Annotated in this window: 42 protein-coding genes, 5 pseudogenes and 1 other annotated feature; of the genes and pseudogenes, 31 read left to right on the plus strand and 16 right to left on the minus strand. The window is 57.2% G+C overall.

Features of this window, described 5'->3' with window-relative positions; genetic code table 11:
* Positions 1 to 119: 119 nt before the first annotated feature.
* The 4 genes from GFB49_RS19150 to GFB49_RS19165 form a co-directional block, all read right to left on the minus strand.
* Positions 120 to 509 (minus strand): DUF3768 domain-containing protein, encoded by a 390-nt coding sequence (locus GFB49_RS19150; protein ID WP_153217672.1) that lies wholly within the window; start codon positions 507 to 509, stop codon positions 120 to 122.
* A gap of 86 nt (positions 510 to 595) precedes the next feature.
* A complete protein-coding gene (locus GFB49_RS19155; protein WP_040182663.1) occupies positions 596 to 805 on the minus strand; it encodes a DUF6330 family protein in 210 nt (69 codons plus the stop codon).
* 23 nt (positions 806 to 828) lie between these two features.
* Complete coding sequence (locus GFB49_RS19160; protein WP_153217674.1) at positions 829 to 1,767, minus strand: ArdC family protein; 939 nt, start codon at positions 1,765 to 1,767, stop codon at positions 829 to 831.
* A gap of 40 nt (positions 1,768 to 1,807) precedes the next feature.
* Entirely contained in the window at positions 1,808 to 2,293 is a 486-nt protein-coding gene (locus GFB49_RS19165; protein ID WP_043754136.1) for a hypothetical protein, read from the minus strand.
* A 444-nt stretch (positions 2,294 to 2,737) separates the two neighbouring features.
* Between GFB49_RS19165 and GFB49_RS19170 the strand changes: the two genes are divergently transcribed.
* Together GFB49_RS19170 and GFB49_RS19175 are read left to right on the plus strand one after the other, a co-directional pair.
* Positions 2,738 to 3,088, plus strand: coding sequence for an MbcA/ParS/Xre antitoxin family protein (locus GFB49_RS19170; protein WP_027264271.1), 351 nt, complete (start codon positions 2,738 to 2,740; stop codon positions 3,086 to 3,088).
* Positions 3,088 to 3,600 carry an RES family NAD+ phosphorylase gene (locus tag GFB49_RS19175; RefSeq protein ID WP_043754138.1) on the plus strand — a complete coding sequence of 171 codons (513 nt, stop codon included), beginning with the start codon at positions 3,088 to 3,090 and terminating at the stop codon, positions 3,598 to 3,600. Before GFB49_RS19170 ends, GFB49_RS19175 begins: the two co-directional genes overlap by 1 nt.
* Positions 3,601 to 3,774: 174 nt before the next feature.
* Here the strand turns inward: GFB49_RS19175 and repC are convergent, their stop codons facing one another.
* The 4 genes from repC to GFB49_RS19195 form a co-directional block, all read right to left on the minus strand.
* Positions 3,775 to 4,830 carry a plasmid replication protein RepC gene (gene repC / locus GFB49_RS19180; RefSeq protein WP_085870099.1) on the minus strand — a complete coding sequence of 352 codons (1,056 nt, stop codon included), beginning with the start codon at positions 4,828 to 4,830 and terminating at the stop codon, positions 3,775 to 3,777.
* Between the two features lie 240 nt (positions 4,831 to 5,070).
* The gene (gene repB, locus GFB49_RS19185; RefSeq protein ID WP_223229246.1) at positions 5,071 to 6,039 is read right to left on the minus strand and encodes a plasmid partitioning protein RepB; all 969 of its coding nucleotides are present in this window, start codon (positions 6,037 to 6,039) and stop codon (positions 5,071 to 5,073) included.
* Positions 6,039 to 7,238: a plasmid partitioning protein RepA gene (gene repA, locus GFB49_RS19190; protein ID WP_043754158.1), complete on the minus strand. Its 1,200-nt coding sequence runs from the start codon at positions 7,236 to 7,238 to the stop codon at positions 6,039 to 6,041. Before repA ends, repB begins: the two co-directional genes overlap by 1 nt.
* Before the next feature lie 342 nt (positions 7,239 to 7,580).
* Positions 7,581 to 8,489, minus strand: a complete 909-nt coding sequence (locus tag GFB49_RS19195; RefSeq protein WP_043754160.1) for a recombinase family protein — start codon at positions 8,487 to 8,489, stop codon at positions 7,581 to 7,583.
* 226 nt (positions 8,490 to 8,715) lie between these two features.
* On the opposite strand from GFB49_RS19195, the gene GFB49_RS19200 reads away from it, so the two are divergent.
* On the plus strand, positions 8,716 to 9,783 hold the full coding sequence (locus tag GFB49_RS19200; protein ID WP_153217676.1) for a hypothetical protein: 1,068 nt from the start codon (positions 8,716 to 8,718) through the stop codon (positions 9,781 to 9,783).
* Positions 9,784 to 10,094: 311 nt separating this feature from the next.
* On the opposite strand, the gene GFB49_RS19205 is transcribed toward GFB49_RS19200, so the two are convergent.
* Together GFB49_RS19205 and GFB49_RS19210 are read right to left on the minus strand one after the other, a co-directional pair.
* Positions 10,095 to 10,586: an SDR family oxidoreductase gene (locus GFB49_RS19205; RefSeq protein WP_246149809.1), complete on the minus strand. Its 492-nt coding sequence runs from the start codon at positions 10,584 to 10,586 to the stop codon at positions 10,095 to 10,097.
* A gap of 32 nt (positions 10,587 to 10,618) precedes the next feature.
* A complete protein-coding gene (locus tag GFB49_RS19210) occupies positions 10,619 to 12,460 on the minus strand; it encodes a PHA/PHB synthase family protein (RefSeq protein WP_194269411.1) in 1,842 nt (613 codons plus the stop codon).
* Positions 12,461 to 12,727: 267 nt separating this feature from the next.
* Between GFB49_RS19210 and GFB49_RS19215 the strand changes: the two genes are divergently transcribed.
* The 4 genes from GFB49_RS19215 to GFB49_RS21070 are packed head-to-tail and all read left to right on the plus strand — an operon-like array spanning position 12,728 to position 17,828.
* Positions 12,728 to 13,711: an HlyD family secretion protein gene (locus GFB49_RS19215; RefSeq protein WP_246149812.1), complete on the plus strand. Its 984-nt coding sequence runs from the start codon at positions 12,728 to 12,730 to the stop codon at positions 13,709 to 13,711.
* Positions 13,708 to 16,434, plus strand: a complete 2,727-nt coding sequence (rbbA, locus tag GFB49_RS19220) for a ribosome-associated ATPase/putative transporter RbbA (protein WP_105234942.1) — start codon at positions 13,708 to 13,710, stop codon at positions 16,432 to 16,434. The genes GFB49_RS19215 and rbbA overlap by 4 nt, the downstream gene beginning before the upstream one ends.
* Position 16,435: 1 nt before the next feature.
* The gene (locus GFB49_RS19225) at positions 16,436 to 17,563 is read left to right on the plus strand and encodes an ABC transporter permease (protein ID WP_105234943.1); all 1,128 of its coding nucleotides are present in this window, start codon (positions 16,436 to 16,438) and stop codon (positions 17,561 to 17,563) included.
* A gap of 40 nt (positions 17,564 to 17,603) precedes the next feature.
* Positions 17,604 to 17,828 (plus strand): hypothetical protein, encoded by a 225-nt coding sequence (locus tag GFB49_RS21070; protein ID WP_105234944.1) that lies wholly within the window; start codon positions 17,604 to 17,606, stop codon positions 17,826 to 17,828.
* A 34-nt stretch (positions 17,829 to 17,862) separates the two neighbouring features.
* Here GFB49_RS21070 and GFB49_RS19230 read toward each other — a convergent pair whose 3' ends face one another.
* Both GFB49_RS19230 and GFB49_RS19235 read right to left on the minus strand, forming a co-directional pair.
* Positions 17,863 to 19,479 carry an ISL3 family transposase gene (locus tag GFB49_RS19230; protein ID WP_425505249.1) on the minus strand — a complete coding sequence of 539 codons (1,617 nt, stop codon included), beginning with the start codon at positions 19,477 to 19,479 and terminating at the stop codon, positions 17,863 to 17,865.
* Between the two features lie 176 nt (positions 19,480 to 19,655).
* On the minus strand, positions 19,656 to 20,141 hold the full coding sequence (locus GFB49_RS19235; protein ID WP_343032645.1) for a recombinase family protein: 486 nt from the start codon (positions 20,139 to 20,141) through the stop codon (positions 19,656 to 19,658).
* 3 nt (positions 20,142 to 20,144) lie between these two features.
* Between GFB49_RS19235 and GFB49_RS19240 the strand changes: the two genes are divergently transcribed.
* Positions 20,145 to 23,096, plus strand: a complete 2,952-nt coding sequence (locus GFB49_RS19240; protein ID WP_153217680.1) for a Tn3 family transposase — start codon at positions 20,145 to 20,147, stop codon at positions 23,094 to 23,096.
* A gap of 60 nt (positions 23,097 to 23,156) precedes the next feature.
* Here GFB49_RS19240 and GFB49_RS19245 read toward each other — a convergent pair.
* Positions 23,157 to 23,324 (minus strand): annotated as a pseudogene (locus GFB49_RS19245) (transposase); the annotation flags it as partial.
* Positions 23,325 to 23,381: 57 nt separating this feature from the next.
* Between GFB49_RS19245 and GFB49_RS19250 the strand changes: the two are divergent.
* Positions 23,382 to 23,672, plus strand: a pseudogene (locus GFB49_RS19250) (transposase); the annotation flags it as partial.
* Between the two features lie 296 nt (positions 23,673 to 23,968).
* On the opposite strand, the gene GFB49_RS19255 reads toward GFB49_RS19250, so the two are convergent.
* Complete coding sequence (locus GFB49_RS19255) at positions 23,969 to 25,165, minus strand: MFS transporter (protein ID WP_153217682.1); 1,197 nt, start codon at positions 25,163 to 25,165, stop codon at positions 23,969 to 23,971.
* 87 nt (positions 25,166 to 25,252) lie between these two features.
* Here GFB49_RS19255 and GFB49_RS19260 point away from each other — a divergent pair, with 87 nt between their 5' ends.
* The 11 genes from GFB49_RS19260 (at position 25,253) to GFB49_RS19310 (ending at position 35,628) form a co-directional block, all read left to right on the plus strand.
* Positions 25,253 to 25,582 (plus strand): ArsR/SmtB family transcription factor, encoded by a 330-nt coding sequence (locus GFB49_RS19260; RefSeq protein WP_025054148.1) that lies wholly within the window; start codon positions 25,253 to 25,255, stop codon positions 25,580 to 25,582.
* A 186-nt stretch (positions 25,583 to 25,768) separates the two neighbouring features.
* Positions 25,769 to 26,356, plus strand: a complete 588-nt coding sequence (locus GFB49_RS19265; protein WP_153217684.1) for a TetR/AcrR family transcriptional regulator — start codon at positions 25,769 to 25,771, stop codon at positions 26,354 to 26,356.
* Between the two features lie 55 nt (positions 26,357 to 26,411).
* Positions 26,412 to 26,828, plus strand: coding sequence for an organic hydroperoxide resistance protein (locus GFB49_RS19270; protein ID WP_153217686.1), 417 nt, complete (start codon positions 26,412 to 26,414; stop codon positions 26,826 to 26,828).
* Positions 26,829 to 26,832: 4 nt separating this feature from the next.
* A complete protein-coding gene (locus GFB49_RS19275) occupies positions 26,833 to 27,990 on the plus strand; it encodes an iron-containing alcohol dehydrogenase (protein WP_153217687.1) in 1,158 nt (385 codons plus the stop codon).
* 12 nt (positions 27,991 to 28,002) lie between these two features.
* Positions 28,003 to 29,040 (plus strand): NADP-dependent oxidoreductase, encoded by a 1,038-nt coding sequence (locus GFB49_RS19280; protein ID WP_153217688.1) that lies wholly within the window; start codon positions 28,003 to 28,005, stop codon positions 29,038 to 29,040.
* Positions 29,041 to 29,049: 9 nt separating this feature from the next.
* Positions 29,050 to 29,727 (plus strand): type 1 glutamine amidotransferase domain-containing protein, encoded by a 678-nt coding sequence (locus GFB49_RS19285; RefSeq protein WP_153217690.1) that lies wholly within the window; start codon positions 29,050 to 29,052, stop codon positions 29,725 to 29,727.
* Positions 29,728 to 29,737: 10 nt separating this feature from the next.
* Positions 29,738 to 30,670, plus strand: coding sequence for a glutathione S-transferase family protein (locus tag GFB49_RS19290; protein ID WP_058241273.1), 933 nt, complete (start codon positions 29,738 to 29,740; stop codon positions 30,668 to 30,670).
* The gene (locus GFB49_RS19295; RefSeq protein ID WP_153217692.1) at positions 30,667 to 31,083 is read left to right on the plus strand and encodes a hypothetical protein; all 417 of its coding nucleotides are present in this window, start codon (positions 30,667 to 30,669) and stop codon (positions 31,081 to 31,083) included. The genes GFB49_RS19290 and GFB49_RS19295 overlap by 4 nt, the downstream gene beginning before the upstream one ends.
* 167 nt (positions 31,084 to 31,250) lie before the next feature.
* A complete protein-coding gene (locus GFB49_RS19300; protein ID WP_153217694.1) occupies positions 31,251 to 32,237 on the plus strand; it encodes an aldo/keto reductase in 987 nt (328 codons plus the stop codon).
* A 189-nt stretch (positions 32,238 to 32,426) separates the two neighbouring features.
* Complete coding sequence (locus tag GFB49_RS19305) at positions 32,427 to 33,521, plus strand: alkene reductase (protein WP_153217696.1); 1,095 nt, start codon at positions 32,427 to 32,429, stop codon at positions 33,519 to 33,521.
* Between the two features lie 487 nt (positions 33,522 to 34,008).
* Positions 34,009 to 35,628 carry an ISL3 family transposase gene (locus tag GFB49_RS19310; RefSeq protein WP_420824325.1) on the plus strand — a complete coding sequence of 540 codons (1,620 nt, stop codon included), beginning with the start codon at positions 34,009 to 34,011 and terminating at the stop codon, positions 35,626 to 35,628.
* Positions 35,629 to 35,698: 70 nt separating this feature from the next.
* On the opposite strand, the pseudogene GFB49_RS21320 reads toward GFB49_RS19310, so the two are convergent.
* Positions 35,699 to 36,354 (minus strand): annotated as a pseudogene (locus GFB49_RS21320) (IS3 family transposase); the annotation flags it as partial.
* Positions 35,957 to 36,073, minus strand: a sequence feature (AL1L pseudoknot). (Overlaps the previous pseudogene by 117 nt.)
* 260 nt (positions 36,355 to 36,614) lie before the next feature.
* Here GFB49_RS21320 and GFB49_RS19325 point away from each other — a divergent pair.
* The 9 genes and pseudogenes from GFB49_RS19325 (at position 36,615) to tnpC (ending at position 43,507) form a co-directional block, all read left to right on the plus strand.
* Positions 36,615 to 37,214 carry a TetR/AcrR family transcriptional regulator gene (locus GFB49_RS19325; protein WP_194269414.1) on the plus strand — a complete coding sequence of 200 codons (600 nt, stop codon included), beginning with the start codon at positions 36,615 to 36,617 and terminating at the stop codon, positions 37,212 to 37,214.
* Between the two features lie 110 nt (positions 37,215 to 37,324).
* The gene (locus GFB49_RS19330; protein ID WP_246149815.1) at positions 37,325 to 37,903 is read left to right on the plus strand and encodes a carboxymuconolactone decarboxylase family protein; all 579 of its coding nucleotides are present in this window, start codon (positions 37,325 to 37,327) and stop codon (positions 37,901 to 37,903) included.
* Positions 37,904 to 37,960: 57 nt separating this feature from the next.
* Positions 37,961 to 39,468, plus strand: a pseudogene (locus GFB49_RS19335) (aldehyde dehydrogenase family protein).
* 71 nt (positions 39,469 to 39,539) lie between these two features.
* On the plus strand, positions 39,540 to 39,941 hold the full coding sequence (locus tag GFB49_RS19340; protein ID WP_153217704.1) for a DUF779 domain-containing protein: 402 nt from the start codon (positions 39,540 to 39,542) through the stop codon (positions 39,939 to 39,941).
* Positions 39,934 to 40,344, plus strand: coding sequence for an SRPBCC family protein (locus tag GFB49_RS19345; protein ID WP_153217706.1), 411 nt, complete (start codon positions 39,934 to 39,936; stop codon positions 40,342 to 40,344). Before GFB49_RS19340 ends, GFB49_RS19345 begins: the two co-directional genes overlap by 8 nt.
* Positions 40,341 to 40,994, plus strand: a complete 654-nt coding sequence (locus GFB49_RS19350; protein WP_153217708.1) for a haloacid dehalogenase type II — start codon at positions 40,341 to 40,343, stop codon at positions 40,992 to 40,994. Before GFB49_RS19345 ends, GFB49_RS19350 begins: the two co-directional genes overlap by 4 nt.
* Positions 40,995 to 41,199: 205 nt before the next feature.
* Positions 41,200 to 41,586 carry a transposase gene (locus GFB49_RS19355; RefSeq protein ID WP_153217710.1) on the plus strand — a complete coding sequence of 129 codons (387 nt, stop codon included), beginning with the start codon at positions 41,200 to 41,202 and terminating at the stop codon, positions 41,584 to 41,586.
* Positions 41,583 to 41,936 carry an IS66 family insertion sequence element accessory protein TnpB gene (tnpB, locus tag GFB49_RS19360; protein WP_214644988.1) on the plus strand — a complete coding sequence of 118 codons (354 nt, stop codon included), beginning with the start codon at positions 41,583 to 41,585 and terminating at the stop codon, positions 41,934 to 41,936. The genes GFB49_RS19355 and tnpB overlap by 4 nt, the downstream gene beginning before the upstream one ends.
* 55 nt (positions 41,937 to 41,991) lie before the next feature.
* Positions 41,992 to 43,507: pseudogene (gene tnpC, locus GFB49_RS19365) on the plus strand (IS66 family transposase).
* Between the two features lie 113 nt (positions 43,508 to 43,620).
* Here tnpC and GFB49_RS19370 read toward each other — a convergent pair.
* Positions 43,621 to 44,544 (minus strand): DeoR/GlpR family DNA-binding transcription regulator, encoded by a 924-nt coding sequence (locus tag GFB49_RS19370; protein WP_343032646.1) that lies wholly within the window; start codon positions 44,542 to 44,544, stop codon positions 43,621 to 43,623.
* 81 nt (positions 44,545 to 44,625) lie between these two features.
* Here GFB49_RS19370 and glpD point away from each other — a divergent pair, with 81 nt between their 5' ends.
* Positions 44,626 to 46,212 (plus strand): glycerol-3-phosphate dehydrogenase, encoded by a 1,587-nt coding sequence (gene glpD / locus GFB49_RS19375; protein ID WP_153217712.1) that lies wholly within the window; start codon positions 44,626 to 44,628, stop codon positions 46,210 to 46,212.
* Between the two features lie 9 nt (positions 46,213 to 46,221).
* Positions 46,222 to 47,198: ABC transporter ATP-binding protein (locus GFB49_RS19380; RefSeq protein WP_153217714.1), on the plus strand; the 977-nt coding region annotated here is incomplete at its 3' end.

The following is a 47,198-nucleotide window of genomic DNA, read 5'->3' on the forward strand; positions in this document are numbered from 1 at the left end:
ACAAACAAGCGAAACGTGCTCGATTCGCCGAAAGCCCCATTACGGCATCTTTGCCTTTTGAGTGGGCAGCGGGCCTTCATCGCCTGGGGTTTCAGGAGGGGGAGGAGCCCCCTGCACTTCTACCAGTCGCGCGCCAGCATGATGGTCAGCACGCGCATGGTGGTGGCAGGATTGTCCGGGGTCTCAGCCCCATAGCGGAAGTCCGAGTCTGCTTCATAGAGATCGATCTTCCAGAACACGGTCTCTCCCCGGATCTCGACCGCGCCAAAATCGTGCCATCCCTCGGGATCATTCTCAGGCTCGAACGTGGCAAATTCACCAGTGGCCTTCACCGCCTCGGCCATGAAGCCGTCACCGGCCTCCATAAGCGAGCGGGTGACATGCATTCGGCCCTGGGTGGGCTGCGCGGGCGCCACTCCAAGGCACGCGAGCTTGCGAAACGCGTCGTTTTGCGCCGCGATCACGGTCGGATCCGGACGGTCTGGCTGGGATTGAACGGTCATGGACATGGGATCTCCTTTGAGAAGTTGAAACACCCTTCCCAAAGCCCGCTTTCACTTTTCTGCTTGGCGGAAGGACCGAAGCAGAAGGCGCCTTACCCGAACAGCCCTCTGGCTCTGTAGTTCGGGTTGGGGATGGTTTCGATCCAGCCGCCCTGTTCCTTGATGCTCTCGAGTGCCGCCGAGAGCGGGTAAGCGCCCTCGGACGGGCTCCACCAATAGGCACCGCGTTTGAAGGTGATGATCTTGCGGCGGCCGTCTTCGAAGCAGGCCACCCGCAGCGTCTTGGGTTCCTTGCGTGACATGCGAGTCTCCGTTCTCCGTGTGGTCAGGCGGCCTCGGCACTGCGCCCTGCCCTACCCGCCTCAGATTGTGCGATCAGATAGTCACAGGCGCGCTGCGCATCCGCGGCGTGCTTGAAGATCGCACCCTTGTCCGACCGAAGAACGCGCAACCAGTTGTGGAGGTAGGCGGCATTCATCTCGAGCGTATGCGCCGTGAAGCCGAGCGTCTGACCCAGGAACACCGAGGTCAATTCCGCGACGATCTCCTCGCGCGCATAGGACGTGTTGCCAAACTTCGAGAACCCGAAATCACGGTTCAGTCGATGGGGGGCTTTCGTCGCATGGGCCAGCTCATGGGCCCAGACCCCGTAGAAATTGCGCGGGTTTTCAAACCGCGTGATGGACGGCATGTAGACCTTGTCCACGGGCGGCAAATAGTACGCTTCCGTCCCGGTGAAGACGGTCGTGATGTCGATGGCGTCGAAAAACGCCTGCATGTGCGGGATGGGCTTGGACGGCGGATGCGCGGGAACGGGCTCCGGGTCGGGGAAGAAGCTGTCGGGCAGGCCATCGATCTGGCAGGCGTTGAATACGCGGTAGGATTTCTGGAAGCGGAAGATGCGGGCTTCCTCGGAGCGATCATCGCCATCGCTGCGGTCGTCCTCGCCGCCCGCGTCTTTCCGGCTTTGGCCGTAATAGACGACGACAGAGGATTTCTCGCCCTTGCGGACCTTTGCGTCCAACGCATTGGCCTGAGGCAGAGTCATCCAGAAGGGAGAGCTGTGGCCCGCCATCACGGTCCGCATCGTCAGCAGGAAGTTGTTCACCCCCTGGTAGGGTTCGCCGCCCACGCGCAGGGGGCGTGAGCTGCCGCCTGCGGTCCAGGGCTTGCGCCACGGCAGGACGCCGCGCTCGATGATGCGGATGATTTCGTTTGTGATGACCTCGGAGGCATCGAATTTGGGCGTGGGGGATCGGGCCATGGCTGGCCTCCTTTCGAATGTTTGTGAGAGGGAGTGGTGATCAGATTGACTGACGGGGCCGCGGATCGTTGACGATCCTCGCGCCGAGCCGCTCGACCGTGTCGATGTAGGTGGTCAGCGAGACGCACCTGCCGGCACCTGAAAGGTCAGGATCGACAGATCTGTCCCGCGCCACCCGCGGCAAGTTCGCGAATGCGATAACATCGGTGACGGGTCGGATATCGATGAACGGGGTCCCTCGTGCGACCGCAAGAGCGGCCAAGGGAAAGCGTTCGATCGGCGCGAAAGTCGACACTGTGGTCCAGCCGAGATGAAGGAACGTCCCACCCTCCCCGCAGATCACATGCGCGTTTGGCAATAATGCCGCCTGCCTGAGGTAGCCAAGATCGCGCAGGACGGTCTCGCGCTCGAGTTGCCGCGATAGCGCCGTCTGGCCAGTTCTGCGCAGCTCTCTATGCCGCCACCAGGAGGCGGCGGTTGTGCGGAGCACGCGCAAGACACCTGTTTCCATTAGAATGCCCTTCATTAGGAAAGACAGACCGGAATCCGGTCCGGACCCATCCGAGGGACCCCAAAGGCCCTCATCCGTCAGTCACAAAACCCGAAGGACACTTTTACTTTTCAGCAGCCAACTGGTCCGGGGTAACGGCCGAGGGTCCGACACCACCGCGGACCCCAGTGACGGCATGCAGTAAGTGGCGGTTTCGATCCAAGATCGGCAAGCCATATCGGCAACTCCGGCCCGACTGCTGCAGTCTTTCTCATATTATCAATAGCTTATCTGACGTTCTCGATCGGCAAAAGCGCTCCAACGGTGACCTCTCAGGCCCAAAGATCAGGATTTGCTTCGTTCAGAGCACTGCAGCGTTACGGATAAGCACGGGAAACGAAGGCGCAGCGCCTCCTGTCAGCTTGAATTTCAGCGATGTTGCCGCTATATACCGTCAGTATCACCGTAGGAGCATAGATCATGCACATCACGAACTTTGCTGAAGCTGGGCAATTCGAACCGCGCAAGATCGCCGCGGTGCTACGCACATCAGCAGAAGAGATCGCATTGACCGTCGGCTTGGGCAAAGACGCGTTGCAGAGGCGAGCCCGCATCGGTTCGGACAAGACGCAGCGCCGCCTGCGCGAATTGGTAGAGGTGCTGAACAAAGTTGAGCCCCGCTTCGGCTCGGAACTGATGGCCTATGCATGGTACCGGTCAGAGCCCCTGCCCGGCTTTGATGGCCGGACAGCCATGCAGCTGGTGCAGGAAGGCAAAGCTCAGCAAGTTCTGGAATACATCGATGCGGTCGATGCGGGCGTCTTTGCCTGATGCCGCTGAAAGATGGACGCTACACAGGGCCACTCTATCGCGCCCTGAACCCGGTCTATGCGCGTGAACCTCTGTCCGGACGAGGCGCTGAACTCTATGGAGGGCGCTTTAACGCCAAGGGCACCCCTGCCCTCTACACCTCGCTGGATCCCGCGACCGCTCTTAGAGAAGCCAACCAGGTAGGCAGCCTGCAACCCACGATCCTGGTGTCCTACAAAGCCGACCTTGGGCCTATTTTCGATACCCGCGATCAGGACAAGCTCGAACGGTATGGTGTGACCGAGGCGATGCTTGCCGACTCTGCATGGCGCATGAAGATGCTCGATGGCCAATTGGTACCGACACAGGAGCTAGCACGCGCCCTTATAGCAGATCGGTTTGCGGGGCTTCTGATCCAAAGCTTTGCGAAGGGTGCGTCATCAACGGACTTCAACATCGTCCTGTGGGCCTGGACTGCCAACAAGGGTTCTTTGGAAGTGGTGGATGACGAAAAGCGGCTGTCGCGCATGTGAGTTGAGAGACTTGGTGCCGGATCTGTCCACCGCGGTGGACATCGGCGGGTCGGAGGTACATGGATTGACTGTGTAGTATCGCCCTAGTGGAATTTGGCTCTGTCGCTTTGATGCATGTGGCGAGACCGCGCGTCATTGGACTAGTTGATGGCCAGACGTCCACCGCGGTGGACACTAGGCGGTTTGCATAGCAGTTTTGGATAGACGCTTGATCAAAGCCACTGGATCAAACTGGTCTTGACGTTGGCCCAAGGTGATACTGTGAAAGTACGCTCCAAAATCCCTGATGCGTTGTCCAAGTTGTAGCATGATGAAGATCGCGCATGACGCTTTCTGAGCTCCTACTGCATTCTTGGCTTTCTCAAATGTTTCTGGGTGAATCCCCATCATGGGTGCAAGAGTTCGAGCATGGTTTTCAATGTCCAACCAGTCTCTAAGTCTCTCTGTGGAGAACGATGTCGCTTGATCGCAGACTGAGGTTAGCAAGTCTGGTTTCAGAGCTTCATTGCCTGTGTTGCTATCTAAATCTTTTTTTTCTTCTTCAGACATAGATTGGTGCCGGACAGTTTGTCCGTCATTGGCGGGCAACTCCACAGTTTCTGGTGGGTTATCTGGGGTATACAAAGTCTGGCATTCTTTGTCCGTGTCGGCGAGCAGCGCGTGGTATTCGGTAAGGCTCAGCTTCCTGCGTAGAGCTCTCCGTGCGTGGTTGATGAATGTGTTGCTGGGATCATGCTCTTCCAAATGGGCGAGCTTTGTCAGGATCTGTTTGCGGACAAATATCCGATCCCGCCGGTTATTTTCCATCTCATGTGCGATGGCGATAAGCTCGCTCGCACGTTGGAGGAGGGGGGTTAGAGACAGTCCATAGCTGATGCATTCCCCGCTGGATGAGCGAACGCGGTAGCGCTTTCTGTTCGAGCTGTCATTGCGTTTGATGAACCCGAGTTCGACGAAGCGGTTGATGTGCCTGCGGAGTGTCCGTTCGTCGATTCCGCCGACGCGCTGGCAAATCGAGTCGTTGGACGCGAAAACCGTTTCGCCATGGCCGGGCTTCAAGAAACTGAGCATGGCTTGAAGTGTTTGGATATGGCCAGGACGCAGACCGAATACGCTACGTGCATCTCTTAGTGCCCTGAAGATGGTCCAGATGTCGGTTTCAGCCGCAGAAATTGAGCCGCGTGATGCATCAGCATCAGCGGTTCTGATCGATAGTTTTGTAAATGCCATGGTTTCTTCACGACGACCGTTCGGCCCACAACTTCCCAGTCTCTTCCCGAGATTTCGCTCAGAAAAAGGCAATAAAAACCCGTCCACCGAATCGGTGACTCTTGACCGGTTTGCTGGAGGTTGCTACATCATGAGTGCTAATCGAATGATGAGGGCTCTCCAGGGGAAACTTTGGGGGGCTCTTTTCTTTCTGGTCTTCGCTTTTCTCCTCTGCTCGAGTTACTCTGTGTGGCTCGGGGCTTAGGACCCAGAGCCGCTCTCATTCCGCCACTGTTCGAAGAGCTTCAAAAGCGCTGCCTCCGCGCGCTCTTCGATCCATTGGCCGAATTCTGGGTTGTCCTTCTTGGTGATCTTGATAGCGATCGTTTTCTGGTCGACTGTCAGCGTTCCCACAGAGCTACCGTCCCCATCTTTGACAACGGACGTTAGGCTGCGGTTGGCTTGCTTCTTGTCGCTACGCGCCTTGTTCGAGCAAGCCGAGTAGACTGCCTGAAACTTATCCGCGCTTGGAGTGTCGTCGGGCAGGGCGGCGATCACCTCTTTGGCTGTGTTCACCAGATCTATCTTTTTCGACAAAGCGGCCAGGTCACCCCATTGCCGTCGTCCGATGCCATGTGCCGGCCCGATCAGCTGTACAAGCCCTTCTGGCAGTTGCTCTATGACGACGCGATGATTGGACACGCCCTGCCGTGTCAAGCCGAGAGCATCCTGAATGACGTTTGGCTTGTAACCTGATTCCTGCATCTCTTTGATAAAAAGAGATTTCTCAATGAAAGACGGGTCTAGTCGGAGGTTGTTCTCTTGGCCCTGTGCGATCAGAGATGCGTCGTCATCCAGGCTTCGAACGATCGCCTTGACCGTTCCGCCGACCATGCGGATCGCTGCGAGCCTGCGTCGTCCGTAGATGATACGGTATCTGTCCGGTTGCGCTGATGGACGGACCATAATTGGTACTTGTTGCCCATGCTTGCGAATGCTTTCGGCCAACTCATCAATACTGGAATCCTCCAGCACCAACCGATCGCGCAGACCATCCATGTCAATCTGATCGGGCTCGATGTCACGGATCGAATTCGCGGTAATCTCGCGCAAAGAGTCGCGCAATCCGCCAACAGATCCTGGCAGTTTTGCTGCTTTTGGCGGGGTAGGGGAGGGGGCCGCGCTCTCCTTCTCGTCCTTTGGAGGCTGATTGAAGATATTTCGGGCCATCAGCGACGCCCCCATGCCATTTGGATTGTCTGTTCCAACTCATCTCCCACGCCATTCACGCTGGTCAGAGCGCGATCAATCGTTTTTCTAATGAATTGGCTCGGATCAACTTCGTAGACGGTTTGCTGGGTCATACCGGCGTCCGAGATTGCTGTAGATTTCAGCATTGGCTCAGTCATGACCTGTCCGGCCAAGATCGATCTCAGGTAGCCCGCCATCTGGGTCTGAGGCCCGTCCGACGGCTCGTATCTCGTGATCAAGAACTTTACGAAGTCCCATGTAACGCGCCTGCCAATGGCTTCTTCGACAGCCTTTACCGTTTCCGAAGCAAGTTTCAGGAACTGGCTCATTGAAGCAATGTCGAGCATGCCAGGCACGACCGTTACTAGGAGTCCCGTCGAGGCTGCCAACGCCGTTAGGGTCAGAAAGCCAAGTTGAGGTGGGCAGTCGATCAGAACGATGTCGTAATTCGCCTCTACTTCCTCAAGCGCTAAGGCAAGACGCTCCGCAAATATGGGTTGCACCCGGCGGGCGAGGGCGTTTGCCGTCTCAGTTTCGTATTCCGAGAGCATCAGGCCCGCTGGGACCATATCGAGCTTATGGAAGTAGGTTTTTTGGATGACGGCTGAGAGCGGAACTTGTTCCTCATATCTCAGGGCATCATAGATTGTGCCGCCTTCGGCGAACTCGAGCTCTGGCCGAAAGCCGAAAAAGGTGGTCAAACTTGCCTGCGGATCGAGATCCAAGACCAACACTCGGTAACCTCGCAAAGCATACCGTTGTGCAAGATGGATCGTTGCTGTTGTTTTTGACGATCCGCCTTTGAAATTGACGACAGATATCACCTGGAGACGATCGCCTTCACGTCGACCGGGGCGGTAGCTTTCTGCGTTCTTTCCGGTGCGCCCCAGAATGTCGCGCAGCTTATCGATCTCTTGGGCTGTGTAGAACCGGTGTCCGCGGTTGTCTGTATGAACTTCCGGGAAGCTGCCGTCCTTGTGCCGGTTGCGCAGGTTAGATGTGCTAACGCGCAGGAGGCTGGCAACTTCGGTAGAACTGAATCGGCGCAGGGACTTTCGTTCTTCGGGCTCGAAAGCGATCTTCATCTGGCGATCCAAAGATTCAGCCAGATTGTCGGCAAATGCTCCGATGTCGGAAGAGCCTATGCCTTGCGCGTATCCAACGTTACGATCATCCATGTCCTGCCGCCCACTCTCGGCCTCTGTTGAGGCTCTTGGTCATTCTGACGGTGTACAGCGCGACTGACGCGTTTTACCGTCAGAATGGGAATGCCACGATCAAGTGAGTCCGGCAAGAAGAATCTAGATGTAGTGTGAAAGTTATCCACAGCACCAATACGTACAGTCACATCAAGATAACTGCAAGTTGTTGATTTTATGGTGATAAATCCAAAAGACCGTGCTTCAAGCCATTCATGGGGATTGTTTGGATGGTATTGGCTAAACCCATGCAACCAATGGCACAATTGACCTTCTGACGGTGTTTAGAGCGATAGATTCAGCTGTTTGAGCCTCTGCTAGTTACAGTTGGGAGTGAGCCGATTCTGATGAAATTAGGCCAAGCCGCTCCGCTCGTTCGAGCAACATTTTGACCGAAGACGGCTGCCAGCTGGCACGACCTCGAGGGGTCCGTTCGCGCATCGACTCTAGCCGATCGCAGATCGCCTGCAGCGTGATTTCGGGGTCCGCGCCTTTGATCGCTGCGACGATGGCCGGCAGTCGGTCATCGGTTTCGCGGCGTCCGGCGCGGCCAAGCACCTCGGCAGGAAGGAACCCGTCGCGCACATATGCCTTCACAGCGCGGAGCAGTCGGCCTTGTGTCCAATGGTGATCTGGGGGCAGGGGGGCATTGATAATTCGCAGCACGTCTTCCCAAGCCATATCGGGGCGCAGGCGGCGCACATGAGGCACCCAATCCTGCGCGGTCTCGTTCAGGCGTTCCATATAGCCGTCCTGCCGTGCCAGCCGCACCTTGCGCAGCGCGGCGGGATCCTTGGCGCGTAGCCCTGGGTTGCCGCCTACGCGCCCTTTGGCGCGCGCAGAGGCAAGCCCGGCCTTTGTGCGCTCGCGGATCAGAGCGCGTTCGAACTCAGCCGCAGCGCCCAGAACCTGCAACGTGAACTTGCCCTGGGGCGAGGCAGTGTCGATCGGGTCCTGGAGCGAGCGGAAGAACGCCCCCTTTCCCTCCAGTCTTTCGATCACCTCCAGCAAGTGCGACAGAGATCGCGCAAGCCGGTCGATCCGCACAACGACCAGCGTATCGCCGCTCTGGACGCGTTCGAGCACGCGTGCCAGCACCGGTCGCGCGCGATTGCCGCCCGAGGCGTGCTCTTCAAAGATCTCGGCGCATCCCGCAGACTGCAGGGCCTCAGACTGGGGCAGGGGGGTCTGATCCTCTGTGGAAACACGGGCGTAGCCTATCAGGGGCATGAAAACGGGCCGTTTGCAATTTTATGTATCATCAATAAACGACCGTTTGTAAACGAATGCAAGTAGGTGCTCTCTCGTCGCGCTCGTCCAAAAACCCTTGGTTTCCTTGCGCTGAACGCGATCTGAGAGGTTTCACCGGCAGTCGCGCGCGCATACTATATAAAGAGCGAAGGCAACCGCCACAAAATCACTTGGGTAATGTGCAAAAGAACAGTATTTTGCACATATGAAGACCCAAGCATCCGCCTTGACTGATGATTTCAATGACCCCCTCATCCCCATCGAGGAGGATGAAGAGGCTCACGAAGAGGATCTCTGGTTTCTGCCGGGACCATTCGAAGAAGAACCAGATGATTTGCCTCCCGGGCCGCGTGCAGAACCGCCGGACTCTGCCGTCATCGAAGACTGGGCAAAGGCAGAAGGCGTTCACGCTGCGCGACTGGCAAGAGTGGCTGGACGCCTGGGTGCTCTGGATGACAGGCTGCTGCGTGGCCCGGAAGGCTGGCGGCATCGCCTCGCTCTTATCGAGGCAGCGGACCTTAGCTGGTTCGCAGGGGATCGGGTGAGTTCTGATCGTCTGGCGCTTTGGATATCGATGCGGCTGTCAGGTGCACAGGATGACCCAAATGCACTGGCAAGAGTTGGATGGGCTGTTCGGCGTCTGACAGGCGGTCCCGGACCGAAGGCTGACTTGGCCGCCTTCCTGGATCGCCGCGATCCCGAGAACATTGAAGGCAGCGCTGAGCGTTTCGAAGATCGCGCGGGCGGATGGTTGGACGTAATGGCTGCAGCAGCCGAGCTCCACCCAATCACGCGGGCTTGCATGGGCTTTCATCTCTGGAACCTGGCCGGCCTCGGACAGCACGGCGGCCAGATGGAAGCCGCCGTCACCTCGTCCCGGATCGCGGCCAGCGATGGAAGTGGCGCCATCTTCGCACCGCTCGCCATGGGCGGGGCAGGGGGGCTGCGTGGTTCGGGCTTGCCGCCCGAACGTTTGGCCCGCTGGCTGGATGGGATGAACAGCGCAATTCTAACGGCGATGCGCCATCTAGATGGTACCCAAACATGGAGTGTTCGGGCGGAAGGAGCCATGTCTCAGCTTTCGGGCAGAACTCCGGCCGCTCTTCGGTCTGTGTTGACAGATTGGACTTTGGTGTCGGCCCCGATGGCGGAGGCCCTAACAGGCGCAAGTCGCGCGGCTGTTCAAAGGAACCTCGCATGGATGGAAGAGCGAGGCCTGATCCGAGAAGTGACGCAACAAGGGCGATTCAGAATGTGGCGGATCAAGGACTAGACCTTTGTGATCAGATCCAGCGACAGGGACCTTCTCGGTTCATTGAGGGAGGAGCGCTTGACGCCAATACTTACGTTCATCGATGCGGCCAAAGGGTCGTGGTTTGAACATCGACCTAAGTGTTTTGGTCAGAATCGCACTGTGTGATCCGGCAACGAGCTAAGGCAGGCTTTCGAAAAGATCCGGTGTGTCCTCGTCGCGCCGCCTGCTCAGACCCTCGCCAAGATGCAGGCAAGGGTGCTTAATTCGTGTCAGGCCTTTGCCACCCTCAAAATGGACCCACCCTCCTCTGGGCATGCCAACGCTTACGATCAGCGCCCCGCATATTGGACAAGTCCGCCTGAACGATGCGCCCCTCTTGCTTTCACGATCGCCCCGAACTGCCCAACCGCCGCGGACGGATACCGTGCGCCCTGACGACAGACGGCGGGTGTGAACGAGTGAACCGAGATGTCCATCGCTGCGCCAAAGCCTTCCCGCGAACAATCGACAACATTGCCGTGCAGGTCTTCCTTCGGACAATAGGCGACCGAGTGCAGGACGAAATCAGGCTGCCCCCAAGAGGAGGCAATGGCCTCGAACAGCGCATCCATGTCCGCGTCGGCTGTGACATCCAGCGGCATGAAGATTTCAGCGTCCAGCGCCTCGGCGACCGGTTGCAGAAAGGGTCGCGCCCTTTCATTGAGGTAGGTAACTGCAAGTTCGGCCCCCTCCCGATGGAAAGCGCGCGCGCAGCCGCTGGCGATCGAATGTTCGTTTGCGATCCCGACCACGAGACCGCGTTTTTCGTCAAGCAAGCCCATCTCTGTTCTTCTCTTTGTTGTGCGGCAGGTGTCTATTTCTGATGAACGTAGGTTCCCGGCGCGTCGGCCAGGGCATTGCCCATGGCGGGCGGGGGGACAGGCTTGCCTGACCGTTCTTCAAGCCAGGACACCCATTCCAGCCACCACGAGCCATCCTTCTTCGGTGTTTGTGCGGCCCAGCTTTCGGGATCGACATAGCGGTCATCATGGCGTGTCGTGGCAATCTGATAGCTGCGGTTCTTGTGGCCGGGCTCCGAAACAATGCCGGCATTGTGCCCACCGCTGGTCAGCACGAAAGTCAGATCGGTATCGAGATAGAGATGCATCTTGTAGACCGATGGCCAGGGCGCCACGTGGTCCTTGACCGTGCCGACGGAAAACACCGGAACCCGGATGTCGGTCACCGAAATCGGACGTCCCTCGACGACGAAGCGCCCTTCGGTCAACTCGTTGTTCAGATAGAGCGACCGGAGGTATTCCGAATGCATCCGGAACGGCATCCGCGTGCCGTCCGCGTTCCAAGCCAGAAGGTCGAACATCGCCGGTTCGTCGCCCATCAGGTAGCTGTGAAGGATCCGCGACCAGACCAGATCCACGGAATTGATCATCTGGAAGGCCCCGGACATCTGCGTGGTGTCGAGATATCCCTGATCCCACATCATGTCTTCGAGGAAGGTCAATTGGCTTTCGTTGATGAACAGCTGCAACTCGCCCGGCTCGGTAAAGTCGATCTGCGAGGCGAAATAGCTCAGCGATGCGAACGGATCGCCGCCGTCGCGGCCGATGGCGGCGGCGGCGATGGACAGCAGCGTGCCGCCGAGGCAGTAGCCGACGCCGTGGATTTTCTGATCCGGCACAACGCCCTGCACCGCGCCGATTGCATCCATGACGCCCATCTTGCGGTAGTCGTCGAGCCCCAGATCGCGATCCTCGGCACCCGGATTGCGCCATGAGATCATGAAGACCGTATAGCCCTGGTCGACCAGGAACTTCACCATCGAGTTTTCGGGCGAGAGGTCGAGGATGTAGTATTTCATGATCCACGCCGGTACGATCAGGATGGGTTCCGGTCTGACCTTGTCAGTGGTCGGCGTGTATTGAATGAGCTCAATCAGATGGTTGCGATAGACCACTTTGCCGGGCGTCACGGCAACCTCGTGGCCGGGCCGGTAGGCTTCGGCCCCGGCTGGTGGCTTGTCGTTTTGCAGGCGGTCCAGATCGTCGAGCCAGTTCTGAAAGCCGCGCACCAGGTTCTGCCCGCCGTCCTCCAGGGTCTTTTCCTGCACTTCCGGATTGGTCAGAAAATAGTTCGACGGCGAAAACACATCGAGGAACTGCCGGGTTGCGAATTCCATGACGTTTTCGTGTTGTCTGGTGACGCCGCGTACGCCTGTTGTCGCGTTGTGCCACCATTGCTGATTGAGAAGGAAGGACTGGTAGAACAGGTTGTAAGGCCATTTCTGCCAGGCGTCCCCGCGGAACCTCCGGTCTTGCGGCAATGGCTCGATACAGGGAGCGGTTTCATAGCTGTTGACGGCGCACGTCGCCGCATAGCGTGCAAGCCGCATCCACTTTCGAAACGCCTTCTCCGACAATTCGAACTGCTTTCCGGGAGATGTTGCCAGATGCGCCAACCAGTCCAGATAGGCACCGGCGAGTGCCGCGGGCGACAGACCCATTGTAAATTTGCCCATCCGGGCTTTCAGCGCGCGATCCAAAAACTCAGGCAGATCGGTATCCGGAAATGGCTTATTGTCAGCTTCCTGTTTCGGCGAATCCAGAGGATCAGAGAAACCAAGTATTTTTCCGCCCGACCCGGCCTTGGCGCTAATCTCGTGGGGCATATTGGCGGCTTTGGGTATTGCATGGCCCATCGCTTGGCACCTTCTGTATGGTCCGCGCCGGTTTAGCGATGCCCGTTTAACGATCATTGATTTCGATCAAATCGCCAAAGTTGAATCGGCGTTAGACGCTGGATTGTTCGTTTCAAGGTAGGCACGAAACCCTGCCGACGCATCCGACAGTTTGGCATATCGGTCATGTAAATACTGCAATGCAGCATGTGTTTACGCGGCGTTGCAGCAAGACTAAGTTCAGGAAGCCTTGCTGATTTCACGGGTGCCGAGATGAGGAGAAGACCAATGCAATGGAAACGCTATGGCACAGTTGCTGTCATCCTCAGCGTGCTTTTGGGCGGTGCATACATATTCTGGTTGGACAGCCAAACCGCAGAGCTCCCGGTCGGCATCGTCCGCTCGAACGGGCGGATTGAGGCAGAGCGTATCGATGTGGCGGCCAAGCTTCCGGGGCGTATCGCCGAGGTTCGCGTTTCCGAGGGCCAGTGGGTCGAGGCGGGAGATCTGGTGGCGATTATGGACACCGCCGAGATCGACGCCCAGTTGCGCCAGGCCAAGGCCGCCGTCGCCCAGGCAGAGCAGCAGAAACTGCAAACCGAGGCCCTGCTGAACCAACGCCTGTCCGAACAGGAATTCGCACAGGCGGAATTTGCCCGCGCCGAGCAACTTGCGGCAAAGGGTCATGCGCCACAGGAGCTAGTCGATCAAAGAAAATCCGCCCTGACAACCGCAGATGCCGGAGTGGCCGCCGCCCGAGCAGGCATCGACCTTGCAACTGCCACGATTGCGTCGGCCGAGGCAACAGTTGAGCGACTGCAAAGCATCCGGGCCGATGCAACTCTGGTGGCTCCGCACGATGGGCGAGTTCAATACACCCTCGCCAAAGCCGGGGAAGTCGTCGGCGCCGGCGGCAGGGTCGTGACGCTGACTGATCTGACCGACATCTACATGACGATCTTTCTTCCCGCGCGCGACGCTGGCCTGCTGGCCATCGGGGCTGAGGCGCGGATTGTCCTTGACCCAATTCCCGACTACGTGATCCCGGCCCAGGCTACTTTTGTCGCCAGCACCGCCCAGTTCACCCCGAAATCGGTGGAAACCGCCGATGAACGCGACCAGTTGATGTTCCGAGTGAAGCTGACTATCCCGGCGGAGTTGTTGGAAGAATACCAGGAACAGGCGAAGGCGGGCGTGGCGGGTGTCGGCTATGTGCGCGTCGACGATACCGTCGATTGGCCCGATGCCCTTCAGGTGAAGTTGCCGCAATGACACCCCCGCCGGTCGCCAGCCTGTCATCTGTGACGCACCGCTATGGCGAAACTTCGGCCCTGTCCGACGTCACGCTGGATATCCCGGCGGGCTGCATGGCGGGGCTGATCGGCCCGGACGGGGTTGGGAAATCCACCTTGCTGGCGTTGATCGCCGGCGTGCGCAAACTGCAAACCGGCGGCGCGACCGTGCTGGGCGGCGACATCACCGCGCGTGACCATCTCAGGGCTTGTAACCATCGCATCGCCTACATGCCGCAGGGTCTGGGCCGGAACCTTTACCCGACGCTTTCGGTCTATGAAAACCTGGATTTTTTCGGCAGACTCTTTGGCCAGTCGGAAGCCGAACGCCGCACCCGCATCACCAATTTGTTGGCTGCCACCGGGCTTGACCCATTCCCGGACCGGCCCGCAGGCAAGCTGTCCGGCGGGATGAAGCAGAAACTCTCGCTCTGCTCGGCCCTGATCCATGATCCAGACCTGGTGATCCTTGACGAACCGACCACCGGCGTCGATCCGCTGTCGCGCCAGCAGTTCTGGGATCTGATCGACCATATCCGCGAAGAACGCCCGGCGATGAGCGTGATCGTGGCCACCGCATATATGGAAGAGGCGGAGCGCTTTGACTGGCTTGCAGCAATGAATGCGGGAGAGGTGATCTCGACGGGATTGCCGACCGAGATCCGAAACGCTGCCGGGCAACCGACACTGGAAAAGGCCTTCATCGCTATGCTGCCCGAGGCGGACCGGCAGGGCCACCGCATAGTCGAAGTACCGCCGCGCCAACCTGTCAGCGGCCCACCTGCCATCGAGGCGAAAGGCCTGACCTGCCACTTCGGCGATTTCACCGCGGTCGATCACGTCGAATTCCAGATCGAGCCGGGTGAGATCTTCGGATTCCTCGGCTCCAACGGCTGCGGCAAGACCACCACCATGAAGATGCTGACCGGACTACAGAAGGCCAGCGAAGGCAAGGCGCTTCTGTTCGGTGAGGCGCTGAATCCGGACGACATGGCGACCCGGCAGCGGGTCGGCTACATGTCGCAGGCCTTTTCGCTCTATGGTGAATTGACCGTCCGCCAGAACCTTGAGCTTCATGCACGGCTCTACCAGTTGCCGATCGAGACCCGCGCAGAGCGGGTCGCACAGATGCTGCATGATTTCGATCTGGCCGAGGACGCGGACAAACGGCCGGACGGCCTGCCGCTGGGCATCCGTCAGCGCCTTCAGCTTGCCGTCGCGGTGATCCACGCGCCGGAGGTTTTGATCTTGGACGAACCTACCTCGGGCGTCGATCCGGTCGCGCGGGACGGGTTTTGGCAGCATCTGATCAAACTGTCGCGCGACGAGGGCGTGACAATTTTCGTCTCGACCCATTTCATGAACGAGGCGGAGCGATGCGATCGCATCTCATTGATGCATGCGGGAAAGGTCTTGGCGATCGGTACGCCTGCGGAACTGGCCCGCAGCAAAGGCACCGATGACCTCGAAGAAGCATTTGTGGGATATCTGCGCGAAGCGGCAGGCGATGCTGGCGGCACCGCATCCCAGAGACCAGCAACCAAGTTGCCGGAAAGGCAGCAAAAACCAGATCGCCTCTTCGACATTGCCCGGCTTTGGGCCTTCGCGCGCCGCGAGTCGATCGAGATTTTGCGTGATCCGATGCGCCTTGCCTTCGCATTTTTGGGCCCGGTCATCCTGATGCTCACTTTCGGCTACGGGATATCATTCGACGTGCAAGACCTGCCCTTTGCGGTTTTCGATCGTGATCAGAGCGCCGAAAGCCGGGAACTGATGGAGAGCTTCTCCGGCTCACCCTACTTCGCTGAAAGGCCGGCAGCGGCCAGTGTGATCGAGCTTGATGCCCGCATGAAAACCTCCGAATTTGTTGTCGCGGTCGAGGTGCCGCCAGGGTTCGGAAAATCCCTGCTGCGCGGTGACCAACCCGAAGTCCGCGTTGCCGTTGACGGTGCCATGCCGTTCCGGGCGGAAACGACGCGCGGTTATCTGCAAGGGCTCGCAGCATCCTACATGTCCGATCAGATCGAGCGGCTTTATGGCCATGCCTTCGATCCGTCCGCAGCCTCTGTTGAAACCCGGTTTCGCTACAATCAAGCGTTCAAGAGCGTCTTCGCGATGATCCCTTCGGTCATCATGCTGATGCTGGTTTTGATCCCGGCGATGATGGCGGCGATGGGGGTCGTGCGGGAAAAGGAAACCGGTTCGATCGCCAATTTCCGCTCGACGCCGGTGACGCGAACCGAGTTCATTCTGGGCAAACAGCTGCCGTATGTCGTGATTGCCATGCTCAGCTTTGCCTCGCTGATCATCGTCTCCTATGGCGTCTTCGGCGTAGTGGTCAAAGGCTCTGTCCTGGCGCTCCTTGTCGGCACATTGCTTTACGTGCTGGCGACAACGGGCTTTGGTGTGCTGGTCTCGACATTTACGCGCACGCAAGTCGCGGCAACCTTTGCCGCCGCCGTTATCTCGATCATTCCGGCCGTCAATTTCTCGGGCCTACTGGTGCCGGTGTCCTCGCTTTCGGGCGGCGGCCGGTTGATCGGGCTGGCCTTCCCATCGTCCTGGTATCAGCAGATCAGCGTCGGCACCTTCACCAAAGGCCTCGGATTGCCGGAGCTCTGGCTCAACCACGCCGCTCTGGCGGGCTTTGTGGCGTTGTTCATCGCGGTGTCAGTCCTTGCCTTGAACAAGCAGGAGGCATGACATGTGGCAATGGCTTACCAATGTCTTTCGGCTTGGCCTCAAGGAACTCAACAGCCTACGCGCCGATCCCGTGCTGATTCTGCTGATCGTCTATGTGTTCAGCTTCGCCGTCTATTCGGTGGCGACCGGCGCCAAGCTTGAGGTCTCGAACGCCTCCGTCGCCTATGTGGACCAGGACCGTTCGGCACTGACGGGGCGCATTTTGGGCGCGATCCTACCACCCGAATTCAATCCGCCACAGGAGATCTCGGCCGACGAGATCGAAAGCGTGATGAACAGCGGCAAGTTCGTGTTTGTCCTTTCCTTTCCGCCCAGTTTCGAGGCTGACGTTCTGAACGGCCTCAAGCCTCAGGTGCAGCTTAACGTCGATGCCACCGCAATGGCGCAGGCCGGTAACGGTTCGGTGTTCCTTCAGCAGATTATCCGCGCCGAAGTCGCCAAGTTCGTTTCCGGCGACGACACCGCAACGACACTGCCGATCGACCTGGTCGTCAGGACAAAGTTCAATCCGAACCTGAATTCCGTCTGGTTTTCATCCGTGATGCAGATCATCAACAACATCACCATCCTGTCCGTGCTTTTGACCGGCGCCGCGCTGATCCGCGAGCGCGAACACGGCACGATCGAACATTTGCTGGTGATGCCGGTCACCCCGTCCGAGATCATGGTCGCCAAGATATGGGCCAATGGCCTTGCGATCGTTGTCGCTGCCATCCTGTCGCTCTGGATCGTCGTGCAGACCGTGCTGGAGGTTCCGATCGCGGGGTCGATCCCGCTCTTCGTATCCGGGGCGGTGCTTTATCTTGCCTCGGTCACGGGGCTCGGTATCCTGCTGGCCACCTTCACCACGTCGATGCCGCAATTCGGTCTGTTGTCGCTCCCGGTTCTCGTGATCATGAATCTCCTGTCCGGCAGCACGACGCCGATGGAGAGCATGCCGGTCTGGCTTCAGAACGTCATGCAGTTGTCACCGTCGACACATTTCGTGGCGTTTTCGCAAGCCATTCTCTATCGCGGAGCGGGACTGGACATCGTTTGGCCCGACATGGCGGTCATGGTCGCGCTCGGCGCCGTCTTCTTCTTCATCGCACTCAAGCGTTTCAGGGTGACCATGGCCACAGTTCACTAAATCCACCTGACTGATCCGGAGAACAAGGTCCGGAACTCCAATGGGCGCTCCGAGCGAAGGCGGATTTCGAAAATTTCAAAACGGCAACCAACCAGAGAAAGGTAAAGCCATGAAAACACTAACACAGATCACGCTGGTAGCTTTGGCACTTGCAGTCGCCGGATGCACCGAACCCGGGCACTACTCTGTCAGTGGTGAAGAATGCGGCCCGAATGATCCGGTTCTTGAACTGGATGCGAATGACTGCGGTGTACCGGGCATATAGGCAGATGTCGCGTGGCCCTTAATTCGGCTCTGCCTCACTTTGTGTGGTCAAACGGTAGCATTCTTGCCCGCAACAATTCTGGGCCGGCCCGACCGTACATGGCGCGTTTGAGGGTTTTCAGGCGGTTGATCTGACCTTCCGCCTGGCCGTTGCTCCAAGGCATCTCAATCGCGTTTTTGACCGCATCGAAGTCCCGGTTCAATGTGCGGGCAAAGCGCACGATCGGCACCAACTCGGTTTCGATTGCGTCGTCGATCCATGCAGGGAGCGGGCCTGCGTCGCGCCCACGCATGATACCGTTGAACCGCATGGCGAGGCTGCGCATCGATACGAAGGCGGGAGAGCGGGTCTTGAGAGCATCGACTTTACGCGCCTGATCCGAGGTGAGCTTGCCGCGCGGTTTGATGCACAGCGCGGCCGCGATGACCGGGGAGATCGCGTGCCCCGTTTCCGGGTCCCGAACCGGCTCCAGGATCTTGTGTTCTACCTTGGGATCGCTCGCTTGCTGTTCGGCTCTGCGCCAACCCGCCAGCAGCCGCTGCAAATGCGACTGGCTCCCCTCGTAACCACGCTCTTGGATCAGACTGAAAAGGGCGCTGCCAGTTCGAATGCCCTCCTTCCAGCTTTGGCTCAGGAACTCTTCAAAATACCATGGCGAACTCGGCTTCAAAGCGGCCCGCCTGCGGTCCGGTGGTGTTTCGAACTGCAGCCATTTCGCGATGCTGCGACGCGGAAACCCTGTTCGCCGCCCGATCTCGCTGCAGGAAAGTCCCTGATTTCGGAGCGCATGGATGGTGGTGAAAATCTCTTCCCGGGACGTCCTGTGCGCAAGGCGGGACTTCAGAAGGCTTCCGGCTGCGGTGATGTTGTCGGCGTCGGACAGCAGCGCCCTGCCGGTGGCACGGCCGTGAAGGTTCATCTGCTCCTCGTTGGCCTGCCGCAGGTTATGCACGATATGGAACCGGTCGGCGACCTGCTTTGCCTGCGGTGCCCCTTGCCGGGCAGCCTTGGCGTAGAGACCGCACCGATCTCTGCTGATCACTTCCACCTCGGGGTGTCGCTTTAGCCAGTTGGTGCAGGTGACGACATCTCGATCCTCGAGGATGTCGATGACCACGCGACGCTCCAGATCCACGATGATCGTGCCGTAGGTTTGCGATTTCCGCCAGCTCCAATCGTCGATCCCGATGATTGTCGGCGCCTCGGTGGTGCCTTGAGCACACCTTTTCAGCTGCCTGAGCACCGTGTCATCGCTGACCCCAAGGCCCAAACGATGCAACAACCGCTCCGCAGGCCGTCCGCCTGTCGCATGCCCAAGATGGCCGACAATCTCCCCTACACGCGAAGTACGACGTGCAAATGGACGCGCAATCGAGCTGATCTGGTCCGAGAAAGTCCGGCGCGGGCAAGCAGGCGCCAAACATCGCCAACGGCAAACTGCGAGATCAACCGTTACCGCGTCTCCATGCGCGGGATAATCCTGCAGCCACCGACGCCGCCAGCCATGACGTCGGCGTGAATGCAATCCACAGTCTGGGCAAATGCCGTTGGGTGCCAAGACGCCAGATACAATCCACCCGCCGGATTCACTTCGTTCAACGCTTTGAACTGCAACATCGCTGCCCGGCGACCAGTGCTTCTTCGAACTCACAACTATCCCTCCTGAATTTTCCAGTTTCAGGATAGTTGCGCCACACAAAGTGAGGCAGAGCCGATTTAAGGGCAACGCGACAATAGGTGACGATTTCGCCGCGCAGAATGTCCTTGGCCCCATCGGAAGGTTTCTTCGTAGAACCACGCCAAGGAAGAACAAAGCCTGAACATGACTTATGGTGTGGCATTTCTGATCGCCTTGTAAGCTGTTGATCTGCCTATGCCGAGGTGTTTTGCGGCTTGAGCGACGGATTTTCCAGCGCTGACGAGATCTTGGAGGGCTGAGATCGTCTCTGGCGGTAATGCAGGCCGTCCTGGGGTGCGGCCATGCTTTCGAGCGTTGATCAGGCCGTCTTTGGTGCGCTCTGAGATCAAGCGTCGCTCGAAATGCGCAATGGCCCCAAAGACGTGGAACACGAGTTCTCCAGCGGCTGGTGTTGTATCGATCCGTTCCTCGAGGCTGATCAGGTTGATCTCTCTGGCTTTGAGGTCGTCGACGGTTTCCAGAAGTTCCTTGAGCGAGCGCCCCAATCGATCGAGGCGGATGACGGCGAGGGTATCGTTGGGCCGTGCCTGATCAAGCAAGGCTGCCAGACCGGGCCGGACGAAAGTGTTGCCGGAGATCACGTCTTCAAACTTGCAACACCGTTTTGAGGACACCTGATGGCCCGTCGACTACTTTCATCCCGCGCGCGTGCGGACCTCTTCGGGGTGCCTACAGATTACGAAGCCTTGGTCCGTCGCTATCTGCTAAGCGGGGATGACGTTGATCTGATCCGAACCCGTCGCCGCGCCGAAAACCATCTTGGTCTTGCAGTACATATTTCTTTGCTGCGTTATCCCGGCCTTGGGTGGGGCCAAGACACGATGCCGCCCGCCGAACTGATCGCGTGGCTTGCAGAACAACTTCAGATCAGCGGGTGTACTCTCGACGACTACGCCGCCAGGCGAAATACGCGTCATGAGCACCATGCCCTTGCGATGCGCCATTTGGGATTGGCCCCTTTCGGACCTGAACATGTGCAGCAGGCGGAGGATATCGCCACGACGGCGGCTTTTGCGACGGATCATGGCATGAAGATTGTTGAGACGCTGGTTGCGGAGCTGCGCAAGCAACATCTGGTGCTACCGAGCGTGGATACGCTTGAGCGCCTTGCCCTGAAGGGGCGGGCTCGCGCCCGGCGTGAGGCTGCCGCTGCGTTGTTCGATGTTCTGTCACTGGAGCAACGTGACCAGTTGCAGGCTCTCTTGGTGAACGATCCGTCTCTTGGGCAAACGCGTCTCACGTGGTTGCGTGGCTATCCGCATTCGACCAGTCCGGCCAGCATGACCGCGCTTCTGGATCGCTTGAACTATCTGCGATCGTTGGATTTGCCGCCAAACCTTGGGCACGGCCTCCACCCTGACCGGTTGCTCAAGTTCGCGCGCGAGGGCGCGGTGGCCCCTGTGAGCTTGCTGAACGATTTTGGCGAACGGCGACGGATCGCAACGCTCGCGGCGCAGATGGCGGATTTATCCATCACGATCACCGACGCGACCATCGCCATGTTCGAGCGTCTGACCGGCCAGCTCTTCTCACGCTCCCGCAATCGCCAGGAGGAGGTCTGGCGCATGGGCAAGACCCGGGTTGGCAAACTGATGCAGCTCTTCGGCGCGTCCATTGATGCCATGGCCCGCGCACAAGATCTGGGCCAAGATCCCTTTGCTGCGTTGGATGCGGATGTCGGGTGGGAGACTCTTCTGGGCAAGCGTGACGAAATCGCCGACTTCGGGGAGTTGGCAACCAGTGATCCACTCGCTCTGGCGGCTGAGCGCTATGCCTATATGCGCAAGTTTGCTCCTACCTTCCTTGAGGCTTTCGAGTTCAACGCCACCGATGCAGGGGATGACCTCAAGGACGCAATCGCCTTGCTGCGCGACCAGAACCGCACCGGTAAACGCAAGTTGCCCGATGATCCGCCCATGCCCTTCGCTGCCAAGCATTGGCCGTCGCTGATCGTCCAGGACGGTAAGCCACAACGGCGTGTGTACGAGACCGCCGTTGTGTCTACCTTGCGCGAGCGCCTTCGCGCCGGAGATGTCTGGGTCGACGGCAGCCGTGAATATCGCCGGTTCGACAGCTACCTGAAGCCACGGGACAAAGCCGAAACCATCATGCGGGATGCGGGCTTCGAAACCGATCCGGACGCATGGCTATCTGACCGGCGGGCAACGATGGCGAAACGCTTTGACCAGGTTGCGCGCGCCCTGAAGCGCAATGCACTTTCTGGTGTCCGCATTGAACGTGGGCGGTTGAAGATTACGCCACATGACGCGATCACACCGCCCGCCGCCGTACGCCTGGAACGGGCGATTGATGCCGTGATGCCCCGCATCCGCATCACGGAGTTGCTCTGGGAGGTGAACGCGCGGACCGGGTTCCTTGATGCCTTCACCGATCTGCGGTCTGGCAAGCAGCACGATGAGCCAGCCGCCGTTCTGGCCACGATCCTGGCCGGGGCCACCAATCTCGGACTGGAGCGGATGGCCCATGCCTCATCGCGTGTCAGCCACGCGCAGCTGACCTGGGCGCAGACATGGTACCTTCGGCCGGAAACATTCGCGGATGCCTTGGGTCGTATCGTCGACGCCCATCATAGTTTGCCCTTTGCGCAGCACTGGGGCGCGGCGGAGCACAGCTCATCGGACGGCCAGTTCTTTGCCGCCAATCGCGGCAGCGGGCTCATCAACGCGAAGTACGGGCCTGATCCGGGCCTGAAAATCTACTCCTTCCTGTCAGGCCAATACGGCTCGTTCCATTCCAGCGTCATCGGGGCGACGGCAGGCGAAGCTCCTTTCGTGCTTGATGGTCTCTTGACTAACCCGGCCAGCTTCGACCCGCTCGTGCATTACACAGATACAGGCGGCGTGTCGGATCACGTCTTCGCCCTGTTCCATCTCTTGGGGATGACCTTTGCCCCGCGTTTGCGCGACTTTGCCGACCGGCGATTGGCATGCTTCGGGAGCGCGAAGGCGTGGGCCACTCTGTCACCCCTCATCGGGAAACCAATCAACGAAGAGGTGATCCGGCAGCATTGGGGTGACATCATGCGGCTCGCGGCCAGTATCCGCGACAAGTCTCTCAAACCGTCTGAAATCCTGCGCAAGCTTGGAGCGTACCGCCAGCAAAACCGGCTCTACCTGGCTTTGGGTGAAATCGGCCGGATCGAGCGCACGCTCTTCATGCTCGACTGGATCGAAAACGCCGCCCTGCGCATGGAATGCCACGCAGGACTCAACAAGGGTGAATCGCGACATTCGCTGGCGCGGGCCGTCTTTGCCCACTCACAAGGGCGCATTCATGATCGCTCTGATGTCGCCCAACAGAAGCGGGCCATGGCGCTCAACCGCGTCATCGCCGCCATCACGTTTTGGAATACGATCTACATGGACAAGGCCGCCGGCCACCTCGCGCAGACCAGTCCGCTCTACGACGTCAAGCTGCTTGCTCACACATCGCCCCTCGGGTGGGAGCACGTTATCCTGTCCGGCGACTTCGATTGGCATTCTGGAGCCGCAGACCGCAAAATCGCGCGACCACTGAACATCAGGCCATCTAGAGATTGGGGAACGTGAGTATGTTCACACAATGTTCCACCTTAGCGTGGTTCTACGAAGAAACCTTCCGATAGGGCCTAAATCCTCTTGTGAAACCACCTTCGTGTCTCGGTGTGCTGTGATCCATTTGTTCAGCGTCGACATGCCAACGCCCAGATCATCAGCCACCTGCTTGCGCGTCAACCCGCTGGTCAGCGCAATACGCACTGCATCTTGGCGAAATTCGTCCGTCCGTTTCAGTCCCATAGTCAGTCTCCTTTGTTCCAGTAAAGGCTATCAAAGGAGCGGCATCAAACCGTGACACGTCCATTCGCGGCCTGGCTCGGATTGGTGCCGCGACAGAATTCTTCCGGCGGAAAGGGCAGGTTGGGGCGGATCACGAAGATGGGCGATGGCTATCTGCGCAAACTTCTCGTTGTCGGGGCCACGGCCGTACTCCGACGGATCAGGAACGCGCAAACGCACACCGCAAACTGGGTGCGGCGCCTGCTGGAGAAAAAGCCGTCGCGCCTCGTCAGCGTGGCCCTGGCCAACAAAACCGTACGGATCGTCTGGGCTGTCATGTCCAAACAGGGGGTTTACAAGCCGGCTTGAGTTTTTGGGGCGCATGAAAAACGCCCCATACGAGATGCAAGGGCAATCGCAGTGATGATGATCTTTGCCGCCGCAACCGGAACACCCCGTGGGATTGCCAGGGCAACATAGCCCGATAAGTTGATAAGGAGCCGGTTCGCGGACTTCATCAGGGCCAGCGGCATAAGGGCCGCGAAAACAGGCCGGACAAATGACCGCTACGCAAAAAGATCACGAACACAAAAGAAAACTCTTGCAAAACAGGGGCTGTCCACAAATGGCAATCCCGGCCAATGTGTTGAGTCTAGGTTGGGTCCTTAGTCGGTCCGACTGAATTTGCGCATCAGTCCTGCGAGAGCGGCCAGTGAGGCGATCAAGCTGCCATAACAGATCACAACGACTTTGAGCCCGAACACCAGCACCAAAAGTCCGGCAATTACGACTGGCAAACCGAATGCCAAGTAGCTGATACAGAATAGCGCGGCGAAAGTTTCTCCTCTGACATCCTCAGGCACCAGTGGAATTATCGAGCGGATGAAACCATAAAAGCAGGTGCCGAAGCCCGTCCCCACAACGGCGAGCGCAATAAGGTAGAGCACTAAGTTTTCGTAATGAATGCCAAACAAAGTGGCAAAGGTTCCCATTGATAGCGCTGCGGTGCCAAACAACGTGACCTCACGAGCAGAGTAGTTGCGCGCAATGAAACAAGCCAGCGCACCAACCCCGGCCAGCAATGCGACCACGAAGCCCTGGACAATCACATTTTGAATACCAAAAACCTGTGAGATGATGAGTGCGCCAAGCGACAGATACAGCCCCCCTGTGGCCCAGCCCGCGAATAGCGCCGGAGCGCCACGCCAGAACGTGCCCCTGACTTCGATCGGGAGGCCAACGCGAGGCTTCAGCGCCTGCAACAAGCCTTCATGCCGTGGCGATGTTTCGGGCAAGCCCCATGTGGCCAGCGCCAACACCAGGCTGGCCATTGCAATCCCAGTGAATATATCAAATTTTGGCTCGGTAAGGTGCTCCATCGCGAAGCCGGATACCAAGGCCCCCAGGGCCAGCCCGACGAGGGGGATGACGGAATTACAGATCGCCGCGATGCCCTTGAATTCAGGGGGTTCAAGATCCGTAATCGCAGCCGACAGCGTAGACAAAAGAAGGCCGCATGCTACGCCCTGTACTACACGAGCCAACAACAACGCAGGCACAGAACCTGACAGCTCGAATCCGGCGGCGGAAACAGCGAGTAGCACGAACCCTATCGACAGAATAGGGCGCCGCCCGACATGATCCGAGATTGATCCGGCCACTAACAGTGTCGCAAGAAGGGCAATTGCGTAAATTGCGAATATCTCCGACACGACCAAAGACGAAAAACCAAGTTGCTGCTGCAGTAGCGGATAAAAGGGGGACGGCGCGCTCGCGCTCGCCATCATCAGAGCGCTTCCAGTAAGCACGATTGCGAAACCAGCGCGCTCTCTAGCCTTGGGTGACATCACAATCGTAGTCATTTTGGAATGCAGTCCTTCATAAGGGTTCGAAGTTTATCGAACCTTTCTCTAGTTTCTTCCTGCGGAAGGTTCAAGTATATTCGAACCATGAGTATCTTACCCGACACTGTCAGCCCCGATCTTGCGCACCCGCAGGAACAGGAGCTGCAACTGACGCAAGTCTTGTTCGCACTCAGCGATCCGGGCCGGTTGGACATCGTGCGTCAGCTCCGCGACGGCCCGGTCGAAATGGCAAACTGCAATTTAATGGATCCGGAAGTGGCGAAATCCACCAAGTCGCACCTGTTCAAAGTGTTGCGCGAAGCAGGTGTGATCCGGAATATCCCCAAGGGGCGGGGTCGCCTGCTTTCACTGCGAAGAGATGCGCTTGACCGTCGCTTTCCTGGTTTGCTGGAAGCAGTGCTGAACGCAAACTAAGGGCGTGCCGCATCGATTTGCGTATGCATTGCTTGTTTTTCTGGGCTGGATGTCAAAGCTGCTAACTGGTGTGCATGCTGGCTAGCGCCTTTCCCGCTCCGTTTCACAGCGCCGCTCACAGCCCTGTGATTAGAAAAAGCTACGCCACCCATAGACGACCGGTCTAATGAGACTATATCTGGGATCATGGAACAGAAAAACGACACCCGCTCACAGATATTGACCACAGGACGCCGCCTGACAGCCAAGCAGGGCTACACAGGTGTCGGCCTGAGTGCGCTCTTGAAAGAGGCCGGCGTTCCGAAGGGGTCGTTCTATCACTATTTCGCCTCCAAGGAAGCTTATGGCTGTGCGCTGCTGAATGATTTTATGACGGAGTATGGCACACGCCTGAACGCGTCGCTTGCGCATCCGGACATGGATGCACGGTCTCGGTTTCTGACCTATTTCGAAGAGTGGCGGAAAAAACAGATCAGCCCCAACCTCGAAGACCGGTGCTTGGTCGTCAAACTGTCCGCAGAGGTTGCTGACCTCTCGGAGAACATGAGCAATATCTTGCAGAAAAGTGTGTCCGAAATCGTCGCGCGCCTGACGGAGACCCTTGAACAGGGAACGAACGATGGCACGATCGCCGCGCTTGAAGACCCCCGCTCCACGGCAGAAATGATCTACCACATGTGGCTTGGAGCCAGCCTCGTCGCGAGCCTCTCGCACAGTGAAGCCCCGCTCAATTCCGCTATGAATGCCACAAAGGTGCTGGTTCCAGGAACATAACCCCAAAAATTTTGACACATCTATAGACGACCAGTCTAATCGCGAAAGGAAGCTCATGAAAATCTTCTACAAAACCACCGCAACGGCAACAGGGGGCCGCTCGGGAACCGCCGCCCTCAACGATGGCAGCTTTTCAGTCCAGATGGTTCGCCCGGACAGTGGCGAGGCGGGGGTGAACCCCGAGCAGTTGTTCGCGCTTGGCTATGCGGCCTGTTTTGATAGCGCGATGGAAATGACCGCAAAACAACTCAAACTGGATGCCAAAGTGGCATCAACGTCGGTTGAGGTGGGCATCGGCCAACGCCCCGAGGGCGGATACGGACTTGATCTCGACATTACCGCACATCTGCCGGGCATGACCCGCGAGGATGCTGAAAGACTTGTCGAAGCGACGCACCAGGTCTGCCCATACTCCAACGCCACACGCGGAAACGTTGACGTGCGCCTGCACATTGAAACTGAAGGAAACTGAGCCCATGAACAATTTTGACTTTCGCAATCCGACACATATCCTGTTTGGAAAGGGTCGTATCGCGGACCTGAAGGATCAGGTTCCGGCTGACGCAAAGGTGCTGATCCTTTATGGTGGAGGCAGCGCGGAGAAAACAGGCGTCCTTGGTCAGGTGCGTGCGGCACTTGCGGGCCGGACCTTGGTCGAATTTGGCGGTATTGAGCCCAATCCGCGCTTTGCCACTGCGCTGAAGGCTGTCGACGTGATTGGCCAAGAAGGGATCACCTTCCTGTTGGCTGTCGGCGGTGGTTCCGTTATTGACGCCACCAAATTTATCGCGGCGGCGGCCAAATATGATGGCGACGCCTGGGACATCCTGACATCTCGCGGGTCGGTCATCACGCAAGCGCTGCCCTTTGGCACCGTGTTGACCTTGCCCGCCACCGGTTCGGAGATGAACTCTGGCGCTGTGATCACCAATCCCGAGAAGGGCGCTAAGCTTCCGTTTGGTAGCCCGCATTGCTACCCGGTGTTCTCGGTGCTGGACCCCGAGGTCACTTACACGCTGCCGCCCCGTCAAATCGCGAACGGCGTAGCCGACGCGTTTGTTCACATCATCGAACAATATCTGACCTATCCATCCGCCGCGCGCGTTCAGGACGGTTTTGCCGAAACCCTGCTACGCACCCTGATCGAGCTTGGGCCCAAAGCCCTTGAGACGCCGGAGGACTATGACGTTCGCGCCAACCTGATGTGGACTGCAACGCTGGCCCTGAATGGCCTGATCGGCGCAGGTGTCCCGCAGGACTGGGCAAGCCATATGATCGGACATGAGATTACCGCGCTCAATGACACCGACCACGCCCGCACACTGGCTGTCGTGTTGCCGTCACTGATGAACGACCAACGTGGCCCCAAACGCGAGAAACTGCTGCAATATGCTGCCAATGTTTGGGACATCCGCGAGGGATCTGATGATGCGCGGATTGATGCCGTGATCGAGGCAACACGCAGGTTCTTTGAACAGATGGGTATCAAAACCCGACTCGGCGATTACGCAATTGCTGCACCTGAAATTGATCGCATCGTCGCCGCCTTGAAGGATCACGGCATGACCGCCCTTGGCGAACAAAATGCCATCACCCCCGAGGATGCCCGCCGCATTCTTGAAACAGCCTTCTAGGAGATGATGACCATGACACAGACCGAAACAGTAAACCGCCAGCTTGTGCTGGCGGAACGCCCCAAAGGCGAACCGACCAAGGACACGCTTCGCTTGGTCGAAGGGGACGTCCCCTCCCCTGGTGCTGGGCAGATGCTTCTGCGCACCGAATATCTGTCGCTGGACCCTTATATGCGGGGGCGCATGAGCGATGCACCATCTTACGCCGCGCCGGTGGAAATTGATGGCGTGATGGAGGGCGGCACAGTGGCTCAGGTCGTCACCTCAAAGGTTGATGGCTTTGCGCCGGGCGACTGGGTGCTCAGCTTCAATGGCTGGCAGGATTACGCGCTGTCGGATGGCACGCGGATCACGAATCTGGGCACCTCGCCTGCACACCCGTCTTGGGCGCTCGGTATCATGGGTATGCCCGGATTTACCGCTTGGGCGGGTCTGACGCAAATTGGCGCGCCAAAGCCGGGCGAAACCATCGCCGTGGCGGCCGCAACCGGCCCTGTCGGGGCCACTGTGGGCCAGATCGGCAAGATCCTTGGCGGCCGCGTGGTCGGCATCGCGGGCGGGCCAGAAAAATGCGCCCATGCGGTCAATGAGTTGGGTTTTGACGCCTGTATCGATCACAAGGCAGATGACTTTGCCGAACAGCTTGCAAAGGCCTGTCCCGATGGCATTGATGTCTATTTCGAAAATGTCGGCGGCAAGGTCCTCGACGGGGTCATCCCGCTGTTGAATCCAAACTCACGGGTGCCGGTCTGCGGATTGATCTCTCAGTATAATGCGACTGACTTGCCCAAAGGACCGGACCGGATGAATTGGCTTATGGGTCAAATCCTGCGCAAGAAGATCAAGGTGCAGGGCTTCATCATCTTTGACGACTTCGGCCACCTCTACCCGGATTTTGCCAAAGACATGGGGGCGTGGATCGAAAGCGGCCAAATCAAGTACCGCGAAGAGATCATCGACGGTTTGGAAAATGCGCTCGAAGCCTTCATTGGCCTGCTGAATGGCGAAAACTTTGGCAAGCGCGTGATCCGCGTCGGCCAGAAAAAATAGGAAAATAACATGAAAATTCTGATGGTACTGACATCCCACGACACACTCGGGGACACAGGCAAGAAAACTGGCTTCTGGCTGGAGGAGTTTGCGGCCCCCTATTACGTCTTCAAGGACGCCGGAGCAGATATTATACTGGCCTCGCCCAAAGGGGGACAGCCGCCGATTGATCCGTCCAGCGACAGCGCTGACGCACAGACCGACGACACCCGTCGGTTCAAAGACGATCCAGAGACGCAAAAGCATCTTGCGACGACGCTGAAGCTTTCGGATGTAACCGAAGACGGGTTCGACGCCATCTTCTATCCGGGCGGCCACGGCCCTTTGTGGGATCTGGCCGAAAGCGCGGACAGCAAACGCCTGATCGAGGCCTTCGCCGCCGCCGATTTGCCTGTCGGCGCAGTTTGCCACGCCCCAGCCGTGTTCCGCCACACCCAAGGTGCGGACGGCAAACCGCTGGTGTTTGGTCGCCGGGTGACGGGTTTTACCAACACCGAAGAAGAGGCCGTCGGCCTTACCGATGTTGTGCCGTTCTTGGTGGAAGACATGCTGAAGGCCAATGGTGGCCAGTATGAAAAAGGGGCGGATTGGGCCAGTTTCGTGCTGCGTGACGGAAAACTGGTCACCGGCCAGAACCCCGCCTCATCCGCCGCCGCCGCGCAAGATATCCTCGGGCTGCTGAAGTAGGAGAAAAACGATGGTCGACCTGATCCTGCACCACTATGAAGCCTCTCCCTATTCCGAAAAAATCAGAACTTTGATGGGCTTCAAGGGGCTGTCATGGTCATCGGTCATCGTGCCTCCTATTGCGCCAAAGGCTGATCTGCTGGCCTTGACGGGTGGCTACAGGCGGGCCCCAGTGCTTCAGATCGGGGCGGATATCTACTGTGATTCCGCCCTGATCGCCGCCGAGCTTGACCAGCGGTTTCCGGCGCGCGCCCTTGCCCCGAACACTGTGGGCACAGCAACCCCGTTGCTCGACAATTGGGCGGACCGCATTTTGTTCTGGCAAGTGGTTCGTTACAGCATGGGTCTGTGCGCTGATGCCGTTCCCCCAGCCCTGATCCATGACCGCGAGGCGTTTTGGGATCACAAGATTGATCTGGACGGCCTGAAAGTGGATGTCGGCTATCATCGCGGCCAAATTACAACAGGGCTTGGTTGGCTTGAGAACCTGCTGGGCGGTGCCGATTTCTTTGCCGGGGACACGCCCGCGCTGACTGATCTGGCACTCTATCATGTGGTTTGGTTTTTTGCCAAAGCTGACACAGCCGCCAGCGGCAGCGGTCTATCGCTGTTCCCGGCATTGTCGGCATGGATGGCGCGCATTGCGGAGTTCGGTCACGGCACACGAACCGAATTGGCGCCTGCTGAAGCGATCAACATCGCGCTTTCGGCGCCCCCCGCCCCCCTTCCAGAAACGGGAGCTGCACATCCCGCGATAGGCGCGCCGGTACAGGTTCTGGTCGATGAATTTGGCACGGAAGTCATCGACGGTACGCTGGCCCATATCGACGACACCCGCATCATTCTGCATCGGGACACGCCACAGGTGGGAACGGTTGCCGTGCATTTCCCGCGACACGGCTATCCGCTTCGTACAACTCTAATCCAAGGGAAAGACACATGAAAATACTAAGTCTGTGTGGTCGATTTAACGCCATACTGGTGACCGCTGCGGCCTTGCTTGCCGCATCATTCATTGCTCTCCCAATCCAGGCCGAAATCTCAGCCCAAGCCAATAATGAGATTGAGGCCACCTCGGAGATGTTTGGCTGCATTTATGATTTCCCCAAAGTGCGCAACACCTTCCTGTTCCATTCCGACCCGGAAAAGCTCAAGGAAGCCATCCGTATTTTTACCGACCGCGTGCCTGATATCGAATACCCGGTCGGCACGGTGATGCAGCTTGTCCCGTTTGAAGCGATGATCAAACACTCGAGCGCAGACTACCCGGACAGCAATGGCTGGGAATTTCTTGCCCTCGACGTGACGGCGGAGAGCACGACGATTACCAGCCGGGGCGATCGATCACGCTGTTAACTTTGAGGGGCGTGAGTGCCTGAGCTGCCACGCTGCTGGTTTTGAGTACGATTTCGTTTGCGAGAAAGAGCACGGCTGCGAGCCACTGTCTATCGACGACGAAGAGATTGCTGCTTTTCAGGCCGCTGATCCTCGTTGCACACAACCCTAATTCAAGGAGAAAACACATGAAAACGCGTAATCTGGGTGGCGGACTGGGATCCGTATCAGCCATTGGGCTTGGCTGCATGGGCATGTCCGAATTCTACGGCCCGACCAACCGCGATCAATCCTATGAAACGCTGGACCGTGCGCTTGAATTGGGTGTCACGTTCTACGATACCGCCGATACCTACGGTATCGGCGCGAATGAAACCTTGTTGTCGGATTTCGTCCGGCAAAACCGGGACAACGTCACGCTGGCGACCAAGTTCGCAATCATCCGATCCGACGATCCGGCCGTACGACACATCGACAGCAGCCCGGCCTACATGAAACAGGCGGTCGAGGCGTCGCTGAAACGTCTGGGGATTGATCAGATCGACCTCTATTACGCGCATCGCCTTGATGGGGTGACCCCGATCGAGGACACGGTCGGAGCGATGGCCGATCTTATCAAAGAAGGTAAGATCAGGGGGATCGGGTTAAGCGAAATCTCCGCACAAACTTTGCGTCGGGCAAATGCGGTGCACCCGGTTGCGGCGGTTCAGACAGAGTATTCGCTGTGGTCGCGAGACCCAGAGGCAGAGATGCTGGCCACGTGCGCCGAATTGGGTACGGCTTTTGTACCCTACAGCCCGCTTGGGCGCGGCTTTCTGACCGGCAAGGTCACCACACTAAGCGACCTGGCTGATGATGATTTCCGGCACACCCAGCCGCGCTTTGCCGATGGAAATCTGGATCAGAATCTGAACTTGCTGGAGCAATACCGTGCCATCGCCGATAGCGCCGGATGCTCGCCTGCGCAACTGGCGCTCGCATGGGTCTTGGCCCAAGGCGATCATATTATTCCGATCCCGGGCACCAAACGACGCACGTATCTTGAAGACAATATTGGGGCCGCCGATGTCACACTAAACGAGGACATTCTCACCCGCCTCGACACCTTGTTCCCACGCGGCGCTGCCGCTGGCGACCGTTACACGGAACAAGGGATGCAGATGACCAATCTGTAGATCGGAAACCCTGCATTGCAAGCTCGATCGGCGGCGCAGCGCCTTTAACCTAAGCCCTGCCCCGCCGCCACAAATTCGCCCCCAAAACGACCGGATCAGGCGTTGGCCACATCTGACACGCCCAAAGCAACCGGCCCACCCCTTTGTCCCAAATTCACTCTCCTGCCAGCCAGGAGACGAGGAGCTACTATGTCAACCATCCCTGAAACTGACCTCTTTTCCCCCGTCGTTGTCGGACCTTATACGCTGTCAAACCGCATCGTAATGGCCCCCCTAACCCGCGCGCGGTCCCCCGAAACCATCGCCACCCCAATGATGCAGGAATATTACGCCCAACGCGCATCGGCAGGCCTGATCATCAGTGAAGGCGTGAACATTTCGCCGCAGGCCACAGGGTACGCCTTTACTCCCGGGATCTGGACCGACGAGCAAATCGAAAGCTGGTGCCCCGTCACGGCCGGTGTCCATGACAAGGGTGGCCGCATCTTTGCTCAGCTGTGGCATGTCGGCAGGGTGTCCCACCCGGATGTGCAGGCCGGTGGGATATTGCCTGTCGCTCCCTCCGCTGTTCGCCCTGAAGTGGATGCGTTCACTCCGGATGGAAAGAAACCAGCACTCACACCGCGGGCGCTGGCCCTGGAGGAGTTGCCGGGGATTGTCGCAGATTACGCGCAAGCGACGCACAACGCTCTTGCCGCAGGGTTTGATGGCGTCGAGATTCACGCCGCGAACGGATACTTACTCGATCAGTTCATGCGTGACGGGGCCAACCAGCGTACCGATGCCTATGGTGGGTCGGTCGAGAACCGCATTCGGCTGACACTTGAGGTCACGAAAGCTGTCGCGGCCATCTGCGATGATGGCCGCACAGGTCTTCGGATATCCCCAATCAGCACTGCCAATGGCCTTACGGACAGCAATCCTGCACCCGTGTTCACCGCACTTGTCGATCAGTTGAATGATATTGATCTGGCTTATCTCCACGTTGTGGAAGGTGTGACGGGCGGAGCACGAGCCGTCGAGGGTGGATTTGATCTGAATATCTTGCGGCAGCGTTTCAACGGGATCTACATCGCCAACAATGGCTATGACAGAGACCTTGCAATTGCGGCGCGCCGCAGTGACGCCGCCGATCTAATCGCCTTTGGTCGTCCCTATATTGCCAACCCGGACTTGGTGGCCCGGCTACAGCAGAACGCACCCCTCAACGCACTTGACGGCGCGACCGCATATGGCGGCGGGGCCGAGGGATACATCGATTACCCTGTTCTCCCACATGAGTGATCGCAGGGACGTACACTTACCAATCCAGGACTGGACAATGGCCGGTCCTGAAACCTCTGCCTCCCGTGAGAAGATCTTACAAAAAGGGTTCTACCATGGCCTATGAAACACGAAATCCATACACTGGTACTCTTCTGGAAACTTTTCCAGATGCAACCGGCGCGGAAGTTCATCAAGCGATTGAAAAGTAACCGTGCCATTGGCACCGCCTGCCTGAACTCGTGGCTTTGATCTAAGATACGTGTTTAGCGACATGGTGTGATTGCGGCGGTCGCCCTCCAGTGGCGAACGAGGTCCGGTATACTGGCCTCATGGGAAAACAAGCCGTGAGGAGAACGACCATGAAAAATTATGCCGGACTTGACGTGTCTCTTAAAGAAATTTCGATCTGTATTGTTGACCAAGTGTCGCGTAGCCCTTAATTGGGTTCTGCCTCAATTTGTGTGGCGCAACTATCCTGAGCTTGGAACATTCGGGAGGGATAGTCGTGATTTCAAAAAAGCACTGGTCGCCCGGGAGCGACGTTTCGGTTCAAGGCGTTAAGCGACGTGATTCCGGCGGGTGGCTTGTATCCGGTGTTTTGGCACCGAGAGGCATCTGCCCAGATTGTGGTTTGCATTCTCGGCGTCGTCACGGGTGGCGGCAAAGGCGGCTACAGGATTTACCTGCACTTGGCGACAAGGTAACAATCGCACTCTGGGTCTGCAGGTGGCGATGTCGCGCTTCCACGTGCCCGCGGCGGACTTTTTCGGACTACACCTCGTCAATTGCGCGTCCATTTGCACGTCGAACTTCGCGTGCTGATGACATTGTAGTTCATCTGGGGCACGCCACGGGTGGACGGCCTGCCGAGCGGCTCTTGCGCCGTTTAGGCGTCGGTGTCAGCAATGACACGGTGCTGCGACACCTCAAGAAGTGTGCGGAAAGCGTCGCCCCGCCGCCAACGGTCATTGGCATCGACGATTGGAGCTGGCGCAAGTCGCAGACTTACGGAACCATCATCGTCGATCTCGAGCGGCAGACCGTAATTGATATTCTTCCGGATCGGAGCGTTGAAAGCTGTGCGAGCTGGCTGCGGCAGCACCCTGAGATTGAAGTCATCAGTCGGGATCGTTGTGGCGGATATGCGAAGGCCGCACGTCAGGGTGCACCGCAAGCCCTGCAGGTCGCAGACCGTTTCCATCTCGTCCAGAACCTGCGCCAGGCCATTGAAGAGCAGATGAATATGCATGGCCGCGCCACCGGGCGGGCGCTATTGTCAGATGCCGAAAACATCAGCACGGCCAATCATCTACTGCGATCGCGTCTTGCTCATCGGAAATCACGTGAGGAAATTTTCCGAAACATCCATGCACTTCGTGATCAAGGGCTGTCTTGTAGCGAAATTGGACGTCGGACCGGCTTCCCGCGTCGTAGTGTGGCGAAGTGGTTGAGCTCCGACTCGCCACCAGACCGCCGCCGAGCTGCATTGAAGCCCACGTCGCCGTGGTATTTTGAGAGCATACTGGCCGATCTCTGGAAACAGGGTATCCGGTCCGGCCAGGAATTATTGGTCGAAATTCAACGCCATGGCTATGAGGGCAGCTTGTCTCATTTGCAACGTCTGCTGGCCGGATGGCGAAGGGATGAACAAACCGTTCTAGCAGGCCCGACCGACACGCCGCTGCCCCTGGCGCCTGTGCGGGACCCGCAAACCGGTCACGCCATTTCGCCGGTTGTCGCAGCGGCGCTCTGTATCAAGCCGCGACGCAAATTGACCGCAGACCAGGCCCAAAAGGTAGATGCATTGAAGGCCGGATCGCCAAGCTTTGCCACGATGCGGAGCCTTGCCATGCGGTTTCAGGGCATTTTGCGCGGCGACCAGTCCGCCCCGCTGGACGCATGGATCGACCTGGCCATTGAGACTGGCATCCCACCAATCATGCGCTTTGCCCGCACGCTGCACCGCGACATCGAGGCCGTGCGCAATGCCATCGAACTTCCGTGGAGCAACGGTCAGGCTGAGGGCCAAGTCAATCGCCTGAAGACCCTCAAGCGCGCCATGTACGGTCGCGCCGGACCAGAACTCCTCAGAGCCCGAATGCTGCCACTGCGCCACACAGATTGAGGCAGAACCTAATTAAGGGCAAAAAATATCCCCGAACGCGTCGTGTTTCAGATTTAAGGGCAACGCGACAGTCAGGGATCGTCGTTCTTGGCTTTTTACCCCGAATGACGCCTTCGATACCAATATCTTTCATCAGACGTGCGACTGTGCAGCGCGCAATATCAAAGCCTTCCCTGTGCATCTGATGCCAGACCTTCCGCACGCCATAGACCTTCAGGTTCTCCTCAAAAACACGTTCAATCTCGGGCTTGAGTTGCTCATCGCGCTTGGCACGATCCGAAAGGCGCGACGGATCGGCCCGCTTGGCCATGTTGTCATAGAATGTCGCTGGGGCAATCGGCAGAACCCTGCAAATCGGCTCGACCCCATGATCAGCGCGGTGATCCTCGATGAATGCGATCATTTCTTGAACGGGCGGTCGAGCTCCGCCTGAGCAAAATATGCAGAGGCCTTGCGAAGGATCTCGTTGGCTTGCTTCAGCTCGCGGTTCTCACGTTCCAATGTCTTCATCTTCTCGGCCATCTCGGTTGTGATGCCGCCACGCTGGCCGGTATCAACCTCAACCCTTTTGACCCATTCGTTCAGTGTTTGCGGCGCACAACCGATCTTCGCGGAAATCGACACAATCGCAGCCCAACGGCTTTCATGCTGCCCTTCGCCATTCAAAACCATCCGTACCGCACGCTCGCGGACTTCTGGCGTATACTTGTTTGTTGTCTTGTTCATGATGCTCCATCCTACTCATGAGTTGGAGCCTCCGGCAAACAGGGGGCGGTTCAATGCTTTCGGCCTCTGGGACGATTATGTTGCCGAAATGACGTCTGACAGGAACTGGCCTCACCCTTCTCAAGCACACGCAAACAAGTTGGCAATGCTGTTCAGATTATTCAACGGCTACAATTCGAGAAGCAGGAAAGCAGCACTCTTCCGACAATCCATTCAACTAAGCCATTGACTGATCGGTCAGTTGATGTCATATGGTAGTTATGGACACCAAGCAAAACCTCATTTCAACGGCAACCGAACTTTTCCTAGGCAAGGGTTATGCAGCCGTCGGAACAACAGAGATTTGCAAGACTGCTGGAGTCAACAAAGGTACTTTCTATCACTTTTTTCCATCGAAGAGTGACTTGCTTATTGCAGCGATTGACCAGTACGCAGAGGAGTTCAAGGCCTCTTTTTCGCGCATTGCAGAGCTGCAAGTGGCGCCTGAGGAGAAGCTTCGGAAGCTCTTTGACGTTCCGATGAAAGCAAATGCCGCCTGGCGAAACGAGCATGGTTTTGCGCAAGGTTGCTTGGTTGGGAACATGGGGCTTGAACTGGCGAGCACCGATCCGTCGGTACAGTCCGCGGTCGTTACCGCAATAGACGCTTGGGCGCGTGAAATCTCTCCGATCGTCAAAGAATTGATCGAGATTGGTGATCCGCCCAAAATTGACGCTGAGACAGGCGCAAACACCGTTGTCGGGTTGCTGCAAGCCGGCTTGTTGCTCGCAAAAATTTATGATGATCCGCAGCGTATTCTGCAAATGGCAGACATTGCTCTGGGTGCATTGGCAAGTTCCCCAAAAACACACGTGATCTGAATGGACAACCGGATGCGTTTGACAACATCAATTGGCAGCGAAATCGATCAACTGATCGGTCAGTACAGCCTTATTTCTACCGCGCTCAAAGGAGACCAAAAGTGCCGAAGATGAAGCAAATCGAACCTAAAGATACCGACGTTCAAACAGAGGCGGCTTATGAAGAGGCAAAGCGGCAATTTGGCGGCGTCATCAATCTGTTTAAAGTTGCCGGGAACGCCCCGAATGTTCTGAGCGGCGTCCTCGCGCTCAACAAATCAATGAATGAAGGGATCGAGCTGACGGCTCGGCAAACCGAACTGGTCGCGATGCTGGTCTCTGCGCTTAATCGCTGTGACTACTGCGTAAATGTTCACATGCAAGTCGGCACAGGGGCAGGTGTCAGCAAGGAAGACATGCTGGCGGCCATGGCTGGACAAGCTGCCGACGTCACCGAACAAGCGCTACTTGATTTCACGAATGAGGTCGTTCGCCACCGTGGAATTGTAAGTGACGACACTTTTAAATCCGCCAAGCAGGCAGGCTTTACCGACAAGGCACTCCTCGAAGTGGTTGGTGTGATCGGCTTCTATACCACTCTCCAATACATTCGCCATGTGGGTGATCCTGAGCACGATTTTCCAATGGTCGAAAGCTTCGATGCGCATGTTCACGGCGCAAATATCGAGAAGGCATCCCAGATCGCCTGATTTGTACTGCCCGGTGAGAACGCCAGGCAAATTCTACTGACCAAAGGGAGGACAAAAATGACACCTGAAACGCTCAAAACAATCGAAACAAAGATTGCGCTCAAATCCCGCTATGACAACTTTATCGGTGGCGAGTTCATAGCCCCGGTTGAGGGGCGATACTTTGAAAATATCACGCCCGTGACCGGCGGGAAACTCAACGAAGTTGCCAGATCAGGGGTACAAGACGTCGAACTGGCACTTGATGCTGCTCACAAAGCAAAAGATGCATGGGCCAGAACTTCAGCAACGTTCTTTTGAAGATCGCCGATAGAATTGAAGCCAACCTTGAAGTTCTAGCGATGTTCGAAACTCTGGAAAATGGCAAAGCTGTTCGTGAAACGCTTGCGGCTGATCTACCCCTCGTGGTGGACCATTTCAGATACTTTGCTGCTGTGTTGCGGGCACAAGAAGGCACCGCAGGCGAGCTTGACCATGACACGGTAGCTTATCACTTCCACGAGCCACTTGGGGTCGTTGGGCAGATAATTCCATGGAATTTTCCTATTCTCATGGGCACATGGAAGTTGGCTCCAGCCCTCGCCGCGGGCAACTGCGTGGTTATCAAACCCGCTGAGCAAACGCCATCGTCCATCATGGTTGTCATGGAACTGATTGCGGATCTGCTGCCACAAGGGGTCGTAAATGTGATCAATGGTTTTGGGATTGAGGCAGGGAAACCACTGGCCTCAAGTTCTCGCATCTCCAAAGTTGCGTTTACCGGTGAAACAACCACCGGCCGTTTGATCATGCAATATGCGTCCGAGAACATCATACCGGTCACTCTTGAATTAGGTGGGAAGTCGCCGAACATCTTTTTTGGCGACGTGATGTCCGAAGAAGATGACTTCTTCGACAAGTGTCTAGAAGGTTTCGCGATGTTTGCCCTGAACCAGGGTGAGGTTTGCACAGCACCGTCAAGAGCGCTGGTCCATCGTTCCATCTACGATCGGTTCATGGAAAAAGCGGTCGAGCGGGTCAAAGCAATCACAATGGGTCACCCATTGGACAACGCGACCATGATGGGCGCGCAGTCTTCGAACGACCAGTTGGAAAAGATCCTGGCGTACATTGACATCGGGAAACAAGAGGGCGCGAAAGTGCTTTGCGGTGGTGAGCGAGCCTCACTCGGCGGTGAGCTGGATGGTGGTTTCTATGTCCGGTCGACTGTTCTTGAGGGCACAAATGACATGCGGGTTTTCCAAGAGGAGATCTTTGGCCCGGTTCTGTCCGTCACGCCATTTGATGATCTCGAAGACGCACTGCGCATTGGAAATGATACTCTCTATGGATTGGGCGCGGGCGTTTGGACCCGCGATCAAAACACCGCTTACCGTATGGGCCGTGGGCTAGAAGCGGGTCGGGTTTGGACGAACTGCTATCACCTTTACCCGGCACATGCCGCCTTCGGGGGTTACAAACAATCCGGGATTGGTCGGGAAACGCACAAAATGATGCTTTCCCACTACCAGCAAACAAAGAACATGCTGGTCTCGTATGACCCGAAACCAATGGGTTTCTTTTAAGTAAAAAGCTAACCATGCGCTCCGAAGATCATGGGGCGCATGCCACAACCTCACTGTTTAGGAAGAAGGCTATGACCCCAGAATTAACAGAGGCTTCACCGATTGCAGAGACCGTCCAGGTTCCAAGCCTGTCAGTGGAGGCAACACCGCAAGCGCTCAGCCTCATTCAACAGTTGTCTGACGACCATGGTCAATTGATGTTTCATCAATCAGGTGGATGTTGTGATGGGTCTGCCCCCATGTGCTACCCCGCAGGCGAGTTTCGCACAGGTAATCAGGACGTCCTGCTGGGTCATATCGGCGGCTGTCCGTTCTACATCGGTGCAGCACAGTTCGAGCTCTGGAAGCACACCCGGCTGACCATCGATGTGGTCGAGGGTAGGGGAAGCGGCTTTTCCCTCGAAGCACCAACCGGCTTTCGTTTCTTAACCCGATCGAGTGTTTGTGAGATTGGGGGACCCTCAAATGATTAGAGTGGAAAAAGAAAGAAGAGTGGCGGCGGACCTCGAAGAAGTTCGATCTTTCGCAGGCAATTTCTTTGAGATTGCGCGTTGGCATCCATCTGTATCCGAAGTTAGGCGACAGGAAGACACGCGTGGCACGAGTCGACTTCTCCTGCTTGCTGACGGGGCGGAGCTCCTCGAACGGAGATTGGACAATGCCAAAGTTGCAGGCCTCTACACCTACACAATTGTGCGGGGACCAATGCCGGTAAATGACTATACCTCGACTTTTGAGATTGCAGAAGACGATGGCGGCGTTTTCATAAAATGGTCCGGACAGTTTTTGTCGACCACGACCGACGAGGAGGCGACGAAGATGATCTCTGGAATTTATGAAGATGGATTACAGTCGATCCAGGAGCATTTCAAATGACGACATATTTGTTCGATGCATACGGAACGCTTTTTGACCTCAATTCCGCGTTTGTTGAGATTTCGCCGGGAATTGGTCGGAATGCAGGCCGGGTGTTTGAGCATTGGCGTGGCCTTCAACTTCAATATGCTTGGCTCGCTAATGTGCAAGGTGCCAAAGAAAGCTTTTCGAGTTGCACGCAGCGTGCTGTGGTTGATGCTCTCTCAAACTTTGACTGCTACTCCGAAGCACGAGAGATCGCCTTTATGCAGGCCTTTGAAAATGTGGCTCTTTACGACGACGCAAAGGCAGCGCTTGAACAGCTTGATCGAAGGGGCGCTAAGCTCGGGGTGCTTTCTAACGGGGATGGTCCTAGCCTTCAAAAACTCTCTGAGAAAAATGCTTTAAATGATTTGGGCGTTGAGATGATTTCAGTTGACGTGAGCAGTTCATTCAAGCCAGCTCCGGGAGCTTATGAAGTTGGCTTGAAATTTTCTGACACAGACCGCTCTGCCACGACCTTCGTATCGTCCAATTGGTGGGACGTGATCGGTGCCAAACGTTTCGGTTTCAATGTCGTATGGTTGAATAGATACCAAACCTATTGGCCGAAATCAGTGAAGATGTGCGCAAACACTATACAATATCTTGGAGAATTGGCAGAAACTTAAATAAGAATAATTCCAAGCATCGCACCCCAGTTCGCAATATGAAGTTTACGTCGCAGACTCAAAAGCGCTTTCGTCGCGCAATCGCGAACGCGCTGTGCAAATCACGGCAAAAGTGGAGCGCTGTAAGCGGTGCGCCACTCCCACACTTACGGCATGATGCTTGATCTGCAATTAGAGGCTTCTTTGATCTGTGGGGAGTTTCTCGATGGGAGCTATAAGCGAGTTTCTGGCAAGTGTGCCGCGCCGTGCGGATGGCAAACGGAATTGGCCGCCGGAGTTGAAGGCTCGTATTGTGGCGGAGACGTTGATTGAAGGCGAGACGGTCAAGGCGGTTGCCAAGCGGTATGAGTTGATCCCGAGTACGGTGCCTGATTGGCGTCGGATGGCGCGGCAGGGCAAGCTGGTTTTGCCCATCTTGGACGGCATGGACTTTGTGCCTGTTGAGGTTGAGACGCTTGCGCCTGTCGCTCAGCCTGTTCCCACGGCATCCTCCAGCACGCTTGATGTGATCATAGGCGATGTCACTGTTCGTCTTGATGCTGGGGCGCCAGCGGCGCGGATTGCTGAGATTGCGCGGGCCATGGCGACGTGATTGCCCCCTCCCATACGGTGCGGATCTTTGTGGCCAGTGATCCGGTGGACTTCCGCAAGGGCCATGATGGGCTGGCCGCTCTGGTACAGAGCCACCTGCGCCAGAAGCCTTTCGACGGGTCGGTCTATGTGTTCCGTGCCAAGCGGGCGGATCGCCTGAAGCTGATCTACTGGGACGGCAGCGGCTTGGTGATGGCTTACAAGCGGCTTGAGGATAACAGCTTCAAATGGCCCGCGATCAAGAACGGGGTGATGCGGCTCGAACCGGCCCAGTTTGAGGCGTTGTTCGCAGGTTTGGATTGGCGACGCGTGCGGCCCTTGGAGGTGGCAGCGCCCTCTGCGGCGGAGTGACACACAAGGCCGTTTGCACGGGTCATTCTGCCCTTGTTTTGTTATAGAAACAGGCATGACTGCCCCTGATGAATTACCCAATGACGTAGCTGAGTTGAAGGCGATCATCCGTGCGCAGCAGGATCAGAATGCGCGGCTTGAGGCTTTGGTTGCCTCTTTTAAGAAGGCGCTCTTCGGGGCCAAATCGGAGAAGATCGATCCGGCCCAATATGAGCTGGAGCTCGAAGATATCGAGACCGCCATCGCGCAGGTGGAAGCCGAGATCGACGCCGACGAACGCACCGCACCGCGCCGGTACGATCACCAAAGCCACGCCAGACCAATCGGGGATCATTGCCCAAGCATCTTGAGCGCGTGGAGGTGGTCATTGAACCAGAGCGCTCCTGCGCCTGCGGAACTGAGGGTCATGTCATTGGCGAAGATGTCAGTGAGCGCTTGGATATCATTCCAGCCCAATTCCGGGTGATCGTTACCCGTCGACCCAAATATGCTTGTCGGTCTTGTGAAGGCGGGATCGTCCAAGCCCCAGCTCCCGTCCACATCATTGCAGGCGGCATGCCAACCGAGGCCACGCTGGCACATGTGCTTGTCTCGAAATACGCAGACCACTTGCCACTTTACCGTCAGGCGCAGATCTACAGCCGTCAGGAGATCGATCTGGATCGTTCAACCCTGGCCGCGTGGGTAGGTAAATCAGCGTTTGAGCTTACACCAGTTTATGACGCGCTGCTGAGCAACCTGAAGCAATCAACCAAGCTGTTCATGGATGAAACCCCCGCGCCGGTTCTGGCCCCGGGGCGCAAACGCACAAAAACGGGATACTTCTGGGCCCTTGCGCGGGATGACCGGCCATGGAGCGGTGAGGACCCGCCCGGCGTTGCCTTCACCTATGCGCCAGGACGATCCGGCCAGCATGCAGACAATATTTTGAAAGGCTTCAGCGGCATCCTGCAGGTGGACGGATACGCAGGCTACAATCGGTTGCTTAAACGCCCGGCTCAGGGTGTGACACTGGCTTATTGCTGGGCGCACGCCGCCGTAAATTGCACGATGTCACCCAGTCCGGTGCGGCCCCGATCGCGCAAGAAGGCCTGGCTCAAATCCAGGCGCTCTATCGCATTGAAAAGGACCTGCGCGGCCAATCAGCCGAGCAACGCCAGGCAGCACGACAGGACCGCTCAAAACCTATCATTGACGCCTTCGCACTTTGGCTGGCCCAAAGCCGTGCCCGCGTCTCGGCTAAATCCCCGACCGGAGAGGCCCTGAAATACATCGCCAAGTACTGGGATGGGCTGATCCTTTTCCTCAACGATGGCCGCATCGAACTCGATAACAACGCAGTCGAGCGCACCATCCGCCCCATCGCCCTAAACCGAAAAAACGCGCTCTTCGCGGGCCATGACGCAGGCGCACAAAACTGGGCAGTAATCGCGTCCCTCATCGAGACCTGCAAGCTCAACGGGATCGAACCACACGGCTATCTGTCCGGCGTCCTGACAGCTATCGCAGAAGGCCACAAACAAACGGACATCAACGAACTGCTGCCATGGAAGTACGCTAAAACCGTGTAATCAGCGCACCGCTTACAAACCATTTCAGTTCTGCTCAAGACCGTTGCACCCGTCACATCCTAGTGACGGGGTGGCTTAGCGTTCTGTTTTGTGAGCGGGGGAGTTGTCTGACGTCAGCGATTCTTTGCGACGATAACTTGAGTATCATTGCCTTTACATGCATCGGAAAATTCAGTGGGAGGTATTTTGTCTGTCACGAACACATCTATCTCAGGCAAGCCTGCAATTTTGATCGGTGCTTTGCGGTCAAACTTTGAGTTATCTGCAGCCAGAAAAACCTTGTCACTGCGACTGATGATCGCCTGACTGACCCCAACCTCACGGGTGTCAAAGTCTAGGATGTCACCTCCAGGGTGAAGCGCCGAACAGCCGATGATCGCGAAGTCAAAGCGAAACCTCGAAACTGTTTCCCTGGCAACTGCACCGACCAACCCTCCATCAGCCCTACGCAAGTCGCCGCCAGTTACAACAACCTCAAGACTTGATTCGTGGGCGAGCTTGTTTGCGATGTTAAGGTTGTTCGTGACGACAAGTAGCCCAGTATGCCGACGCAGCTCAGAGGCTACAGCTTCGGTTGTCGTCCCAATGTTTAAGAATAATGAGCAGTCGTTGGGAATATGTCGAACGCACTCTCTAGCGATGTCAACTTTGGAAGGCTGGTTGAGCTCCTGTCGTTCAATATACCCAATATTCATAGTGGTTGACGGTAGAATGGCGCCACCATGTACGCGTTCGAGCTGACCAGACTCGGCCAACTCGGTTAGGTCTCTCCGTATTGTTTGAGGCGTCACGCCAAAGTGATCGACCAACATGTCGACGGTCACCTTGCCCTCCCTGCGGGCCATCTCAATAATTTCGGGCTTTCGCAACGTTTGAACCATTTTCTCTCCCAAACTCTTGATAGAGCATAGTGCGTTTGCTTGTATCGACCATCGACTCTCTCGTTTACGCTTTTGGGCGCGAAAATCAGTGAAAAATAGCTTTTTTATCAGATAGTTAAGAGAAAAGGAAATAAAACGAACAAAAATATCTTCCATTTATGCGCGTTTTCTGTTCAAAAAGCCAGAGTACTCGAAAGAGGCGTTAGCGGTCGGGAGAACCGCTTTGGGAGGATAACCATGCGTAAGGACTATGACCTCTTGGTCATTGGTGGAGGAATCAACGGTTGCGGGATCGCGCGCGATGCCGCTGGCCGAGGCCTTAAAGTCTGCCTCCTGGAAATGAACGATCTCGGTGGAGCTACTTCAGCATCCTCCACGAAACTCTTCCATGGCGGACTTCGCTACCTCGAATATTTTGAATTTCGGTTGGTTCGTGAAGCGTTGATCGAGCGCGAAGTACTGCTGAAAGCAATGCCTCATATTTCATGGCCGATGCGCTTTGTCCTCCCTTTCCATAGGGACATGCGTTTCGATGGCACCACACCGACATCGAAGTTGCTTGGTACTGTGATGCCATGGATGAAAGGTCGGCGTCCGGCTTGGCTTATTCGTCTAGGCTTGTTCATGTATGACAACCTCGGTGGCCGCGAGATCCTACCGGGCACGAAAAGTCTCGATCTACACGCCGCACCAGAGGGTGCACCTCTCAACAAGAAGTTCAAAAAGGCGTTTGAGTACTCGGATTGCTGGGTCGAAGACTCACGGCTTGTCGTTCTTAATGCTCGCGATGCTGAAGATCGCGGCGCAGACATCTTTACACGCGAGAAAGTGCTGGGCTCAGATGTTACGGATGGCGTCTGGACAGTCACATCTGAGAACTCGAATACAGGCGAAACCACAAAGCGCACAGCACGGATGGTTGTTAATGCAGCTGGTCCTTGGGTTGGTGACGTGTTGCGCGGAACTCTAAGAAGCAACAGTTCGGCAGGCGTCCGCTTGGTTCGTGGAAGCCATATCGTAACCAAAAGACTGTTTGACCACGACAAGTGCTATTTCTTTCAAGGCACCGATGGCCGCATTATTTTTGCTATACCCTACGAAACTGATTTCACACTCATCGGAACAACAGATGCGGAACACGCCGATCCGTCTCAGAAACCTGAATGCACAGATGAAGAGCGTGATTATCTGATCGACTTCATCAACCAGTACATCGCAAAACCTATCGCAGTAGAAGACATTGTTTGGACATATTCAGGTGTTCGGCCGCTCTATGATGATGGAGCCGATAGTGCCACTGCCGCAACGCGCGACTACGTTCTGAAGTTGGACAAGTCTCGCGGTGCCCCAGCACTGAACGTTTTTGGCGGGAAGATCACCACTTATCGCCGTTTGGCCGAAAGCGCGCTGGAGAAGATCCAGACCGTGTTCCCGGCGGCTGATAAACCTTGGACTGCGGGTGTTGCCTTGCCCGGCGGGGATTTCCCGGTGGATGGCGTGGCGCAGATGATTGCCAATCTGAAGACGCAGTTTGCCTTTTTGGATGAACGCTGGGCCACACGTCTGGTCAAAGCCTATGGCAGTGAAGCGCGTGACATTCTGAAGGGGTCCGCGATCAAAGCCGATCTGGGGCAGGATTTTGGTGCTACGCTCACCGAGCGTGAGGTGAATTGGCTGATTGAAAAAGAATACGCGCGCTGTGCCGCCGATGTGGTGTGGCGGCGCAGCAAACTGGGCCTACGTCTGAGTAAAGAGGAAATCTCTGCTTTGGACATTTGGATGAAAAGTCGCGTGGCGGCCGGAGTGACTGCCGCGGCGAAATAGGGGGGAGCTATGACGCTCGAATTAAAAGATGTGTCAAAGGTGGTGAATGGGGCGACCCATATTTATCCCACCGATCTGACACTGAACAAAGGGACGATGAACGTTCTGTTGGGGCCGACGCTTTCGGGCAAGACCTCGTTGATGCGCCTGATGGCGGGTCTGGACGCGCCGACCAAGGGCAAGATCTTTTGGGAAGGCAATGATGTCACCGGCATGCGGGTGCAGGATCGTCAGGTGGCGATGGTGTATCAGCAGTTCATCAACTACCCGTCGATGACAGTTTACAACAATATTGCATCGCCGCTGCGGTTGCTGGGCAAATCCAGCGCCGAGATTGACGCGGCGGTGAAGAAATCAGCCGATCTGATGCAGCTGACGCCGATGTTGCAGCGCAAGCCGCTGGAACTGTCCGGTGGTCAGCAGCAGCGCTGTGCGCTGGCGCGCGCGCTGGTCAAGGATGCGGGTCTGGTTCTGCTGGATGAGCCTTTGGCGAACCTGGATTACAAACTGCGCGAAGAGCTGCGGGTGGAGATCCCGAAGATTTTTGAAGAGGCGGGATCCATCTTTGTCTATGCCACAACCGAGCCGGAAGAGGCGCTGTTGTTGGGGGGCAATACCGCCACCATGTGGGAAGGGCGTGTGACCCAGTTTGGTCTGACGCCGTCGGTTTACCGTCAGCCGGTGGATGCAACAACCGCGCGGGTGTTCAGCGATCCGCCGATGAATTTCCTGAAGGTGTCCAAGACGGGCAAGAAGATCATGTTTGGCGATGGGCAGTCGGCAGATGCCGTGGGTCCGATGGCGGATCTGGCGGATGGGCGCTATGTGGCGGGGTTCCGTCCCAACCATGTGGAAATCACGGCGCATGCGGCGGGTTTGATGACATTTGACACCCGTCTGGTGGTAACCGAGCTGACCGGGTCCGAGACATTTGTGCATTTGGACCACCATGGTGAGACCTGGGTGGGGCTGGTGCATGGGATCCA

Origin of the sequence: Tritonibacter litoralis, assembly GCF_009496005.1 — a bacterium.
GTDB lineage: Bacteria > Pseudomonadota > Alphaproteobacteria > Rhodobacterales > Rhodobacteraceae > Epibacterium > Epibacterium litoralis.

Bases quoted from the DNA above. Each gene is read 5' to 3' on its own strand.
- GFB49_RS19150 (WP_153217672.1), bottom strand. From the start codon at position 509: ATGTCCATGACCGTTCAATCCCAGCCAGACCGTCCGGATCCGACCGTG.
- GFB49_RS19155 (WP_040182663.1), bottom strand. From the start codon at position 805: ATGTCACGCAAGGAACCCAAGACGCTGCGGGTGGCCTGCTTCGAAGAC.
- GFB49_RS19160 (WP_153217674.1), bottom strand. From the start codon at position 1,767: ATGGCCCGATCCCCCACGCCCAAATTCGATGCCTCCGAGGTCATCACA.
- GFB49_RS19165 (WP_043754136.1), bottom strand. From the start codon at position 2,293: ATGAAGGGCATTCTAATGGAAACAGGTGTCTTGCGCGTGCTCCGCACA.
- GFB49_RS19170 (WP_027264271.1), top strand. From the start codon at position 2,738: ATGCACATCACGAACTTTGCTGAAGCTGGGCAATTCGAACCGCGCAAG.
- GFB49_RS19175 (WP_043754138.1), top strand. From the start codon at position 3,088: ATGCCGCTGAAAGATGGACGCTACACAGGGCCACTCTATCGCGCCCTG.
- repC (WP_085870099.1), bottom strand. From the start codon at position 4,830: ATGGCATTTACAAAACTATCGATCAGAACCGCTGATGCTGATGCATCA.
- repB (WP_223229246.1), bottom strand. From the start codon at position 6,039: ATGGCCCGAAATATCTTCAATCAGCCTCCAAAGGACGAGAAGGAGAGC.
- repA (WP_043754158.1), bottom strand. From the start codon at position 7,238: ATGGATGATCGTAACGTTGGATACGCGCAAGGCATAGGCTCTTCCGAC.
- GFB49_RS19195 (WP_043754160.1), bottom strand. From the start codon at position 8,489: ATGCCCCTGATAGGCTACGCCCGTGTTTCCACAGAGGATCAGACCCCC.
- GFB49_RS19200 (WP_153217676.1), top strand. From the start codon at position 8,716: ATGAAGACCCAAGCATCCGCCTTGACTGATGATTTCAATGACCCCCTC.
- GFB49_RS19205 (WP_246149809.1), bottom strand. From the start codon at position 10,586: ATGGGCTTGCTTGACGAAAAACGCGGTCTCGTGGTCGGGATCGCAAAC.
- GFB49_RS19210 (WP_194269411.1), bottom strand. From the start codon at position 12,460: ATGGGCCATGCAATACCCAAAGCCGCCAATATGCCCCACGAGATTAGC.
- GFB49_RS19215 (WP_246149812.1), top strand. From the start codon at position 12,728: ATGCAATGGAAACGCTATGGCACAGTTGCTGTCATCCTCAGCGTGCTT.
- rbbA (WP_105234942.1), top strand. From the start codon at position 13,708: ATGACACCCCCGCCGGTCGCCAGCCTGTCATCTGTGACGCACCGCTAT.
- GFB49_RS19225 (WP_105234943.1), top strand. From the start codon at position 16,436: ATGTGGCAATGGCTTACCAATGTCTTTCGGCTTGGCCTCAAGGAACTC.
- GFB49_RS21070 (WP_105234944.1), top strand. From the start codon at position 17,604: ATGGGCGCTCCGAGCGAAGGCGGATTTCGAAAATTTCAAAACGGCAAC.
- GFB49_RS19240 (WP_153217680.1), top strand. From the start codon at position 20,145: ATGGCCCGTCGACTACTTTCATCCCGCGCGCGTGCGGACCTCTTCGGG.
- GFB49_RS19255 (WP_153217682.1), bottom strand. From the start codon at position 25,165: ATGACTACGATTGTGATGTCACCCAAGGCTAGAGAGCGCGCTGGTTTC.
- GFB49_RS19260 (WP_025054148.1), top strand. From the start codon at position 25,253: ATGAGTATCTTACCCGACACTGTCAGCCCCGATCTTGCGCACCCGCAG.
- GFB49_RS19265 (WP_153217684.1), top strand. From the start codon at position 25,769: ATGGAACAGAAAAACGACACCCGCTCACAGATATTGACCACAGGACGC.
- GFB49_RS19270 (WP_153217686.1), top strand. From the start codon at position 26,412: ATGAAAATCTTCTACAAAACCACCGCAACGGCAACAGGGGGCCGCTCG.
- GFB49_RS19275 (WP_153217687.1), top strand. From the start codon at position 26,833: ATGAACAATTTTGACTTTCGCAATCCGACACATATCCTGTTTGGAAAG.
- GFB49_RS19280 (WP_153217688.1), top strand. From the start codon at position 28,003: ATGACACAGACCGAAACAGTAAACCGCCAGCTTGTGCTGGCGGAACGC.
- GFB49_RS19285 (WP_153217690.1), top strand. From the start codon at position 29,050: ATGAAAATTCTGATGGTACTGACATCCCACGACACACTCGGGGACACA.
- GFB49_RS19290 (WP_058241273.1), top strand. From the start codon at position 29,738: ATGGTCGACCTGATCCTGCACCACTATGAAGCCTCTCCCTATTCCGAA.
- GFB49_RS19295 (WP_153217692.1), top strand. From the start codon at position 30,667: ATGAAAATACTAAGTCTGTGTGGTCGATTTAACGCCATACTGGTGACC.
- GFB49_RS19300 (WP_153217694.1), top strand. From the start codon at position 31,251: ATGAAAACGCGTAATCTGGGTGGCGGACTGGGATCCGTATCAGCCATT.
- GFB49_RS19305 (WP_153217696.1), top strand. From the start codon at position 32,427: ATGTCAACCATCCCTGAAACTGACCTCTTTTCCCCCGTCGTTGTCGGA.
- GFB49_RS19325 (WP_194269414.1), top strand. From the start codon at position 36,615: ATGGACACCAAGCAAAACCTCATTTCAACGGCAACCGAACTTTTCCTA.
- GFB49_RS19330 (WP_246149815.1), top strand. From the start codon at position 37,325: ATGAAGCAAATCGAACCTAAAGATACCGACGTTCAAACAGAGGCGGCT.
- GFB49_RS19340 (WP_153217704.1), top strand. From the start codon at position 39,540: ATGACCCCAGAATTAACAGAGGCTTCACCGATTGCAGAGACCGTCCAG.
- GFB49_RS19345 (WP_153217706.1), top strand. From the start codon at position 39,934: ATGATTAGAGTGGAAAAAGAAAGAAGAGTGGCGGCGGACCTCGAAGAA.
- GFB49_RS19350 (WP_153217708.1), top strand. From the start codon at position 40,341: ATGACGACATATTTGTTCGATGCATACGGAACGCTTTTTGACCTCAAT.
- GFB49_RS19355 (WP_153217710.1), top strand. From the start codon at position 41,200: ATGGGAGCTATAAGCGAGTTTCTGGCAAGTGTGCCGCGCCGTGCGGAT.
- GFB49_RS19370 (WP_343032646.1), bottom strand. From the start codon at position 44,544: ATGGAAGATATTTTTGTTCGTTTTATTTCCTTTTCTCTTAACTATCTG.
- glpD (WP_153217712.1), top strand. From the start codon at position 44,626: ATGCGTAAGGACTATGACCTCTTGGTCATTGGTGGAGGAATCAACGGT.